60 protein-coding genes, 1 tRNA gene and 1 other annotated feature (2 of these 62 cut by a window edge) are annotated in these 57671 nt (G+C 37.5%); of the genes, 16 read left to right on the top strand and 45 right to left on the bottom strand.

The window, feature by feature from the left end; translation table 11 throughout:
• The 3 genes from IGJ52_RS02185 to IGJ52_RS02175 all read right to left on the bottom strand — a co-directional run.
• Positions 1-22: the start of a C-GCAxxG-C-C family protein gene (locus IGJ52_RS02185; protein WP_002384891.1), read on the bottom strand. It extends 449 nt beyond the left edge of the window; the window shows 22 of its 471 coding nt (coding positions 1-22); the start codon lies at positions 20-22; its stop codon lies off the left edge, out of view.
• A 52-nt stretch (positions 23-74) separates the two neighbouring features.
• Positions 75-803 (bottom strand): YebC/PmpR family DNA-binding transcriptional regulator, encoded by a 729-nt coding sequence (locus IGJ52_RS02180; RefSeq protein WP_002361233.1) that lies wholly within the window; start codon positions 801-803, stop codon positions 75-77.
• Between the two features lie 129 nt (positions 804-932).
• Positions 933-1442 (bottom strand): VanZ family protein, encoded by a 510-nt coding sequence (locus IGJ52_RS02175; protein ID WP_002366143.1) that lies wholly within the window; start codon positions 1440-1442, stop codon positions 933-935.
• Positions 1443-1569: 127 nt separating this feature from the next.
• On the opposite strand from IGJ52_RS02175, the gene IGJ52_RS02170 reads away from it, so the two are divergent.
• Positions 1570-3396, top strand: coding sequence for a M3 family oligoendopeptidase (locus IGJ52_RS02170; RefSeq protein WP_016614127.1), 1827 nt, complete (start codon positions 1570-1572; stop codon positions 3394-3396).
• Positions 3397-3420: 24 nt separating this feature from the next.
• Here IGJ52_RS02170 and IGJ52_RS02165 read toward each other — a convergent pair whose 3' ends face one another.
• From IGJ52_RS02165 to IGJ52_RS02130, 8 genes are all read right to left on the bottom strand, one after another.
• Positions 3421-4761 (bottom strand): MATE family efflux transporter, encoded by a 1341-nt coding sequence (locus IGJ52_RS02165; RefSeq protein WP_002367982.1) that lies wholly within the window; start codon positions 4759-4761, stop codon positions 3421-3423.
• A 174-nt stretch (positions 4762-4935) separates the two neighbouring features.
• Complete coding sequence (locus IGJ52_RS02160) at positions 4936-5586, bottom strand: uracil-DNA glycosylase (RefSeq protein WP_002355481.1); 651 nt, start codon at positions 5584-5586, stop codon at positions 4936-4938.
• Positions 5587-5672: 86 nt separating this feature from the next.
• Positions 5673-7073, bottom strand: a complete 1401-nt coding sequence (locus IGJ52_RS02155; RefSeq protein WP_438791860.1) for a M24 family metallopeptidase — start codon at positions 7071-7073, stop codon at positions 5673-5675.
• Between the two features lie 12 nt (positions 7074-7085).
• Positions 7086-7847 (bottom strand): DeoR/GlpR family DNA-binding transcription regulator, encoded by a 762-nt coding sequence (locus tag IGJ52_RS02150; RefSeq protein WP_002375902.1) that lies wholly within the window; start codon positions 7845-7847, stop codon positions 7086-7088.
• A gap of 129 nt (positions 7848-7976) precedes the next feature.
• Complete coding sequence (locus IGJ52_RS02145) at positions 7977-8822, bottom strand: VOC family protein (RefSeq protein WP_002355476.1); 846 nt, start codon at positions 8820-8822, stop codon at positions 7977-7979.
• 42 nt (positions 8823-8864) lie between these two features.
• Complete coding sequence (locus IGJ52_RS02140; RefSeq protein ID WP_002355475.1) at positions 8865-9461, bottom strand: nitroreductase family protein; 597 nt, start codon at positions 9459-9461, stop codon at positions 8865-8867.
• A 170-nt stretch (positions 9462-9631) separates the two neighbouring features.
• Positions 9632-10567 (bottom strand): LacI family DNA-binding transcriptional regulator, encoded by a 936-nt coding sequence (locus tag IGJ52_RS02135; protein WP_002361227.1) that lies wholly within the window; start codon positions 10565-10567, stop codon positions 9632-9634.
• 4 nt (positions 10568-10571) lie between these two features.
• Complete coding sequence (locus IGJ52_RS02130) at positions 10572-10856, bottom strand: hypothetical protein (protein WP_438791859.1); 285 nt, start codon at positions 10854-10856, stop codon at positions 10572-10574.
• A 115-nt stretch (positions 10857-10971) separates the two neighbouring features.
• On the opposite strand from IGJ52_RS02130, the gene IGJ52_RS02125 reads away from it, so the two are divergent.
• Positions 10972-11307 (top strand): hypothetical protein, encoded by a 336-nt coding sequence (locus IGJ52_RS02125; protein ID WP_174120872.1) that lies wholly within the window; start codon positions 10972-10974, stop codon positions 11305-11307.
• 182 nt (positions 11308-11489) lie between these two features.
• Entirely contained in the window at positions 11490-12344 is an 855-nt protein-coding gene (locus IGJ52_RS02120) for a M48 family metallopeptidase (RefSeq protein WP_002382951.1), read from the top strand.
• Positions 12345-12414: 70 nt separating this feature from the next.
• On the opposite strand, the gene IGJ52_RS02115 is transcribed toward IGJ52_RS02120, so the two are convergent.
• Together IGJ52_RS02115 and IGJ52_RS02110 are read right to left on the bottom strand one after the other, a co-directional pair.
• Positions 12415-13428: a lipoate--protein ligase gene (locus IGJ52_RS02115; protein WP_002389569.1), complete on the bottom strand. Its 1014-nt coding sequence runs from the start codon at positions 13426-13428 to the stop codon at positions 12415-12417.
• Between the two features lie 187 nt (positions 13429-13615).
• On the bottom strand, positions 13616-14233 hold the full coding sequence (locus IGJ52_RS02110; RefSeq protein WP_002382949.1) for a nitroreductase family protein: 618 nt from the start codon (positions 14231-14233) through the stop codon (positions 13616-13618).
• A 111-nt stretch (positions 14234-14344) separates the two neighbouring features.
• On the opposite strand from IGJ52_RS02110, the gene IGJ52_RS02105 reads away from it, so the two are divergent.
• Entirely contained in the window at positions 14345-14695 is a 351-nt protein-coding gene (locus IGJ52_RS02105) for a winged helix-turn-helix transcriptional regulator (RefSeq protein ID WP_002415976.1), read from the top strand.
• Between the two features lie 151 nt (positions 14696-14846).
• Here the strand turns inward: IGJ52_RS02105 and IGJ52_RS02100 are convergent, their stop codons facing one another.
• Positions 14847-15806 (bottom strand): GDP-mannose 4,6-dehydratase, encoded by a 960-nt coding sequence (locus IGJ52_RS02100; RefSeq protein WP_002382947.1) that lies wholly within the window; start codon positions 15804-15806, stop codon positions 14847-14849.
• 22 nt (positions 15807-15828) lie between these two features.
• On the bottom strand, positions 15829-16797 hold the full coding sequence (locus IGJ52_RS02095) for a TDT family transporter (RefSeq protein WP_010715028.1): 969 nt from the start codon (positions 16795-16797) through the stop codon (positions 15829-15831).
• 141 nt (positions 16798-16938) lie between these two features.
• Here IGJ52_RS02095 and IGJ52_RS02090 point away from each other — a divergent pair, with 141 nt between their 5' ends.
• Complete coding sequence (locus IGJ52_RS02090; protein WP_002355461.1) at positions 16939-17766, top strand: LysR family transcriptional regulator; 828 nt, start codon at positions 16939-16941, stop codon at positions 17764-17766.
• Positions 17767-17812: 46 nt separating this feature from the next.
• Here the strand turns inward: IGJ52_RS02090 and IGJ52_RS02085 are convergent, their stop codons facing one another.
• Positions 17813-18223 (bottom strand): DUF4809 family protein, encoded by a 411-nt coding sequence (locus tag IGJ52_RS02085; protein ID WP_002382942.1) that lies wholly within the window; start codon positions 18221-18223, stop codon positions 17813-17815.
• Between the two features lie 15 nt (positions 18224-18238).
• Complete coding sequence (locus tag IGJ52_RS02080) at positions 18239-18601, bottom strand: DUF4809 family protein (protein ID WP_002382941.1); 363 nt, start codon at positions 18599-18601, stop codon at positions 18239-18241.
• Between the two features lie 167 nt (positions 18602-18768).
• Here IGJ52_RS02080 and IGJ52_RS02075 point away from each other — a divergent pair, with 167 nt between their 5' ends.
• The 3 genes from IGJ52_RS02075 to IGJ52_RS02065 all read left to right on the top strand — a co-directional run bounded on the left by IGJ52_RS02075 (position 18769) and on the right by IGJ52_RS02065 (position 20949).
• Positions 18769-19725 carry an L-lactate dehydrogenase gene (locus IGJ52_RS02075; protein ID WP_016614132.1) on the top strand — a complete coding sequence of 319 codons (957 nt, stop codon included), beginning with the start codon at positions 18769-18771 and terminating at the stop codon, positions 19723-19725.
• Positions 19726-19853: 128 nt separating this feature from the next.
• Entirely contained in the window at positions 19854-20360 is a 507-nt protein-coding gene (locus tag IGJ52_RS02070) for a phosphatidylglycerophosphatase A family protein (RefSeq protein WP_002355457.1), read from the top strand.
• Between the two features lie 139 nt (positions 20361-20499).
• Positions 20500-20949 carry a YehR family lipoprotein gene (locus IGJ52_RS02065; RefSeq protein WP_002382937.1) on the top strand — a complete coding sequence of 150 codons (450 nt, stop codon included), beginning with the start codon at positions 20500-20502 and terminating at the stop codon, positions 20947-20949.
• 51 nt (positions 20950-21000) lie between these two features.
• Here the strand turns inward: IGJ52_RS02065 and IGJ52_RS02060 are convergent, their stop codons facing one another.
• The 12 genes from IGJ52_RS02060 to IGJ52_RS02005 form a co-directional block, all read right to left on the bottom strand.
• Positions 21001-21918: a hypothetical protein gene (locus IGJ52_RS02060; protein ID WP_002382936.1), complete on the bottom strand. Its 918-nt coding sequence runs from the start codon at positions 21916-21918 to the stop codon at positions 21001-21003.
• A gap of 355 nt (positions 21919-22273) precedes the next feature.
• Positions 22274-23680 (bottom strand): Na+/H+ antiporter NhaC, encoded by a 1407-nt coding sequence (nhaC, locus tag IGJ52_RS02055; protein ID WP_002419959.1) that lies wholly within the window; start codon positions 23678-23680, stop codon positions 22274-22276.
• A gap of 124 nt (positions 23681-23804) precedes the next feature.
• Complete coding sequence (gene tyrP, locus IGJ52_RS02050) at positions 23805-25223, bottom strand: tyrosine-tyramine antiporter (protein ID WP_002355453.1); 1419 nt, start codon at positions 25221-25223, stop codon at positions 23805-23807.
• A 202-nt stretch (positions 25224-25425) separates the two neighbouring features.
• The gene (gene tdc, locus IGJ52_RS02045) at positions 25426-27288 is read right to left on the bottom strand and encodes a tyrosine decarboxylase (RefSeq protein WP_002355450.1); all 1863 of its coding nucleotides are present in this window, start codon (positions 27286-27288) and stop codon (positions 25426-25428) included.
• Between the two features lie 298 nt (positions 27289-27586).
• The gene (tyrS, locus tag IGJ52_RS02040; RefSeq protein WP_002355444.1) at positions 27587-28843 is read right to left on the bottom strand and encodes a tyrosine--tRNA ligase; all 1257 of its coding nucleotides are present in this window, start codon (positions 28841-28843) and stop codon (positions 27587-27589) included.
• A gap of 191 nt (positions 28844-29034) precedes the next feature.
• Positions 29035-29249, bottom strand: a binding site (T-box leader).
• 291 nt (positions 29250-29540) lie between these two features.
• Complete coding sequence (cls, locus tag IGJ52_RS02035; RefSeq protein WP_002361214.1) at positions 29541-30986, bottom strand: cardiolipin synthase; 1446 nt, start codon at positions 30984-30986, stop codon at positions 29541-29543.
• A 165-nt stretch (positions 30987-31151) separates the two neighbouring features.
• Positions 31152-31634 (bottom strand): VOC family protein, encoded by a 483-nt coding sequence (locus IGJ52_RS02030; RefSeq protein ID WP_002382933.1) that lies wholly within the window; start codon positions 31632-31634, stop codon positions 31152-31154.
• Positions 31635-31656: 22 nt separating this feature from the next.
• Complete coding sequence (locus IGJ52_RS02025) at positions 31657-32532, bottom strand: aldo/keto reductase (protein ID WP_289853673.1); 876 nt, start codon at positions 32530-32532, stop codon at positions 31657-31659.
• A gap of 277 nt (positions 32533-32809) precedes the next feature.
• Positions 32810-32883 (bottom strand) — tRNA-Lys (locus IGJ52_RS02020).
• 81 nt (positions 32884-32964) lie between these two features.
• Complete coding sequence (locus IGJ52_RS02015) at positions 32965-33102, bottom strand: hypothetical protein (RefSeq protein WP_002383714.1); 138 nt, start codon at positions 33100-33102, stop codon at positions 32965-32967.
• Between the two features lie 6 nt (positions 33103-33108).
• Positions 33109-35259 carry a ferrous iron transport protein B gene (feoB, locus tag IGJ52_RS02010; RefSeq protein WP_002355363.1) on the bottom strand — a complete coding sequence of 717 codons (2151 nt, stop codon included), beginning with the start codon at positions 35257-35259 and terminating at the stop codon, positions 33109-33111.
• A complete protein-coding gene (locus IGJ52_RS02005) occupies positions 35256-35729 on the bottom strand; it encodes a ferrous iron transport protein A (RefSeq protein ID WP_002355361.1) in 474 nt (157 codons plus the stop codon). Before IGJ52_RS02005 ends, feoB begins: the two co-directional genes overlap by 4 nt.
• Positions 35730-36242: 513 nt before the next feature.
• On the opposite strand from IGJ52_RS02005, the gene IGJ52_RS02000 reads away from it, so the two are divergent.
• From IGJ52_RS02000 to nrdF, 4 genes are all read left to right on the top strand, one after another.
• Complete coding sequence (locus IGJ52_RS02000; protein WP_002355360.1) at positions 36243-36467, top strand: redoxin NrdH; 225 nt, start codon at positions 36243-36245, stop codon at positions 36465-36467.
• A gap of 1 nt (position 36468) precedes the next feature.
• The gene (gene nrdI, locus IGJ52_RS01995) at positions 36469-36846 is read left to right on the top strand and encodes a class Ib ribonucleoside-diphosphate reductase assembly flavoprotein NrdI (RefSeq protein WP_002355359.1); all 378 of its coding nucleotides are present in this window, start codon (positions 36469-36471) and stop codon (positions 36844-36846) included.
• On the top strand, positions 36827-38986 hold the full coding sequence (gene nrdE, locus IGJ52_RS01990) for a class 1b ribonucleoside-diphosphate reductase subunit alpha (RefSeq protein ID WP_002355358.1): 2160 nt from the start codon (positions 36827-36829) through the stop codon (positions 38984-38986). The genes nrdI and nrdE overlap by 20 nt, the downstream gene beginning before the upstream one ends.
• A 200-nt stretch (positions 38987-39186) precedes the next feature.
• Complete coding sequence (gene nrdF / locus IGJ52_RS01985) at positions 39187-40152, top strand: class 1b ribonucleoside-diphosphate reductase subunit beta (protein ID WP_002355357.1); 966 nt, start codon at positions 39187-39189, stop codon at positions 40150-40152.
• Positions 40153-40191: 39 nt separating this feature from the next.
• Here nrdF and IGJ52_RS01980 read toward each other — a convergent pair whose 3' ends face one another.
• The 7 genes from IGJ52_RS01980 to IGJ52_RS01950 all read right to left on the bottom strand — a co-directional run bounded on the left by IGJ52_RS01980 (position 40192) and on the right by IGJ52_RS01950 (position 47116).
• A complete protein-coding gene (locus IGJ52_RS01980) occupies positions 40192-41478 on the bottom strand; it encodes a TPM domain-containing protein (protein ID WP_279259225.1) in 1287 nt (428 codons plus the stop codon).
• Between the two features lie 45 nt (positions 41479-41523).
• Entirely contained in the window at positions 41524-42093 is a 570-nt protein-coding gene (locus tag IGJ52_RS01975) for a LemA family protein (protein WP_002383709.1), read from the bottom strand.
• Between the two features lie 299 nt (positions 42094-42392).
• Positions 42393-43094 carry an MgtC/SapB family protein gene (locus IGJ52_RS01970; RefSeq protein ID WP_002355354.1) on the bottom strand — a complete coding sequence of 234 codons (702 nt, stop codon included), beginning with the start codon at positions 43092-43094 and terminating at the stop codon, positions 42393-42395.
• Between the two features lie 95 nt (positions 43095-43189).
• A complete protein-coding gene (gene nagB / locus IGJ52_RS01965) occupies positions 43190-43891 on the bottom strand; it encodes a glucosamine-6-phosphate deaminase (RefSeq protein ID WP_002355352.1) in 702 nt (233 codons plus the stop codon).
• 130 nt (positions 43892-44021) lie between these two features.
• Entirely contained in the window at positions 44022-45230 is a 1209-nt protein-coding gene (locus IGJ52_RS01960; protein ID WP_438791858.1) for an LCP family glycopolymer transferase, read from the bottom strand.
• Between the two features lie 149 nt (positions 45231-45379).
• Positions 45380-46360 carry a diaminopimelate epimerase gene (gene dapF, locus IGJ52_RS01955; protein WP_002361202.1) on the bottom strand — a complete coding sequence of 327 codons (981 nt, stop codon included), beginning with the start codon at positions 46358-46360 and terminating at the stop codon, positions 45380-45382.
• Between the two features lie 147 nt (positions 46361-46507).
• On the bottom strand, positions 46508-47116 hold the full coding sequence (locus IGJ52_RS01950; protein WP_010717463.1) for a superoxide dismutase: 609 nt from the start codon (positions 47114-47116) through the stop codon (positions 46508-46510).
• Positions 47117-47309: 193 nt separating this feature from the next.
• Between IGJ52_RS01950 and IGJ52_RS01945 the strand changes: the two genes are divergently transcribed.
• Entirely contained in the window at positions 47310-48119 is an 810-nt protein-coding gene (locus tag IGJ52_RS01945; protein ID WP_002355344.1) for a DUF1189 domain-containing protein, read from the top strand.
• Between the two features lie 33 nt (positions 48120-48152).
• On the opposite strand, the gene IGJ52_RS01940 is transcribed toward IGJ52_RS01945, so the two are convergent.
• From IGJ52_RS01940 to IGJ52_RS01910, 7 genes are read right to left on the bottom strand one after another with little or no spacing between them, the layout of a single operon-like run.
• The gene (locus tag IGJ52_RS01940; protein ID WP_192445039.1) at positions 48153-48572 is read right to left on the bottom strand and encodes a PTS sugar transporter subunit IIA; all 420 of its coding nucleotides are present in this window, start codon (positions 48570-48572) and stop codon (positions 48153-48155) included.
• A gap of 9 nt (positions 48573-48581) precedes the next feature.
• The gene (locus IGJ52_RS01935) at positions 48582-49571 is read right to left on the bottom strand and encodes a serine hydrolase domain-containing protein (RefSeq protein ID WP_438791857.1); all 990 of its coding nucleotides are present in this window, start codon (positions 49569-49571) and stop codon (positions 48582-48584) included.
• Between the two features lie 12 nt (positions 49572-49583).
• Positions 49584-50474, bottom strand: coding sequence for an N-acetylmuramic acid 6-phosphate etherase (gene murQ, locus IGJ52_RS01930; protein ID WP_010717461.1), 891 nt, complete (start codon positions 50472-50474; stop codon positions 49584-49586).
• A gap of 14 nt (positions 50475-50488) precedes the next feature.
• Positions 50489-51340 (bottom strand): MurR/RpiR family transcriptional regulator, encoded by an 852-nt coding sequence (locus IGJ52_RS01925; RefSeq protein WP_002355339.1) that lies wholly within the window; start codon positions 51338-51340, stop codon positions 50489-50491.
• 16 nt (positions 51341-51356) lie between these two features.
• Positions 51357-51833, bottom strand: a complete 477-nt coding sequence (locus IGJ52_RS01920) for a PTS system mannose/fructose/N-acetylgalactosamine-transporter subunit IIB (protein ID WP_002355337.1) — start codon at positions 51831-51833, stop codon at positions 51357-51359.
• 30 nt (positions 51834-51863) lie between these two features.
• Positions 51864-52682: a PTS system mannose/fructose/sorbose family transporter subunit IID gene (locus IGJ52_RS01915; RefSeq protein ID WP_002355336.1), complete on the bottom strand. Its 819-nt coding sequence runs from the start codon at positions 52680-52682 to the stop codon at positions 51864-51866.
• Entirely contained in the window at positions 52675-53478 is an 804-nt protein-coding gene (locus tag IGJ52_RS01910; protein ID WP_002358431.1) for a PTS mannose/fructose/sorbose/N-acetylgalactosamine transporter subunit IIC, read from the bottom strand. The genes IGJ52_RS01915 and IGJ52_RS01910 overlap by 8 nt, the downstream gene beginning before the upstream one ends.
• 168 nt (positions 53479-53646) lie before the next feature.
• On the opposite strand from IGJ52_RS01910, the gene IGJ52_RS01905 reads away from it, so the two are divergent.
• On the top strand, positions 53647-54417 hold the full coding sequence (locus tag IGJ52_RS01905; protein ID WP_225581367.1) for a sulfite exporter TauE/SafE family protein: 771 nt from the start codon (positions 53647-53649) through the stop codon (positions 54415-54417).
• 43 nt (positions 54418-54460) lie between these two features.
• Here the strand turns inward: IGJ52_RS01905 and IGJ52_RS01900 are convergent, their stop codons facing one another.
• Positions 54461-54862 carry an organic hydroperoxide resistance protein gene (locus IGJ52_RS01900; protein WP_002355332.1) on the bottom strand — a complete coding sequence of 134 codons (402 nt, stop codon included), beginning with the start codon at positions 54860-54862 and terminating at the stop codon, positions 54461-54463.
• Positions 54863-55082: 220 nt separating this feature from the next.
• Between IGJ52_RS01900 and IGJ52_RS01895 the strand changes: the two genes are divergently transcribed.
• Both IGJ52_RS01895 and IGJ52_RS01890 read left to right on the top strand, forming a co-directional pair.
• Positions 55083-56609, top strand: a complete 1527-nt coding sequence (locus IGJ52_RS01895) for an AMP-binding protein (RefSeq protein ID WP_002366111.1) — start codon at positions 55083-55085, stop codon at positions 56607-56609.
• A gap of 263 nt (positions 56610-56872) precedes the next feature.
• Positions 56873-57571 carry a glucosamine-6-phosphate deaminase gene (locus tag IGJ52_RS01890; protein ID WP_438791856.1) on the top strand — a complete coding sequence of 233 codons (699 nt, stop codon included), beginning with the start codon at positions 56873-56875 and terminating at the stop codon, positions 57569-57571.
• 56 nt (positions 57572-57627) lie between these two features.
• Here IGJ52_RS01890 and menC read toward each other — a convergent pair whose 3' ends face one another.
• On the bottom strand, positions 57628-57671 hold the end of the coding sequence (gene menC, locus IGJ52_RS01885; RefSeq protein WP_010827132.1) for an o-succinylbenzoate synthase. It continues 1060 nt past the right edge of the window; only the last 44 of its 1104 coding nucleotides appear in the window; the start codon falls outside the window, past its right edge — the gene reads right to left on this strand; its stop codon occupies positions 57628-57630.

The raw sequence follows: 57671 nt of genomic DNA, 5'->3' as shown, positions 1-57671 counted from the left end.
TCTTTTTCAAAATGCCCTCCATTCTGTATCCGCTTTCATTTTATGAATAAAAGGACGCCAAGCATCCCTTTATTTTATAGATTTTCTGCAGAGGTAAATACTTCTGACACATCATCATCGTCTTCTAACTTGTCAACCAAGCGCTCTAATTGCGCTTTTTGTTCATCGTTCAAGGTTAGTAAGGTTTGCGGAACCATTGTTAATTCAGCTTGTGCTAATGAATAACCTGCTTGTTCTAAAGCATCACGAACCGCTGTAAAATCTTCTGGTGCTGTGTAAATTTCAAATACTTCTGGTGATGTTTCTAAATCCTCGCCGCCTGCTTCCAAAACGACTTCTAGCATGTCGTCTTCCTCAATTGCATGATCTTCTCGCTTAATGACAATATAGCCTTTACGATCAAACATATAATTAACCGAACCCGTTTCACCTAAAGAGCCACCATTTCGAGTAAACGCGACGCGAACATTGGTGGCCGTTCGGTTGCGGTTATCTGTTAGTGCATGAACTAAAACTGCCACGCCACCTGGCCCGTATCCTTCATAAGTTACCTCGTCATAATGTTCCCCTTCACCAGCACTACTGGCTTTTTTTATGGCGCGAGCAATATTATCATTGGGCATATTGGCTGACTTAGCTTTATCGACTGCTAAACGTAAAGCAGGATTCATTGCGGGGTCAGGGCCACCTGCTTTTGCCGCCATATAGATTTCCCTTGAAACTTTTTGGAAAATTTTCCCACGTTTGGCATCTTGCGCATTTTTACGCCCTTGAATGTTGCTCCATTTGCTGTGTCCTGACATCCTTGATTCCTCCTGACTTTTCGTTACTATTCTCCTTTATTCTACTCTTCTTTTCAGTTAGGAACAAGCGCTACAAAAAAAGACCCTCGCTTACCCACCGTTCTGACGAATAAACGAAGCTCTTCTAAATTAGCGTCTTCTTTTTTTATTTTTCTTCAAACCATGAACCACCAAACAAATAACGATGGCTGTCAAAGCACCCATGGCATCCAACATAACATCTTGAAAAAGAGGGGTCCTTCCGCCTGTGATCATTTGATGAAATTCATCTAAACCTGCATAGCCAGTAGCAGCTAGCCAGGAAACAACAGCTGTTAAAAACAGGCCTTTGATCCTTGGCACTAATCCAATGAACCAACTACCACCTAATAGAAAATACGTACCAAAATGGGCTCCCTTACGAATAAAAAATTCAACAAATTTACTATAACCACTAGCTTGAATGCTCACTTCACTGCCAGCATATTGAAAAGAAATATTTTTTAATTGTTCTTCAAAAGGATGACTGCTCAGAAGTTTATCTAAAAGACCAACTTGTGATTGCTGTTCATATGTCTGTGATGAACTGAAAAATAAAATGGCCATAATAACAAACGCAATGACTAAATATAAATTGCTATCTTTCAAATAATTTTTCATATAATCCTCTTTTCTTGGTTTCAAGTTGCCCCGTGCCTGCCACGGAAAATTCTTTTTTATTATAGTCGGTTTCGAGGGAAAAAGAAACAACTTCTCTTAGGTCTTATGATATACTGAAAAGAAAAAAATGAAAGAAGGATTGGATATGACCTATTCTATTACATGGGATTTAGACAGTATTTTCCCCAATGGGAGCGAGTCCAAAGAACTTAGCCAACGAATGACTCAATTAACCGAACAAACAAAAGAGTATCATCAATTAATCACAGAATGGACACCAGAAAGTGCCCAAGGCAAAGAACAATTTGCTGAAATCTTAACGTTACAAGGGAAAATCTCAAATGGCTTTTCACAATGTAATAGTTTTTTAACTGCTTTAATATCTGCTAATACTAATGATACCAAGGCCAAAATTTTATCAGGCGATTTATACAATCTGTTGCCAGCGATTCAATTAGCTGAAACCATTTTTACTAAAAAAATCACCGAGATTTCAGCAGAACATTGGCAAGCCCTGTTAGCCGAAGAACCGTTTAAAACAATGGCTTTTCGCTTAAATGAATTACGCCGTGATGGAAAAAAACTGCTTTCCGAACAAGAAGAAAATATCATCAATACGCTTTCTCTAGATGGTTTAAATGCTTGGAGTACACATTACGATACGATTGTTGCTTCCATTGTGATTCCTTTTGAAGAAAAAGATGGCTCTGTGACAGAACTATCTGCAGGCCAAGCCTTTAACCGCATGATGGGAGATCCTGACAAAGAGGTTCGTCAACGTTTGTTTACAGCCTGGGAGAAAGCTTGGAGTAGCAAAGCTTCAATTTTAGCAGACACCCTAAATCACTTAGATGGGTTCCGTTTATCTGATTACAAATTGCATGGCACTACAGATTATTTAGAAAATCCCTTAAACTATAATCGAATGAGTCAAGAAACATTAACGGTTATGTGGGAAACCATCCAAAAAAATAAACAACCATTCGTCGACTTTCTAACGCGCAAAGCGCAATTATTCGGCAAAGAAAAAATGGATTGGCAAGACCAAGATGCACCAATTATTTTAGGTGATTTAGAAGAAAAAACGTATTCCTTTGATCAAGCCGCTGCCTTTATTTTAGAAAATTTCCGTAAATTCAGTCCGAAAATGGCTGATTTTGCCCAAATGGCTTTTGAAAAAAGTTGGATTGAAGCTGAAGATCGTCCAGGCAAACGTCCTGGGGGTTATTGTACAGAATTACCTGAAACACAAGAATCGCGGATTTTCATGACCTTTGGCAATTCAATCAACGAAGTAGCTACTTTAGCCCATGAATTAGGTCACGCTTTCCATAGTAGCGTGATGTGGGATTTACCTTCATTGAATCGAGAGTATGCCATGAACGTAGCAGAAACGGCTAGTACCTTTGCAGAATTGATTGTTGCTGACGCCACCTTAAAAGAGGCCAAATCAGACGTTGAAAAGATTAACCTTTTAGACACAAAAATGCAAAATGCCATTGCTATGTTTATGAACATTCATGCGCGTTTTATCTTTGAAAATAATTTTTATCAAGCGCGCCAAAAAGGTTTAGTAGCGGAAGAAGATATTACTGAATTAATGTTAGCGGCGCAAAAAGAAAGCTACAAAGATAGTCTTGGCAGTTATCATCCTCATTTCTGGGCGAGCAAATTGCACTTCTTTATTGATGATGTGCCTTTCTATAATTTCCCATATACTTTTGGCTATCTATTCAGCATGGGTATCTATGCGTATGCCAATCAACAAGGCAGCTCTTTTGAAGACCAATACATTGCGTTATTAAGAGACACTGCTTCGATGACAAGCGAAGAATTAGCGAAAAAACATTTAAATGTTGACTTAACAAAACCTGATTTCTGGCAAGCCGGCATTGATCAAGTCCTAAAAGATGTGGAACAATTCATGACTTTAACTGAAAACTATGTAAACTAAGCAAAAAAGAAGCAGTAACCAACATCAGGTTACTGCTTCTCTTTTTTTCAAATAGTTTCGATACGCAAGATAGCCCACAAGCATTAGTCCAAACGTAACAAATTCAACTACGGGCATAGCTAACCAAACACCGGTTAATCCTAGTAATTTCACCAAAATAAATAAAACTGGCACAATTAAAAAGAACCCACGCAAAGAGGAAATCATTAGCGCCATTTTCGGTTTACGAACTGCCGAAAAGTAATAAATCCCCATAAAATTCAATCCTGTAAACAAGAAGGAAATCGCATATAAGCGGATGGCTGTCCTAGCAATTTGCGCCAACTGGTCGTTCCCTTCGCTATTAAAGACCTCAATAATTTGTCCCGTAAACACTTGACTGATTAAAAAGAACAGGAAGCCGGCAACCAAATACGTAATAAAGCTAAGTTTAACAAATTTACGCAACACCTTCGTTTCCCCTAAACCATAGTATCGGCTGAGTAATGGTTGCGCCCCTTGCCCAATCCCTGTAAAAATGGCAATCACAATAATATTGAGATTGGCAACAATCGCATAAGCTGAAATCGCCACATGACCAACTAAGTTTAACAAAACAATATTAAATAAAAACATGACAAAGGCCGAAGAAAATTCATTTAAAAAGGAGGAAAAACCAATCGACATAATTTCTCGAACATCCTGAAATTTCACTTTAAACTTTTCAAAACGTAAAACTCGTTGCGGCGACCACTTATGCAACGTAATCAGGATTAAGCTTGTTAAAGGTGACATCACCGTTGCAATGGCCGCACCTGCCATGCCCCACCCAAATTGATAAATAAAGACATAATCCAAAATAATATTGACAATTCCCCCACTGACAAAAGCAATCGTTGCCAAACGAGGATTATGGTCATTTCTTAAAAAAGTAATCAGGCAATTGTTTAAAATAAATAATAATGAACAGCTAAGGTAAATCATATAATATTCCTTTGCCAAACCAAACAAGACACCGGTCCCCTGAAGTCCCCGAATAATTTGATCGGAAAAAATCAAGCTCGCTAAAGTAAAGAGACTCCCTATAACGAAAACTAACCCAATCGTTAAACTAAAATACTGATTGGCTTTTTTGATTTCTTTTTGCGCAACCGTGGTCGAAAACAACGTAGCGCCGCCAACGCCAAACATCCAACCTAATCCATTAATAATATTAACGAGTGGCAAGACAATGTTAAGCCCCGCCAACGCCTCGGTGCCGATTCCATTTGCAATGAAAAATGTGTCCGCCAAAATAAAAATTGATTGCGCCGCCATACTTAAAATTCCTAACAGAACATTTTTATAAAACAACGCAGTAAAATGGTTTTGCTGTGTTTGCTCCATACCCAAATCTCCTTCTAACAAAAAAAGGACTCATTCTTTTTGCTTCAAGGCTTACGCAAAAATCAGAATCCTTCAATTATTCAACCCAGCGATTAAATAATCTGTCTATTTATTGATACTTCTAGGGTAGCATTCTCTCTTCGAAAAAACAACCATCCTTTTATTTTTCTCATTTTAAACTTTCTTAAGCAGTTGCAGTTGTTTTTGAACCACTTGCCAATCTTCTTTCACGACTTCTTTTAAACGATAATTATAAAAGACAGCCGCTGGATGGAAGAGTGGAATGATTTGATAGGTTTTCTGCGTCCAATGATAGTTTTGTGATTGCTCATCAAATGTTTGAATGGGCGACTGAATGACCGTTCCGTGCACTGCAGTGATTGTTGGCTTTGGTCCTAAAAGTCGTTGCAACCCAATATTCCCCAGTGTCAAAATTAGTTCAGGTTGGCAAACAGCGATTTCCCAATCAAGCAAAGGCGCAAAAATTTTGATTTCTTCTTTGGTGGGCGTTCGATTAGGAAACTTGGTTACTCTTTCTCCCGTTTTTGCAATCTGCTTCGTTTTTACAGAAAAAGGCCGACTCCTAACCGCACTGGTGATATACACCGTTTCACGACTTAAGCCAACTTGTTGTAATTGTTCCATCAACAATTGACCTGAACGCCCTATAAATGGTACGTTTTCTTTAATTTCTTCTTTTCCAGGGGCTTCCCCAATCAGCATCACTTTTGGCTGTTGCGGACCTTGACCTTCCACAAAACCTTCTAATGGTAAGTCTTTCGCTTTAGCTAAAACTGCTTTTTTCAGATGTTCAGGATAGTGCATTACCATCACGCCTCTCTTCTGGTGTTCTTCCTTCGCTATATTGATTATAAATAAGGCCCAAAAGAAACTCAAAAAAAGGAGCCTATTCATTTAAGCGCTGGTTTTTCTACACACAAAGCTTTGTCTTTAGCTAAATAAAAAGACCGTAAGTAACCAACTAAATTAGACATTGGTAAAACCTCCGATGGTAAATCGATCTTTAATGTCTCCTTTAAATAGGCTCTGCGTGTCGCAATCCGTTGCCACATGTCTGGATAAGTTTGCCGAATCTCTTTTTGCAATGTTTCATCAGCCAAAGCCACACATTCTTCTGCACTCACCCCTGTATAACCAGGTACAGAAGGAATAATATCCACTTGAAAGAGCATGCCACTTTCCAAGCGAATGGCTGAATCTGGATAAATAGGCGACGACATCCATTCGTCATCCGAAACTAAATGCCCAGGATTCAAATGCCAGTGATAGATTTCTTTTGGTAACTGTTCTTCAATCGCTTGGTACATTTCTCGCCCTAACAGTCCGATTCGAATGGTTTCAAGCCAGTGAACGACAGCTTGAAAATAGGGTTTTGCTACGCGTTCTAAATAATCACGTTGCGCTTCTGGCAATTGCTGCTCGTTTTCAATAACAAAACCTGTTCGGCTAGACAAGCCGCCTTTGTAACCTGTAGTTAATGATAAGGCATCACCTAACTGAATTTCTTTGGCAGTCGGATACATGTTTGCATATTCAAAACGTTGTCCAGTTGCCGCAATGGTTACTACCGTCGGCGTTTGACCTTCATCATTTAACAAAGCCCCAATGTCCGTTTCACGCTGTCCTACTTCAATTGCATTTAAGGCCTTTAACATACTGCGAGAAGCCAAATTCGCCCCATATTCATAGTGCGCCAATTCGTTGGCATTATTTGTTGTGCGGGCCCCCTTTGCTCCAATCAATAAGTGGGTCCCATTTAGTAAACGAGCTTCTTTCGGCAGCGCTTTTTTCAGTGCTTCGACAATAAAATGTGGCACATCAAACATAGTAGCAGGTTCTTGCTGTTGTGTCGTAAACATTTTCCACCCAACGATACCTATTTTTTGAGCAGTTTCATCGAGAAGCGTTTCAAAAATCTGCGACAACTTTTGTTCCCCAGCCATTGGTTGATTCGGTAGTGAAAAAGCTGGATAATGAATTAAATCGGCTGAGATGCGGGCATGTTGGCACAGTTTTAAATTTTCATTGCCTAAAATAAGTGTCGCCGCACCATCCTTATTTAACACAAGGAGTCCTTCTTCAAACCTCGGAATAAAGCCAGTTAAGTATTCAAAATTACTGCCATGCTCTTTGTCTGCATAGAAAACCAATTGATCGAATTTTTCTGTTTCCATTCGTTGTAATACTTTCTGCTTGCGCGCCATCATCGTTTCATTCGTCAAATACGTTGGAAAAACATTCTCAAAAACAGTAGGTTCAGCAATATGTGTATAATTAATTTTTCGCTTCATTATTATCCTCCATTATTCATCTGCGACAATCAACGTTACGCCTGCTTGCGCTAACTGCTCACAGAATTTTTCATCAGGTCGTGTATCTGTCACTAAACAATCAATTTCTGTTAATTCGCAAATTTTAAATAAACCCGTTTTGTTTAATTTCGTTTGGTCGGCTAAGGCAATGACTTGTTTGCCTTGTTGAATCATTCGCCGTTTGACTTGACCTTCTTCTTCTGTGTGAATAAATAATCCTTGTTCAGATAACGCAAACACACCTAATAATGTATAGTCGGGGGCAAATTCCCCAACCTTAGCGACTGTTTCTGCCCCAAACAAAAAAAGTTGTTGTTTATGCAGTTGCCCAGGTAGTACTGTAATTTTTGTCTGATCCATTTGCGCTAGAAGTAGCGCATGACTGAGAGAGTTCGTGATCGCGTGAATCGGACTATTTTCCATCGCTCGAATAGCTGCTTCCACCGTGGTTGATGAATCAAAAAAAATGGACGCTTGTTTGGGAATATTTGCCCAAACTTTTTGGGCAATCGCTTGTTTTTTCTCTGGATGCTTCATTATTCGTTGAGCATAATCATAAATAGTTGCTTCAGACTGCACTGAGATAGCGCCACCGTGCGTTCTCTTTAAATGTCCTTCCTTTTCTAAACGAATTAAATCTCGTCGAATAGTATCTTTTGAAACGGAGACTTGCTCCGCTAACGCTTCCATGGAAATACTTTTTTGTTCATTCACTATTTTTTGAATCTTGGCTAAACGTTCTTCAATCAACATGCTTCCTCACCTCTTCTAAGTAAAGATAGCATCTTTTGCATTATTTTGCAAACAAATGCAAAATAATGCAAACAAGACAAAAAAAACTAGTCCTTCATTTTCTAACGAAGGGCTAGTTTGAGAGTGGTTTTAATAGGTAAATTGAATAATCATGCCGCTAGGATCTTCTAACGCAAGTAAATGATCTTTGGCAATAAAATGTAACTTTGCTTCTTCCGCATTGGCTTGGACGATCTCTAAATCTGCCGCAGTTGGTAAACGGAAGGTGTAATTTTCTAAGCCAAATTGATTTTCTTGAATCGTTGGCAGCTGTTTGCCGCTCCATGTATTTGTCCCAATATGATGATGATACTGACCCGCTGCAAAAAACTTCGCTTGTTGACCAAAGTTAGACTTTAAGCCAAACCCTAAGTTTTTATAGAACGTTTCAGTGGTATCTAAATCGGCCACTTTCAAATGAATGTGCCCAATTTTAGAACCTTCGGAAATTCCTAGCCAGTGACCGTCAGCTTCTGCAGCTAAACTATCACCGTCTAATTCTTCTGTCACACCGATAATTTCACCATTTGGACGAATATCCCAGACTTCTTCTGGTTTATCCCAATAAATTTCGATGCCATTATTTTCTGGATCACTTAAGTAAAGGGCTTCACTATAGCCATGATCTGCTGCGCCAATTTGCACATTTTCCTGCAAAAGCCACAGCAACATATTGCCTAAATCTTTGCGGGTTGGTAGCAGGAAAGCAATATGGTACAAGCCAGTGGTACCCTGATTTTCTTCCCCAGCTGTTAGTTCTTTTAAGACAAGAATTGCATCGTTGGTGCCTTGTGGCGCTAGCCAAGCACGTCCCTCTCCTTGTTTTAAAAGTTTTAAGCCAATTGTTTTCGTATAAAAGTTTACCATTTTATCTAAATCAGCCACTTTCAAAGTGACTTGTTGAATCCCAATATTACTTGGTAATGCTTGAACCATTTGCTTTCACTCCTTTCCTCTTCGTTTTACTAAAGCAATGATTTAGTTGAATTCTTTAAAACGAGCACTATCTTCCATGTATTCTTTTTCGCCAGCTGGCGCTTCAATGGAACCAATGACCATTTGTGCACGCAAATTCCAGTTTGCAGGAATTGACCATTCTGCAGCAACCGCTTCGTCAATGACTGGGTTGTAGTGTTGTAAGTTTGCGCCGATATTTTCTTGCGCTAAGGCAGTCCAAACGTTTGCTTGTGTTAAACCAGTTGCTTGTTCAGACCAAACAGGGAAGTTATCCGCATATAATGGGAAGCTATCTTGTAAGTTTTTCACGATATCTGTATCTTCAAAGAATAAAATTGTACCCGCACCAGCTGCAAAACCTTGTAATTTAGCTTGTGTGTTTGGAAATGCTTCTGCTGGAGTTAATGGTTTTAAGGCATCTTCAGTCATTGCCCATAATTTTTTGTGAGCATCGCCGAATAAGAACACAACACGTTGTGTTTGAGAGTTAAAAGCTGTTGGACTTTCTCTAACAACTTCTTTTACTAAAGCAGTTACTTCTTCTTTTGAAATTGGTAAGTTTTCTCCTAAAGCATAGATTGAACGACGGTTTTTCATCATTTCAGTAAATTTTGACATAATATGTTCATCCTTTCGAATTTCCTCAGTAAATTCATTTAATTTTGTTTACATGCTTACTATACTACCTTACTAAAAGTAAGTAAAGCTTTTTGTCTTACTTTTTGTAAGTTTTTTTATTTTTTAGTGAAAAACCTTATTCTACCAAAGAAAAAACAACCAGCTTTTTTCTAAGAAAAAGAAAAATCTGGTTGTCGATTAATAAATGTAGAAGTCAATTGAATCGTTTTCGGCCGTTTTTCTTGAAATAAGTGTGTGGCTTTTTCCCCTAACTCCATTAATGGATGACAGATTGTTGAAAAATTTAAAATTTCACTTAATAAAGTTTGTTCCTGTCCCACTAAAAAGAGTGGTCTTTCAATAACGGCTTGAATCCCTGCGGCAATTTCATCACCGTTGGTCACAACCGCTTGGAGCGTTGGATCTTGCCCACAGTGTCTTCCTACTTCACACCCATCTTCATAGGTTAAACAGTCCTTAAATAACCGATTTTCAGGAATCGCTCCATAAATTTCCTGATATGCGTCAACTAAATAGCGTGCGCTTGTACTTTTTTCTGGTGCACGGTTAATCGTAATTGCCACTTCACTACATCCTTGTTGTTTCAACGCTTGGAAGACCCGCCGATAAACGGTTAAACGATCAATATAGATACTAGCATAACTAGGGTCTTCTATTTTTTCACAAAAAACAACTTGCTCTTTATACGGAGCAAACACACTTAAAGGATTTGCCTTTGATAAAACAATCATGCCATCAAACGCACCCGTGGCCATTTTTTCCAAGTAACTTTTTTCAACTTCTTTATCATAATCCGTTGGTAATAAACTGACCATCATCCCTTGTTGAAATGCTTGGTGGATAATCCCACTTAAAATAGCATCAAAATAAGGTTGATTCGTGTAAGGAACCATGACACCTAATGTATTACTTTTCCCAAAGCTAAGATTTCTCGCTAATATATTGGGCTTATAGCCCAACTCATCGATAATTGCTTGGATTTTCAGTCGTTTTTCTTCAGAAACATAAGGATGATGATTAATCACACGCGAAACAGTCGTAACTGAAGATCCTGAAAGGCGCGCAATTTCTCGAATTGTTGTCATACTTTCACCTCATTACTTTACAAAATTGAGTTAAATAAGGCACAATCCCTGTCCCGTAATCAACAAAACGATAAAAGGTCTCCTTCCAAGCAAAAGAAATTTCCTGAATATCCTCCTGCTGTGTCAAGTGCCACTCCGTTATCTGATGGTACGGAATTTCTTGATGCCAAATCTTATAGTATTTTTTGGGACTATCTAACTGCAGACTTTTGGCCGTCGTAGTCACCGAGACAAAATAGTAATCCATACCAAGTCTATCGCTTATCTCCACTATAACATTCATTTTCATGCCCTCCAATATTTTGATACACCTAGCTTACCTTATGAAACGCGTACCAGAGCAAGAGGAAAAATAAAAAAAAGTGAGACCATGTTATACTAGATGTATCATATAAAAGCAAAGGATGAGTGCAATGGAAACTGTTACAGTAGCAACAAAAAGCGACTTACTAACGAATTTGAACAAGCAAACAGATGAAATCATTATCTCGGGGGCACTTGCACAAGAAATTTACCACTTAAAAAAACAACAATTAACCGAAACGGAAGAAATTGGCTTTTTAGTGGGCAGCCAAGGTGCTGGCTCATTTTTAACCTATTTAATCGAGAAGTTATCCTATATAAATTCGGAGCTATCGCCAGAAGAACAAAAAATTGAACATGCGATTTTTCGTTTGTATGTTATTAAAAAATTAACTCCAGAAACTACTTTATTACGTCTAAAACAGTTAGATTATTAAAATTTTATTTAATCAAGATAGACCAATTCCTCGCGTACAACGAGTCCCTTTCATTAATCACTTGATATAATTGCCTTTATTCAAGTTCCCACCTTTGTCATTATCGATTAACCAATGGTATATTAGAAGTAACAGATAAGTCATTTTATTTGAAAAAGTGTTTGGGAAATGTTTGGGGAGGAATGTTTATGTGTCAACCGCAGGAAAAAAAGAAAGAAATTTCCGTTGCTAAGTTACGTTATCGTTTTGAAGTACCAATGATTATCATTGGTTTTGTTTTATTGTTTTTCGCATTGGGGTTAGTTGCCTTATTAATATTGAGTGATTTGCCGATTCCTGACTGGTTATTAATTGTCTTAATTGCACCAATTGCGCCAGTCATTGCTTTTTTTACCATTCGTTATATGTACATGGACACTGCTTCTAACGGAGTGGAAATTACAGAAAATCAATTACCAGAAATTTATTCCTTGTATATTGATTTAGCAAAAGAAATGGGCTTTGGCACTAAAAAATTAAGGATGCCACGTCTTTATTTAATCAACGGGAATGGTGTCTTAAACGCTTTTGCGGCAAAATGCTCTTTACACAGACGCTATGTTGTCATTCACAGTGATTTGTTGGATATCGCGTACAATACAGGCGATTTTTCGCTGATTCGCTTTATTTTGGCACACGAGCTAGGACACCATAAATGTGGACACACTAATTTATGGCGGCTAATGTTATCCATTATTTTGAAACCAGTTGCGTTAGATAAAAGTTTTACAAGAACGCAAGAATATACCGCTGATCGCGCAGGTTTATACTACGCCGAAGAAGGTGCTTTAAGCATGATTTATTTATTTTCAGGAAAATACATGGGCAGTCGTGTGGATTTAGAAGAATACTTTCACAGTATTGATTTACATGATGATACCATCTGGCTTAAATTGAGTAACTTCTTATCCGATCATCCTGTTGGCTTTCGTCGAATGCAAACATTGAAAAAAGCCAAAGATACTGGCAATTGGGACGTTCATGGGAAATTTTTCTAGCAAGAGCCAACCATCATTAAATAAACGTGCTGGGACAAAAGATTCTTTAACTTTTGTCCCAGCACGTTTATTAATCCACCAATAAATGAACAAATTCTTCTTTGGTGATATTTACAAAGTAGTCTTCAAAGTTAAACGCTGCTAATGCTTGCCAAATTGATGAATACTGATAGTCCACACCTAATAAAGCTGCAACGATTTCCGCTGTTTCTTTTTTGGCAAAGTAATCACCATAAATCGTTAACTCAATTATTTTACCTTTTTCAACAGTCAAACGTGCATCCACGATGCCGCCTTTAAACTTTTCTTCTTTTTTGATCGTAAATTTAGGCGCTTCACCAAAAATCCAAGCTTCATTGCCATACACTTCAGCGACCAATTTCCTAATTTCCTGTTGATCTGCTTTGGTTAGGACATATTCTTTCTCCGCAATTTCAGTTAGAGATTCGACATCAAAGAGCTCCATCAGTAAACGATTGCGAAATTCCTCAATGGTTAATTGTTGATATTTTTCGTCTAAGTACGGCCGTAAATTGGTTACGCGTCCCCGAACAGATTTTGTCCCTTTTGATTCAATTTTTTTCTTAGAAACAGTTAAGACACGTTGAACTTCTGCCAAATCAACATCATACATCAAGGTACCATGAGTATACATCTTCCCCTTTTTTGTATACATGGCATTGCCAGAAAATTTTTTCCCATCAATTAATAAATCATTGCGACCGCTAATCTCGGCCCCCGTTGCGCCCATTTTATGTAATGCTTCAATAATGGGTTTAGTGAACGCTTTAAAATCCCCAAAAGCTTGATGTCCTTCCTGAACAACAAAACTAAAGCTGACATTCCCAAGATCATCATAAACAGCACCACCGCCCGATAAACGGCGAGTAATAACGATTCCCTTCTCTCTAGCATAAGCTAAGTCAATTTCTTCATAAGCATTTTGATTTCGGCCTAAAATAACACAGGGTTCCTGAATATAGAACAACACTAAGGGCTCTTCAAAAGAGAGAGTGTTTAATAGATAATCTTCCGTTGCTAAATTTTCACGAATATCTCGTGACTGCATTATGACATAACGCATAAGGTCGCCCCACTTCTTTTTCTTCTAGTGTATCACTTTCTTTCAAAATTGGTTCACTAAACGTCTTCTCTGGCCATTCTCAAAAGCGGATGATCAACAAAAAAACGAACGTGGGACAACAATCACTTTGGATGTTTGTTCCACGCTCAAAATCTAATAAACAGCAATTACAGAACTGTTTAGCTTTTTAGTCTAACCAAGTTACTACTTCTGAAACATCTCGTCGGACTGTTTCAAAGCCGGGTGTTTGAGCTTTGCCAATCGGAATAATCAGTCCGTTCACTAAATGATCCTCAATATTAAATAACTTGCGAACCACTTCTGTTTCAAAACCAGACATCGCCACAGTATCATAGCCTCGATCTTTTGCAGAAAGCATCAGCTGCATTGCAACTAAGCCTTGGTCTAACATTAGCCACTCTCTTTTTTGTTCTTCGCTAACATCATAGTACCAAGAAACATTTTCATTAATTCCTTGACGAATTTCTTCCGTCATCGTTCCTTGTGCGACAGCTTTAGCACTGATTTCATCTGCATTGGCCACTGTATAAGCAGTCAAATCACCTAATAAAATAATCACCGCCGCTGCCTCTTTAACTGCTGGTTGTTGCATCGAAACTTCGTAAAGGGCCTCTTTTTGTTCTTTTTCTGTGACAATTAAAAAACGCCATGAATTTAAATTGGTACTATTTGGCGCGAACATCGCTTCCTCAATTATAGCCATTAATTCCTCTTTAGGAATCTCAACATCTGGCATAAAATCCCGAACTGAGCGGCGGCTGCGAACAACATCTTGATACATCATATTTCTTCTTCCTTCCTCTTACCTTACTTGACATAGTTATTATTACTCACTATGATGGAGAAAAAAAGTACGCACTTTTTATTCACCTAGGAAGAAAAAAGTAACCATTACGTGTCACAAGGAGAAACTATGACAACTGATAAACAAACCAGTATCAACTTAGCCCTTTCCACCATTAACGGCAAATGGAAATTATCATTAATGGATGAATTATTCCAAGGAACCAAGCGCAACGGTGAATTGATGCGTGCGCTCGACGGAATCACTCAACGCGTCCTGACAGATCGCTTGAGAGAAATGGAAAAAGATGGCCTAGTCCATCGAGAATCCTTTAACGAACTGCCCCCGCGTGTGGAATATACGCTCACTTCGGAAGGATATGCTCTTTACGATGCCCTCTCTTCACTTTGCCATTGGGGCGAAACATTTGCACAAAAAAGAGGTCGGGACAGAAGTGTTTAACTCCGAGAAATAAGAAGGAATTTCCGAAAATTGTTCTATAATTTTTGGAGAATTTCGGCTTATTTCCGAAGGAGTTGCTTCTGTTCCCGCCGTTTATCAATTTTTAAGCCTGGGACAAAAATCCAAAGTGATTTTTGTCCCAGGCTCTTTTTTATCTATTTTGGGTATTATGGGTAAACTTAAGATATTTTTGAAGTCCTTCTTGAATTGAATAAACGGGCGAAAAACCTAAGCCTTTCAAAGCAGAACTATCTGAAAGAGAATATTTTATATCGCCATCTCGTTCCTTTTGATAAGAAACTGGCAAAGAAAGTCCCACTAATTGGTTCATTTCTTCAATTAATTGATTAAGGGAAATGGCAACTTCGGTACCCACATTATAAACGTGTCCCAACGCTTCACTTTTGGTTGCTACTAAATCTAATGCAGTTAGGACATCCTCAATGTAGATAAAGTCACGTGTTTGCTGACCATCTCCAAATATTTGAAATTGGCTCGCTTGCCCTTGCTCTAATTGGATATAACGATCCATCAAAATGGACAGGACACCAGAATAGGGTGAAGCAGGATTTTGATTGGGACCATAGACGTTAAAGAAGCGAACTGCACTCGTGGGTACTCCATGTAAATGGTATTCATTGAGAACATAACGTTCAGCAGCAAACTTATCAATAGCATAGGGACTCAAAGGGCAAATCATCGAAGTTTCTCTTTTAGGCAACGTTGGCTCTGCACCGTAAACGGCTGCCGACGAAGCAAAAACAAAACGTTTGAGCTTTTTTTGATATTTTTTTATTGATTCCAGTATTTTCAATACACTTAAAAAATTGACCTCATGTGTCTCTAGAGGCTGTGCCACAGAACTTGCCACGCTTGCCACGGCCGCAAGATGAAAGATATACTCAAACGAATGCTTTGAAAGTACTTCGTCCAATAATTGCTGATCCGTCACACTTCCTTTAATAAAAACCAACTGCTCAGTTTGTTGCAAATTTGACACTCGCCCCATGGACAAATCATCAATCACAAAAACTTGATACTGTTGACTATAAAAATTAGCCAAATTAGAACCAATAAAACCAGCTCCTCCAGTAATTAATAGTTTCTTCACCTCTTTGCTTCCTCTCTTTTTTTTAATTTAATTCCACTTTTTTCTTGTTATTTTCTCTTTGGAATAAAAAAATGCAATATCGAATGAACACATAACTTACAATAGCCACAGCTAATAACAGTTCAAAAGTAGACAAAATATTTAACAGACTCGTTAGACCTACCTTTTCTGCAAATAAAGGTTTAACTTTGACTAATGCTGTCGCAGAAATCACTAATGGGAATGTAAAGGCAGCATAACTTGGATAGAATGTCACTTGCATAATTTTATATAGATTCACAACTACAATCCCATAAATACATTGAGACAAAATTAGCAAGAAAACAACTAATGGCATATACAAATGACCACCCATTGAAATATAGCCAGCTAAACATAACGAACCTGGCGCTGTCATAATCGTCAATAAAGGAATGGTCGATTCAGGCATTTCTTTCGACTTCGTAATTCTCTTGATTAAAATTGGTAACAAGAGTAAATAAAAGAACAACGCTACCCAAAAAACAATTTTTCCCAACTCATTGATAAACAATTGAGAAGTATTAGGAATAACGCCAATGCCGACAAACGTAATAAACCAGCTTGGATAAATATGTTCCAGTTCGATTTTTGTTGGAAAAATATGCACCGCTACAAAATAAATCATTAAAATAAAATGTAAAATCACTGCGCCAATCCACAACACGTTAATCCAAGCAGCATTGGTAAATATCCGATCTAAGAAAACACAGATAACCATTAAAGCCATTGTAAATGTTGGTGATACCGAAGCAATAATTGGATCATCTAAGGTGCTTAATGCATGTTTCATTGTAAAAATAATTTTTAAAATAACTAAAATCATTAAGAGACTGCCAAGTACACAATAAATGGTCCCAATTGTTGCATATCCCAAGGAATAAAGTAAATTCCCCAAAGAAACCATCCCTAAAATTAGTCCACAAATGGGAATCGGGACTTTCCGCAAGAATTTTTTCGCACTTTCTACCATTATGTAGTCACACTCCGTCTTTATTTATTATTATTGATATTAATCAAAAGTATGTTATTATACTAAATGAAATATTTATATTTGTAAAATAAATATTTGCAATACCAACTATTAAGATAGTAAATAGAAAGAGGCGATTTTATGTTCGAATGGATCAAAACATTTATTGCTGTGTATGAAACCAAAAATTTTAGTGCGGCGGCCAAACAATTGTATATTTCTCAGCCAACTGTTTCTTTGCAAATCAAGAAATTAGAGCAACACTTTTCGATCAAGCTGTTCTATCGTAATGGAAAACAATCGGTTATTCCTACCAAAGAAGCTGATTTTTTATATCCAAAAATGCTCTCGATTATTGAAAGCTTAACCACTTCTTTTGCGCAAGCTGCAGAAAAAGAGAACTTTAAAGAAGACTGCATTATAGCCTCTTCAAATACAGTTGCTATTTATTTACTGCCAGATATTATGGAGAGTTTGGTTACCGCTTTTCCACTCATCAACTTTTCGATTCAACTGATGAATTCAAACGAAGTCGTGGATATGGTTCAAAATAATCATGCCCACATTGGGCTAATTGAAAAACCCATTGAAACCAAAAATCTACACAAAGAAATTGTTTATGAAGACCAACTAGTTCTAGCAGGAGATGCCGCTTCAAAATTTTGGCTCTTAAGAGAAAAGAACTCTGGCTTACGTTTTTTCAATGAGCTTTATCTCAACGAACACAGCATCAACTTACCAATTATCGAATTAAACAACAACGAAGTCCTGTTACAATTGCTAAAAAATAACATTGGGCAATCAATTGTTTCTCGATTATCTATTTCCGATGAGATCCCTTGGCAACCAATTGATCAGTCCTTTGCTTCTCGAAAAATTTTCATTGTCCAGACCGATCACCATGCCAATACTTCCTTCTCTGAAGTTTATAACCGAATCGTTGAAAAAATTCGTGAACGACAAGCCTAAAAAACAGGAGAACGACTTAGCTTTCGCTAAATCGTTCTCCTGTTTTTTATTTATCAGTTTCCTCTACCAATTCAAATTCAAAAGGTTCTAACTCAAATAGTTGGTGTAAAATTTGCTGGGTTTCTTGGAACACTTGTTGTGGCTCTTTACACAAAAGAGTGCTTTGAATCGTCTGTTTTTTTGATTGAAAAAGAATTCTCGTTTCCTCTTCCTTGAATACAACTTGATGAGGTTCCCTTTCAAACACCGTATATTCTTCGAACATTTCCATAACTAATTTTTGACGAAACCCTTCTTTGAGTGCTAATAAAGTTACTAAATCTGCAACGGTTAGTGTTTCTAACGCAATTGTTTCATCTTCTACATGAACAAGATAATTCGTACACTTCACATTCGGACAGGCATTGCAGCCGCCATTAATCAAATCTGAGGTAGTTGTTATTTTCACCTGTTTCATCTTAATCCTTCTTTCCTACTTTTCGAGAAAAACACAAGGGGTCTCCTCAAAAATATTCAATAAAATATGATTAACTTCTTGAAAGACTTCTTCGTGATTCCGGCATTGTTTTTCCATTACTAAACGCAGATCATTCACAACAAAAGTCAACGTCGTCGCTTGTTGGGAAACATGTATACAACGGTTGCCTTTAACAAAACATTCTGTTTGTTCTTCAATGAATGGTTCTTTTTGATAGCCATATGCTGAAGCGACACATTCCAGGATTTCGTAGATTTCTATTTTTGGAAGTTCATAGCTAAAGCTACCGATAACTAGTTGAAAACAGTTCGGCTGTTTTTCATTATTGCTTGCATAATACACTGTTGTCGTTGTCATTTTGCCTCCTTATCTTCTCTATTTTCCTACTCTTATCATAACAAAAAAAGCACGCTTCCCTTATTTAAATTGTTAATAAAGACTATTACAGATTGGTATAACCACACCCGAAAAGTTAGTGATATAATTCACTAAGAAAGAAATATTACAGAAAGAAGAGATGAACGATGAAAGTATTTAACAAAAAAGTCGCAATTATTGGTACTGGTTTTGTTGGCACAAGTATTGCCTATTCCATGATCAACCAAGGGATTGCGAATGAATTAATCTTAGTTGATATTGACAAAGCCAAATCTGAAGGCGAAGCAATTGACTTATTAGATGGTGTGTCTTGGGGTCAAGAAAATGTAAACGTCTGGGCTGGCGACTATCAAGACTGCCAAGATGCCGATATCGTCGTGATTACAGCTGGCGCTAATCAAAAACCTGGGCAAAGTCGTCTAGATTTGGTTTCAATCAATGCAGAAATTATGAAAACAATTGTTAACAATATCATGAAATCTGGTTTTGATGGAATTTTAGTGATTGCCTCAAATCCTGTCGATGTACTGACTTATGTGGCTTGGCAAGCTTCTGGTTTACCTGTTTCAAGAGTAATTGGAACTGGTACAACTTTGGACACAACTCGTTTCCGCAAAGAACTGTCTCAACGTTTAGCGATTGATCCACGCAATGTTCACGGCTATATTATTGGCGAACACGGGGATTCTGAAGTGGCTGTTTGGTCTCATACCATGATTGGTACCAAACCTATTTTAGAAATTGTGGATACGACAGAGCGCTTAACTAGTGACGATTTACCAATCATTTCTGATAAAGTGAAAAATACAGCTTATGAAATTATCGATCGCAAACAAGCGACCTATTATGGGATTGGTATGAGTACTGCACGCATTGTTAAAGCCATTTTAAATAATGAACAAGCTATTTTACCTGTCTCAGCTTACTTAGATGGGCAATATGGGCAACAAGATGTATTTACAGGGATTCCTGCAGTCGTTGGCAATCAAGGTGTGACTGACATTATTGAATTGAATCTAAATGCTTCTGAAAAAGAACTCTTCCAAAAATCAGTGACACAATTAAAACAAGTGATGGCATCGTTACAATCTAACGCTCAGTAATTTTTAACTAAAAATAACACTTCAACTAAATTATTCTCTACCAAAATAGATTCTAATTCCCCTTTATCGTTCTTTTTGGTACCATGAAAGAAGAACTTCAACTAAAGCAGAAATTAGGAGGACAAAAAATGGTAATCCAAGGAGATACGTTAGAAAATAGCGCACGTCGTTTATTGCAAGAACGTGGCGTAACAATGAATGATTTAGCTGAACTTGTGTTATTTTTACAAAAAGATTATATTGACAATTTAACATTAGATACTTGTTTAGAAAGTGTTGATGCCGTGTTAACAAAGCGTGAAGTACACAACGCGATTATTACAGGTGTCCAACTGGATATTCTGGCAGAAGAAAACAAGCTACTCTCACCGTTACAAGAAATTTTAACGGAAGATGAAGGGCTTTATGGCATTGATGAAATTATGGCGCTCTCCATTGTAAATGTTTATGGATCTATCGGTTTTACGAACTATGGGTATATCGACAAGGTAAAACCAGGCATTTTAAAAGAGTTAAATGCGCATGATGGCGAACATGTCCACACATTCTTGGATGATATCGTGGGCGCAATTGCGGCTGCGGCTGCCAGTCGGTTGGCTCACTCACAACCAGATTTAAGTGATATTACTAAATAAAAAAACTTGCCTCTTCATTTTTATGAGAAGAGGCAAGTTTTTTATTTGCTGGACTTCTCACAAGCTTTCTACTTAACAGTAATTATTTGCCGTGTTATGTTACAGTCAAGAATAAACAGCTAAAGGAGGTTATCTAGAAATGAAAAAGTTTTTACGCGTATTTTTAATTTTTATTGGGGTATTTTTTCTTGCAAGTTGCGGTTCAAAAATAGAGACAAAAACCTTTGTAGGTTCGCCACAAGATGGGATTGATTCCACCTTAACCTATACGTACCAAGGAGATAAAGTCTTAACGCAAACGGCTAAAAACATTGTTTCTTATGACAAATTGGGGATTACAAAAGAAGAGGCAAAAACAGCGTTGGAACCCGTTTCTAAACAATATGAGGACATCAAAGGGCTTAATTACAAACTGACCTATGAGGACAAACAAGCCATCGAAAAATTGACGATTAATTATGAAAAACTTGATTATGATAAAGCCAAAAAAGTAGATGGTATCCAGATTGATGGAGATTCTTCTAAGGGAATTAGCATGAAGAAAAGCCAAGAATTGGTGGAGTCACAAGGTTATACAGAACAAAAATAATAAAAGAAAGCGTGCGACAATGGGCATTGTTGCACGCTTTCTTTTGATTATTTAAATCGATGTTGCCATCTTCACTGCTTGAATTGGGTCAAAATGATGGACAGAGTAAACGACTGTACCGGCTTGCCAAACTACTGAGTTTCGATTATAGTCAGTGGTTCCTGCCACGTTCAGTGTGATTTGACCAACGGTATTCGGTGCTGGCAACGTTTCTTGTTCCAAAATGTTGACAACATTTTTCGCTAAATCATCAGGCGATTCACCATTGATATTTGAGGCCCGTACGACTAAACTCCAATTGCCTTCTTGCCAAGATAAGTAACTAGAACCTGCCGCCCCTTGTTTATACCCAGTAATATTGTAACCTAAATCTACTGGTTGACCGCCATTGTCAATGATTTGGTTCACTGCATTTTTTGCTTCGGCATCAGAGCCATATGTTTTTTTCTCAAAAGAACTAATTGGCGTTAACTGATTGACACGTGCATCATTCACTGGAATCGCTTCTTTTTCTGCATAATATAAAACACGGAAATTGTTTTGATCCGCTTGTGAAGTTGTCGCTGCAGTTAAAAAGTTATTCGTTTGACTCGTTAAAATTGCCTGCGGTAAGCCTTGACCAGGAAACATGTTTGCTAGCTGGTTAAGCACTTGCTTGGCTTGGTCATCTGGATTCGCATTTTTCGCTGGTGATTGTTTTTCTGCTGAGCCATTATTTGCCACTTCCTTCGTAGAAGAAGCTGTTGCTTTCGAATCAGCTGTCGTTGTTCCTGACGGTTTCGCATCACTAGATTTTGTTGCTGCTTTGCTACTTGATTCTTTTGTAGCAGATGCTTTTGTACTCTCGACTGTGGTACTTTCCGCAGCACTGGAACGACTATCCGTATTTTCTGTACTTTTTCCGCCGCCGCATGCTGCTAAAGCAAGGGTTAAAAGAAAAGCACTAGAAATAAGCCCTATCTTTTTCATAAGAATTCCTCCTTGTTTTCCCTACCCCTATTGTACCTTAATCATGTGTATCCGTCACTTGTTTGTGTTTCGTTCTAGTTGGTTTAAATAACAGAAAGTGGACGGTAGGATTCGAACCTACACCTCAACATTGAGCAAGAATAAACTACTGTTAGTCTCTATGAGTTTAACACCACGTTCATCCACCTATTTGATTGATCCTTTGTATCATAACTTAGAATAATTAAATTGCCTTTAAGGAGCTTCAAAGATTATATGAAGAATTGTAAAAAATCTGTGACGAAAAAACGATTGAACCAATCAGCAGAGACACTGAGGTTCAATCGTAACCAATTGTTTAATTATCTGAAAAAACTCACAATTCAACGTTAGTCCCTGGTGCTTTTTTGTTTTCCCCTTGTTGTTTTTTTAAGAATATCCCCAGAATGACGGTAATAATAGGGCAAAGCAATGGGAAAAAGGCATACGGTAAGTATTCTAGTGCACCAACTTTTAACGTTCCCATAATGAAGGTACCACTAACTCCCCAAGGAATTAACGAGTTGACTGCCGCCCCAGCATCTGCCAAAGTACGAGTTAAATATTTTTTATCAATACCTAAACGAGTAAATGAGGATTTAAATGTTTCCCCTGGTAAAATAATTGACAAATATTGTTCGCCAACTAGTAAGTTAATTCCCACAGAACTTAAGGCAGTTAAAGCGATTAATTTGGCTGGATTATTCACATAGCCTTTAATTTTATCAATTAAAGTAGCCACGATGTTAAACTTAATCAACAAGCCGCCCAAACCTAATGCCAAAATAATCAACGCAGCAGAACCTAACATGCTTTCAATCCCACCACGAGATAAAAGTGTATCAATACTTTGGTCCCCTGTATCTGCCACATAGCCACTCATTAAAACGGTAGAAACTTTCGCTAAACTTAGGTGATGATCATTTATAAAAGCTAAGATGACCGCCACTGTAGAGCCGACTAATAACGTTGGAATAGCCGGTACCTTTTTCCAAGCGAATAAGAATAAAACCGCTACTGGCAACAATGTAATCGGTGAAATCCAGAATCCTTGATGTAACGTTTGGACCATTGCATCAACCGATTGTAAATCCGCCGAGCCAGATTGATGCCCCAAGAAGATATAGCCGACAATCGAAATAATAAACGCCGGAATAACAGTGTACATCATGTTTAGTATATGTTCAAAAAGGTTCACGCCACCAATTCCAGCAGCTAAGTTTGTTGTATCAGATAACGGTGAAATGTTGTTCCCCAAAAAGGCACCTGAAACAACTGCACCAGCTGTCATCGCATTGTCGAATCCAAGAATATGTCCAATACCTAGAAAGGCAATCCCCATAGTTGAAACAGTCGTAAAGGAGCTCCCTACCGTCACACCAACTAGTGCACAGACCACAAAAACGGTTGGTAAGAAGAACTTCACTGAGATAATTTTAAAACCATAGACCATAATTGTTGGAATCGTCCCAGACAAGATCCAAGTAGCAACTAAGACACCTATCAGCAAGAAAATAATAATCGGAATGATTCCTGGTTTGATCCCTTCCACAATGCCCTCGTGGATCTCATCCCAAGAAAATCCTTTCCATTTGCCATAAAGCAACAACAACATGAATACAAAAAGAATCGGTATGTGAGGGGTTAATTTTTGACCAATAATTAAGTACCCGAGAATCGCTAACAAGGCAATCAAAATGCCTAAACTTTCAGCGAACGAAACAGTGGGTTTCGTTGATTTCATATGAAAACCTCCTTTTATGGAAAGCGAAAACTGAAGCAATAATCGAACTTGCTTCAGTTTCCAAACGACAATTTACTATAGTCATCAGATGAAGAGGCACTCAGCAAAATAATTGCTAGCCTTTTTATTCACCTAAATCTTCTTTTACTTCCGTTGCCCAACTTGCTTTTTTAAAGCGATTAATGATTAACGGAATCACAAACATGACAATAGTGATTAATGCAACTAAGACTGCATCAGTCACGGTTGTTGTACCTAATGTGGCGAAAATAACAATGATAACACTAAAAATTAACATTGCTGCCACTAAATAAGCTAAGCCATTACCTTTTTTACCAATTCGGTAAGGACGTAGTGTATCTGGTTGAGATTTACGTAATTTAATTAGGGAAATCGCAATCAATACATACACAATACTATAAATAATTGTTGTTGCATTTGTTAAAGTTAAGAATACAGCGTTGACATCATCCATTACCCCATAAAGTAAAGCGAATAATGAGATAACCACAGATTGTGTTAACACAACGTTACGAGAAACGCCATATTTATTTTCGCGATGGAAACCAAATTTTGGTGGCAATAAGCCATCACGAGCAACTTGAATAATTGTTTTTGATGGTCCAGTAACCCAAGCAGATAATTGTAATAACACACCTAAGAAGACCATGAAACTAAAGATATTACCAATAATTGTTGGTAAACCTAAAACGTCACAATAAAGCAAAATTGGTTGTGTAATGTTAGACAATTCCATTTTGCCATTTGGAACAATATTAGCAACAAACATTGCATTAATAACGTTTAATAAAACTAAACCAATTAATGAAATGAAAACGCCTTTTGTATAATTTTTTGTTGCATCTTTCAAACGAGGAATATAAACAGAAGACATTTCAATCCCAACAAAGATAAACGCAATCCCTGCTAGATATTTAAATGTGTCCATATTTTCTAAGTTTGGTAAAACTTTTGACCAAGAGAAGGCACCTAAATAGCCGCCAGGTGTTAAGCCTACTTTAATCATTGAAAGAAGACCTAAAACAAACATAACTAATACTGGGATGTAAACACCTAGCCAAACACCAATATTTCCGCCAACTTTCGCCATATCAAATTTCAAGTTCAAGATTGTAATAATCCAGTAAATCACTAAGATACAACCTAATACGAACCAATGATTTTCACCTAAATGAACATTACCAAATGTATTACCTAGCAAAGGGCCTAATGTAGAAGCAACCATTACCATTCCTGGGAACATTTGCACCCATAGTAACCAAGCGACAACAAAACCCCACTTGCTACCTAAGGCAGTTTTAACCCAAAGTTGAGGGCCACCTTCTTGAGGAAGCATCGTAGATAATTCACCAGATATCAATGCGATTGGACCAGCAAAGAATAAGACCGCGAAAATTGTGTAAGAAATTAATGTCCAACCAACAGCAGCAAGTGTTGGGATACTACGTACAGTTGCACACAATGCCATTGTTAAACCGATAAAAGTACCTAATTCAATTTTTTTAACTTGTTGTTTATCCAATTTTGTACACTCCTTATAAGATTTTGGATAAGGAGCATGAATGACTGTTATACGCTGAGTAAAACAGTCATTCGACTGCCTCTTACCCAGACAAAGAATTGGTTAAGAGGTTAGCCGTCTGGTTGATTTATCTCTTGAATAAATCAACCAGACCAACGTTCCCTCGTTCGGTTACCATTTCTTTTTTCCGTTTAAGATTCAATTATTTTACGTCGTAAATTTGTTCTAATTTTTCTTGTAAAGCAGCTTGAATCTTAGGAGCGTAAACATCAAATTCTTCTTTATCGTTCATGTATGGAGTCATTACAGCAGCACGTAACACAGTTACTTTACCTGCACGGTTCCATTCTTCGTCACTAAATCCTAAGCTGTTTACAAATTTTAATGGGCTGTTGCCATAATCTGGAATAGCAAAGTCAGTATGTGAAGTAATGAATTCGTTGTTGTAAATATTTCCTTTAACGTATGATGCATAGTCATATACATCATGGTTTAATTTGTTCATTGCTACTAAATCATCGTTGCCTTTTTCTTTAAACACATAGTCAACCATGTTGAAGTCTGGATGAGTCAATGTGTGGACTTCGATTTCTTTGTCGCCAACTTTGAATGTTAAATCATTCAAGAAGTTATAGAAGTGATGTGATCCTTCAATTGAAGCACCAATTAATTTACCATAACCTGCAACGTTTAAAGGTAAAACGTGATGTGCAGCCCATACAGAAGCAGCTGTTGCACCAGCTTTTGAACCTTCAAGGATATAAGCACCTAGTAACGCAGGAATATCGGCACCTTTTTCAAATACGTAAGTTGCGAAGTAAGAAATAACGTCGCGCATACGGATATCTTGGATAACGATACCACCAGCTGAATAAGGGATATAACCCATTTTATGAGGGTCAATTGTTACTGATTCTGCTAATTCGATTGCTTTATATGCATCGTACACTTCTCTTGAAATGTGTTCTTTTTTCTCTTTGAAGACACCGTATTCTTCGTGAACATCTTGTAAATCTTCGTAAGGGATGAAGTTGTTGTCTTCGTCTAAGAAGATGGCACGTCCATAACCACCATAAGCAGCATCAACGTGTACATAATAGTAAATACCGTCTTTCATTAATTCATCGCGTAAAGCAATAATTTTATCGATTGAGTCAACGGCACCTTCTTCAGTAGAACCAACTACACCGACAACACCTAGCACTGGAATTTGTTCTTCTGCTAAGCCACGAACGATTTTTTCTAATTCGTTGATATCCATACGGTAGTTATGGTCAACTGGTACTGGGATAACTTGATCTAAACCGATACCGATAATATCAGCAGCTTTTAACCAAGAATAGTGTTTAGTTTGTGGAACTAACCATTTACCGATTGCTTGTAAATGTTTACCTGAACGAGCTGAATGAGCTTTGATTTCATCAATTTCATCTTCAGCTGATTCTAATAAGTCCATAATTTCTTTTGTTGGCATGTTCAATAGTTCCCAATCTGATTTGCCAGCAACTAATTCTGGTTTTACTTCTTTCATAGCAAATGGTAATGATTTAATGTTACGGGCATACCATAAGCCTTCTAAGTTAGCTAAAGAACCATCAGCAACGATGTGTCCCCAACCATTTTTGTAGCTCATTAAGTGAGCAAATTCATGTCCTACTTCTTCTTCCATTTGAGAAGTTGCTGGAGAAGATTCATAGGCAACGTTGTTCCCGTTCCATAGCATTGCAAAGTTGTAAGCTAATAGAGAAGGCATTAATGTTTCTGAGTTCATATGTCCCCAATATCTACCTGCTGTATGCCATGGAACTGAATGTGTACGCATGCGAGAAGAGATTTCATTCAATACATCTTTCATATGGTTGACAGTTTTTTCGTAGCTTTCAGATGTGCGTTCTTGAGAAGAGATAACTGGCATGTCTTGTGGCATGTAGTTTTGACGCCATCCTAAATGTTCATCTACTAAGTCGATCAACAAGTCTTTATATAATTGTCCGTTTTCGGCTTTGTCCCCAATGAATAGTGCATTAAGGTTCATTTCGCCTTTTGCTAATTTTTCGTTTTTCATACGAAAATTCCTCCTTACAAATTTTAATGAATTAGATTTTGCATTCACAACTTACACCCAAACGGCTAAAGTGTAAAGAAGAAAAATAACAATGGTTATCATAGCTCTTTAATTTTATAATTTTTTCACAAGGTGTCTTGTCAGAACCATTATATAAAAAAATAAGAGTGGGATTGTGTGTACAATCCCACTCTTATTAGGTGTATTAACGGTTTCACCACTACCTGTAAGGAGAAATAGAATTTTAACTTTGATCAAATAATCACACGTCTTCTCTTCGTGAAATTATTATCAATTTCTAATCCATTACTTTTGCTAAAAAGTAATTTTTCTTCCCTTTCCGTACAACAACGAATTTTCCATCGAAATGTTGTGTTGGATCGACTGCAAAATCTAAATCGGTAACTCGGTCACCGTTAATACTTATAGCTCCTCCGCTCACATCTTCGCGAGCTTGACGTTTTGATGGTTCGATTTCTGTGTCAACTAACCAATCTACGATGTTTTTAGCATCTTTGGTAATTTCAACAGTTGGCACATGTTCTAACCCTTGCTCGATTTCCTCAATCGTTAAGTCTTTAATATTGCCTGAGAAAAGAGCTTCTGAAATTTTTTGCGCTTCTTCTAATGCTGCATCATCGTGAACAAATCGTGTCACTTCTTCAGCTAAGCGTCTTTGTGCTTCACGTTTACCTGGTTCTTTTTCAACTTTTTCAGCTAACGCATCGATTTCTTCTTTATCTAAGAAAGTAAAGAATTTCAAGTATTTGATGACATCACGATCATCTTGGTTTAACCAGAATTGGTAGAATTCAAATGGTGAGGTTTTCTTAGGATCTAACCAGATAGCGCCACCCGCTGTTTTCCCAAATTTTGTACCATCTGCTTTTAGCATTAAAGGAATAGTTAACCCGAATACTTTGGCTTCTGGTCCTTCTTTTTTACGAATCAAATCTAATCCTGCAGTGATATTGCCCCATTGATCAGCGCCACCAATTTGCAATTGAATATTATGTTTTTTATGCAATGTGTAAAAGTCAATTGATTGAAGAATTTGGTATGTGAATTCTGTAAAGGAAATGCCACTTTCTAAACGACTAGCGACAATGTCTTTTGCCAACATCGTGTTGACATTAAAGTTTTTCCCGTAATCTCTTAAAAAATCTAATAAAGATAGTTCTGATAACCAATCGTAGTTGTTCACCATTGTTACCTCAGCATCTTTACCAAATAATTTTTTCATTTGATTTGAAAGACTGTCCACATTATGTTGCACAGCTTCCATCGTTTGTAAGACACGTTCAGTTGTTCGTCCACTTGGATCACCAATTGTTCCAGTTCCGCCACCAATTAAAATGTATGGGTGATGACCTGCTAATTGGAATCGTTTCATCATCATAAAAGGAATTAAATGTCCAATATGCATGCTATCTCCAGTTGGATCGACACCGCAATATAGCGAAATGCTCGTATTTTCTGTAAGTTCTCTTAATCCTTCTTCGTTTGTTTGTTGATTGATTGCATCACGCCATGCTAGCTCGTCAATGATATTCATGTTATCACCCTCCATATTTATAATTATCTCTTTATAGGAAATCGTTCATTTAAAGAAATAAACGATTAACACAATTGTTTTTACACGATATTCCGTGTTTATTTCTATGTATACACGAGTTCACGAAATTTTCTTTGATTTGCCACGTATTCAAAAAAAGAATACAAAAAATCCCTAAGCCGTCGAAACGACTTAGGGACGAATTTCTCGTGGTACCACCCAAATTTATACATAGTTTAGTTTATTTAAAATACTATATACCTCTTAACAAATAACGCTGTTACCCGTGCCCTGTAGGCAGAAGCTCAAGAATGTAATTCGATAAATAACGTGTACTAGTTTCCAGCGCCACTAGCTTTCTGTAACAGTGGTTATTTCTCTACTGCTTTTCTGTCATTGCTTTGTATTTAACTTGTACATGTAGCATATTCCTTTTCGTTTTTTTTGTCAACACTCTTTGCTTAATTTTTTTTACTTTTATAAAAGATGTCCCTTTTTCACAAAAATAAAATAACGAATTCACAATAAGATTTATTTATTTTAACAGCAACTACAGATAAAAAAATAACGAAAAAATTTAAAAAATATTCTTTTAAATTTTTTTGGCTTTTTTTGTGATTTTCTATACTTTTATAAAATTCCCGAAGAAAAATGACGAACTTCGGATCAGAAGTTCGTCATTTTGTGAAAAACAGTTTTAAAGAATTGGTGAGAATAATCGTGAAATTTGTTGTTTAAAAATCAACCATTTTGACATGTCGCGAACAACTTCTGGAGTCATTGTTGTACATTTTTTTCGATCTTCTAAGAAAATTGCTTCTAATTGATCAATGATTTTTTTATCATATAACACAGCATTTGCTTCAAAGTTTAATTTGTAACTTCGGATATCTTGATTGGCTGAACCTACTGTGCAGACTTCATCATCCATAATCATTGTTTTCGCATGTAAGAAACCACCGTTATAAATTAAAATTTCAATATTTTCTTTCATCAACAAGCGCCCGTAATACTGTGTTGCTCGATAAATAAACGGATGGTCGGGCTTATCTGGAATCATAATTTTAACATCTACTCCTGAAGCCGCAGCAACCTTTAAAGCCGCCAAGACACTATCATCAGGAACTAAATACGGCGTTTGAATCCAGACTCTTTTCTTGGCAGAAGTAATCAATTTAATAAAGGCCAATTTAATTTGTTCACGGTCACTATTAGGACCACTGGCAATCATCTGAATGGATGTATTTGCCTCTGGCACCAACGCTTCAAGTTTAAAGAAATAATCCAATTGATACGCCACACGATTTTTCTCAGGGGAAGAGACGTTCCAATCCATTAAAAAACGCATTTGCAGTAATGAGGCTGCTGGCCCTTGAATCCGTAAATGTGTATCCCGCCAATAGCCAAACTTTTTAGTCGTTCCGGCATATTGATCGGCAACATTAAAGCCGCCAATGTAGCCTACTTTCCCATCAATAACAACAATTTTCCGGTGATCATGATAATTCAAACGAAACTTCAAAAGTGCTTTTTGAGAAGTAATAAACGTTTGGACAAAACCGCCGTTTTTTTTCAATTCATTCAAATGATGAACCTTGGTGCCCTTTGAGCCAAAGGCATCGTAAAGCAACCGCACTTCAACCCCTTCAGCCGCCTTTTCTTCTAATAAGTTCAAAATTTTGGTACCGATATGATCCGTTACAAAGGCATAATATTCAATATGAATGGAGTGCTGAGCTTTTTTTATGTCCGCCATCAACGCATTGAATTTTTCCGTACCATCCGTAAAAATTTCAACATCATTTTTCTTAGTCAGAGGCATCCTATTTAACGAGGAAAAAAAGTCTGTAAACTGTTGTTGCTCCTCCGTCGGCATCTTTTGACTATAAAGTTCAAAACTTTCTTCTTGGAAGTTCTGAAAATTCTCTAATTCCCGTAAATCACTTTGTTGCAAATAAAATTTCTTTTTGTCGGTTAAACCGCGCCCAAAGAATAAATATAAGAAAAAACCAAAAACGGGTAGAGCAATCAGTACGAGTAGCCATGCCCAAATTGCTGCTACATCTCGAGGTTTTAACAAAATGGTAATTCCCGCAATAATTGCATTAATAAAATAAATAACTGTTAAGACGCTAAGAATCAATTGTCTTCCTCCTTTATTTGTTACGTTTTAGTATACCATCAATTACGGATTTGGAATATCTTTTCTTTAGCGACTTCTGTCTCAAAAAATAAAAAGAACCCCCATTCTAGTTAGTGATACTAGAATGAGGGGGTCTTTTTGATGTTTGTTTGAAAGTCCTTTAACTTAATTTCGTGTAAATGGACCTTTAGGAGCAATCAATTCTAAATTTGTACCATCTGGATCGGTAAAGTAAGCGACCCCTGTACCAAAACCGCTCTTCAAGCCATCTTCTTCTTGGAATGTAATCGGTTCTCCATCAGGTTCTACGCCAATCGCTCTTAAACGTGCAACAGCTGCATCAATATCTTCCACTTCGAAACACAGATGCATTGCACTAATTTGTTCGTTGGAATAAGAAGCTTTTTCTGATTTTGGTTTAACATATTCTAATAAATCAATATTGATGTTTTCTAGATGCACATTGGCATACTTGATTAATGTATCATCTAACCCTTGTGTTTGGGCCATCCGTTTTCCACCAATTTCATCACGATTTGCGATTTTTGTTCCTGTTAATGCTTCATAAAACTTTACTGATTCATCCAAATTACTGACTGTAATCCCCACGTGGTTGACTACTGAAAAACCTTTAACTGCTTCACTCATTGTATCTTCTCCTAGTTAATTTTTAGAAATCAAACGTGTCTGGATCTGGTCCCACACGTAACGATTCATTCAATTGGTTAATTTGCGCCATTTCTTCTGCACTTAGTTCAAAATCAAAGACCGCTGCATTGCTAATCATCCGTTCTTTGTGGACAGATTTCACGGTTAATAAGATATCTTGTTGAATATCCCAACGTAAAATCACTTGCGCTGCTGATTTATTATGGTTCTCAGCAATCGCCAAAATAGTTTCATTCGATAATAATTGACCTTGCATCAATGGTGACCAAGCTTGGACTTTGATATCATGTTTTTCACAGAAATCACGCACTTCTTTTTGATCCAATTTTGGATGTAGTTCCACTTGGTTAATTACCGGAACAACTTTTGCATAAGAAAGTAAATCTTCTAAATGATGAACTTGGAAGTTGCTGACACCAATCGCTTTCACTTTTCCTTCAGCATATAAAGTTTCTAAAGCTTGCCATGATTCTTTGTAATAATTATTTCCTGGCCAATGAATTAAATACAAATCTAAATAATCTAAACCTAAACGTTCCAAACTATCATTGAAAGCTTGAATTGTTTCATCATAGGAAATATGCGCGTTCCAAACTTTCGAGGTAACAAATAAGTCCTCACGGTTCAAACCAGTTGCCGCTAAGCCTGCTTTAATTCCCGCTCCTGTGCCAGATTCATTGCCATAGATTTGCGCTGTATCGATTAAACGATAACCATTGATAATCCCTTCTTCGACTACTTTTGCTGTCTCTTCATCTGGTATTTGGAATACTCCGAGACCCATTCCTGGAATTTTAGTGCCGTTGTTTAATGTTACTGTATCTGCTAGTGATGTAATCATTTGATTCGCTCCTTTAACGTTTTCTGATATCATCATATACCGTGCCGTACATGCTGCATAGTACGTACTTTTTCGTTTCATAGGAACCAAAAAGTGCGCTTTTTGTTAAATTCGCTTTTTTAGCCTGAAAAAATTTTAACTTTTTTATATAACGTACTTTCTCGCTCTTCTAAGCGTAGCATTCTTTAAATGATTTAACTAGTGTATCTCTCACGACACTCGACATTTTATGCAAAAAAAGAGAACGCGTACTCCGTCTTCGAAACGTCCTAAGACGCCGACAGAATACCGTTCTCGTGGGTTTGGCACCCAATGGGGGCATAGGGATTCGAACCCTAGACCCTCTGATTAAGAGTCAGATGCTCTAACCAACTGAGCTATGCCCCCGTTGTATAAAATGGCTTTTCAGCTACCTCAATATTGTAGCACTCCGCTATTATTTATACAAGAGGGAATTTTTTTCAGTTGTTATTCTTGTGAAGATTGTTCTTTTTTTACAGGACAAGCTGTTTGACAATCTTCACAACTTCGCCCTTTTTTGATTCGTCGATAGGTGATGATTCCTGCTGTTCCAAAAATTAAAATGGATAAAATAATTGTTGCCATCCGTTATTACCCTCTTTCTAAAGAAGTGATTGCTTGGACACTTTCTTTGCCTGGCTTTGGTTTTCTTATAAGGAAGTAAAATCCAGCTAAAACAACGCCCATCGCTAAAAAAGTCCCCAGAGTTAGTGTACCTTTTTCGACTAACACATGGCCCAATTGATAAATCACAAAACTAACCATATAAGCCAAACCGCATTGATAACCAATGGCTCCTAATGTCCATTTAAGGTCTCCCATTTCACGACGAATTGCGCCAATTGCAGCAAAACAAGGTGCACATAATAAGTTAAAAGTTAAGAACGAATAGGCCGCGACTGGCGTAAAAGTGTGTTGCAGTGCGCCCCAGACTTCTACCCCGTTTTCAGAAACATCTTTCACATTGCCAAATAAAATGCCTAAGGTACCAATAATATTTTCTTTCGCTATCAATCCTGTAATTGTGGCAACTGCCCCTTGCCAATTCCCCCAGCCTAATGGGATAAATAGCACCGCCAACCCTTTACCTAGAAATGCTAGAATACTTTGACTTTCTGGAACGGGTTGAAACGTCACAGAATAATGTGACATGAACCAAATGAGAATACTGGAAACAAAAATAATCGTTCCTGCTTTTTTTACAAATGAGCGACATCGTTCATAGGCATGTCGAACCACACTTCTAAGCTGTGGCAAATGATAGGCGGGAAGTTCCATAATAAATGGTGCTGGATCTCCCGAAAAATGCTTGGTCTTTTTTAAAGCAATCCCTGATAACACAATGGAAGCAACCCCTAAGAAATAAGCAGAGGGCGAAACCCAACTTTGGTTAGGAAAAAATGCACCTGCAATCAGAGCGATAATTGGCAACTTCGCCGAACACGGCATAAAAGTCGTGACCATAATAGTCATTCGCCGATCGCGTTCGTTTTCAATCGTTCGACTAGCCATCACGCCTGGGACCCCACAACCTGTCGCAATTAACATCGGAATAAATGACTTACCAGATAGGCCGAATTTCCGAAACAAGCGATCCATGACAAAGGCAATCCGTGCCATATAGCCACAATCTTCTAAAAAACCTAAACATAAAAACAGGACGGCCAGTTGTGGTAAAAAGCCTAACACAGCCCCAACACCTGCAATGATCCCATCTAAAATTAAACTTTGCATCCATGGCGCTACTTGCCATTGCGCCAACCAATTTCCTACAAATTGAGGAACCCATTCCCCAAAAAAGACATCATTTAACCAGTCTGTCCCCATTGTACCAACCGTTTGAATAGACAAGTAATAGACCAACCACATCACAAACGCAAAGATTGGCAACGCCAACCACCGATTGGTTACCACTCGGTCAATCTTATCACTGTGAGTAAATGTCATTTCTGTTTTTTTCGTCGCACACAAAGCAATTAATCGAGCAATAAAGGCATAGCGTTCATTGATGATAATCGCTTCACTTTCATCTTGAAAGATTTTTTCAGTAATTTGAATGACTTCTTCAATTTCTTTTTCTTGAAAAGAACTCAATAATAATTGCTCTTTGGTTCGAACATCTCGTTCAAAAAGTTTTAAACTATACCAACGCTGTTGCGTTTCAGGAACAGTATTCCCTAAAATATCAACAATTTCAGCAAGTGCTGCTTCTAAGCGATTATCATAAGAAGGATAAATAACCTCTGTCTCTATGGCATTCGCTCGCTGCTTACTTTGTTTTAAAGCATGATCCAACCCACGATTCTTCAAAGCACTAATCTCAACGACAGGCACGCCTAAGCCATAACTTAACTTTTCACTATTCAATGTTTGGCCGTTTTTTTCCAACAAATCCATCATGTTTAACGCACAAACAACCGGTAATCCGGTTTCAATTAATTGTGTTGTTAAATAAAGATTCCGTTCCAAATTGGTCACATCGAGAATATTCAAAATCACTGAAGGTTGGTCCTCCAAAAGATAATCTCGTGCTACAATTTCTTCAGGCGTATAAGGAGAAAGAGAGTAAATCCCTGGCAAATCTTGAATAATGAGTGTCTTATCTTTCTTTGCCACCCCCTCTTTGCGTTCCACAGTCACCCCTGGCCAGTTTCCAACATATTGGTTGGCTCCTGTTAACATATTGAACGTTGTCGTTTTACCGCTATTAGGGTTACCAGCTAGTGCAATTTGCTGAGTCATTCGCTTTCCTCCTTCTCAACCAAGATTAGTTCCGCTTCACTTTTTCGTAACGTTAGTTCGTAACCACGTACATTGATTTCAATTGGATCGGCTAAAGGAGCTACTTTACGAATAAAAATTACTGTTCCTTTTGTTAAGCCCATGTCCATCAACCGACGTTTCACCGCTCCTTGTCCGTGGATCCCTACTATTGTAGCGCGTTCTCCAACTTTCAAGGTATCTAAGGAGACCCAAACTTTCTCATTCGCCGAGCGCTCCTCCACATGAATCGCTTGTAAAATCGTATCTGTCAGCGCAATTCGACTATTATGTAATAAAACAATACCATTTTGATTCTGATAATTGACAAGGACAACTGCTTGGCCTGCAACGACACCTAAATTGTTCAGATGTTTCTTTGTCTGAACATCTGCTTGGACGCTTTCGACTGTATAGACTTTCCCAACTTCTGCCTGCGCTAACGTAATCATTTACTTCCCTCCATGTGAAAAAGTTTCAAACGAAAATGAGAATCGTTCTCAATTAAAAGAATACGCTTGCTTACACGGAAAGTCAATGAATTTCTGGATGTATCTCCTGTTTTCTTCTATTTTCCTTCTATATAGAGACACTTTTTTCAGGTTACCATTTTTGAAAAAAAGTCAGCTCTTGTTTTTTATGTTACTAGCTACTGTAAAATTCCACTCATTCAATAACAAATCCGCTTATTTTTTCTTCTTGTGCCTAACTCAAATGTCAACACAATATTTAGTGTTTTTTCACTAAATGTTCTCTTTCAAAATTTTAATTTTTTTGTTTGTCAAACACTGACCAATGTGTTTTTTCTCCCAAAAACGAGGATTCACGTGTTTTCATTTTTCTTTCAAAAACACAAAAACTAGTATTATGAGAAAAACGCACCACAATATATAGTGTTAAAGTGTTGACTTTTTTCTACATAGATTTATACTAGTCTATGTAGAAAAAAAGAGGAGGAACTTTCAATGAACGTAAAAATCTTTTCAAAAAATAACTGTATCCAATGTAAAATGGCGAAACGTTTCCTAAGTGAAAATAACATCGCTTTTGAAGAAATCAATATCGACGCACAACCAGATGCTATCGACTGGTTAAAAGAACAAGGGTTCCAAAGCGTACCGGTAATCACATCTGAAGCAACAACCGTTGTTGGCTTCCGTCCAGACCAATTAAAACAATTGGCTAGCTAAGATGAAACTTGTTTATTTTTCAGTCACCGGTCAAACAAGGCGCTTTATTAAAAAATTGGATTTGCCTGCTTATGAACTTGAGCCAGCGAATCCTTTTTTTGAAATAAATGAGCCTTTTATTCTTGTCATTCCTACCTATGATGCAGAAATTACAGAGGTAGTGAATGACTTTCTTGATTATAAAAGTAATCAAGAACTGTTAGTTGGTGTAGCTGGTGGGGGCAACCGTAATTTTGCTGAATTATTTGTCTATACCGCCAAAGATATTGCCCGCGATTATCACGTTCCGCTTCTATACTCCTTTGAGTTTAGCGGAACAGACGAAGACGTGGAGACCTTTAAGAAAGTAGTGGAAGAAATTGAGTCTAAAAGAAATTAAAGATGTCAGCTATTTCAAACTGAATAACGAGATTAACCGTCCTGTTGATGGTCAAATCCCTTTAAATAAAGATAAAGAAGCACTCGCGGCCTTCTTTAAAGAAAATGTAGAACCGAATACACGTAAATTCAGCTCTGCTGAAGAAAAAATCAACTTTTTAATGAAAGAAGATTTTATTGAAACTGAATTCATCGAAAAATATTCAATGGACTTTATTGAAAAATTATATGCTTTCTTAGATGAACAACATTTCCAATTCAAGTCTTTCATGGCGGCTTATAAATTTTATTCTCAATACGCTTTAAAGAACAACGCCGGAACAGAGTATTTAGAAACATATGAAGATCGGGTTGCCTTTAATGCCTTGTATTTTGCGGATGGCGATGAAGAGTTGGCTTTAACATTGGCGGATGAAATGATCCATCAACGGTATCAACCAGCCACACCTTCTTTCTTAAACGCTGGGCGTAAACGTCGAGGTGAATTGGTTTCTTGTTTCTTAGTTCAAGTAACAGATGATATGAATAGCATTGGGCGTTCAATTAATTCTGCCCTTCAATTATCACGAATCGGCGGTGGCGTAGGGATTACTCTTTCAAACTTACGTGAAGCGGGCGCACCAATCAAAGGTTATGATGGCGCAGCAAGTGGTGTTGTCCCTGTTATGAAATTATTTGAAGATAGCTTTAGCTACTCTAACCAACTAGGTCAACGTCAAGGTGCTGGTGTGGTTTATCTAAACGTCTTCCATCCAGATATTGAAATGTTCTTATCTGCTAAAAAAGAAAACGCTGATGAAAAAATCCGTGTAAAAACGTTGTCTCTTGGTGTTATTGTTCCAGATAAATTTTACGAATTAACACGTAACAACGAAGATATGTATTTATTTAGTCCTTATAGTGTGGAACGTGAATATGGTGTGCCTTATTCCTATGTAGATATCACCAAAGAATATGATAACCTAGTGGCCAATCCAAACATACGTAAACGTAAAATTAAAGCCCGTGACTTAGAAAATGAAATTTCTAAATTACAACAAGAATCTGGCTATCCTTATATCATCAATATTGATACAGCTAACAAAAACAATCCGATTGATGGCAAGATTATCATGAGTAACTTATGTTCTGAAATTCTTCAAGTTCAAACGCCTTCTGTTATTAATGGGAAACAAGAATATGAAGTTTTAGGAACAGATATTAGTTGTAACTTAGGTTCAACTAACATTGTTAATTTAATGGAAAGTCCTGACTTTGGAAAATCTGTCCGCGCTATGACGCGTGCGTTAACTTTTGTAACAGATGCTTCTGAAATTGATGTCGTGCCAACTATCCAAAATGGAAATCGTTTAAGCCATACAATCGGACTAGGCGCAATGGGCTTACACACCTTCTTCGCTAAAAATCATATGGAATACGGCTCTGAAGAATCATTAGACTTTACAGACATTTATTTCATGTTATTAAATTACTGGACTTTAATGGAAAGTAACCAAATTGCGAAAGAACGTAACCAAGTCTTCCACAATTTTGAAAAATCAGATTATGCTTCTGGTGCTTACTTCGATAAATATATTGAAGGCAACTTTACACCAAAATTTGATAAAGTGAAAGAAATTTTCAAAGACATTCAGATTCCAACGGCTGAAGATTGGGCTGCGTTACGTGATGCTGTGAAAAAAGATGGTCTTTATCATCAAAATCGTTTAGCCGTAGCGCCAAATGGTTCAATTTCATATATTAATGATACTAGTGCCAGCATTCATCCAATTACTCGCATGATTGAAGAACGTCAAGAGAAGAAAATTGGTAAGATTTACTATCCAGCGCCTTATTTAGCGAATGATACAATTCCTTACTATACTTCTGCTTACGACATGGATATGCGCAAAGTGATTGATGTCTACGCAACAGCGCAACAACACGTTGATCAAGGAATGAGTTTAACCTTGTTTATGCGTTCAGAAATTCCTGAAGGCTTGTATGAATGGAAAGAAACACCAAAACAAACAACCCGTGACTTGAACATTTTACGTCATTATGCGTTCAACAAAGGGATTAAATCAATTTACTATATTCGTACATTTACAGATGATGCTGAAGAAATTGGCAGCAATCAATGTGAGTCTTGCGTGATTTAATGAAAAGCACTTAAATAAGGCGTTCTGCTTGAGCGTCTTATTTTTTAGGAATGTTCTCTTTTTAAACAGGACATTTTCAGATATACTGGACAAAGAAGAACGGCTGCACGCTCCTATTTGGACTCTGTAGAACGTTTTAAGCGAAGAAACGAGACAACTAGTCAAACAGACTGCTGTCCCAGCATACAGGAGGAATAACCATGGCAACGTATTATGAAGCAATTAACTGGAACGCCATTGAAGACGTCATTGATAAATCCACTTGGGAAAAATTAACCGAACAATTTTGGTTAGATACACGGATTCCGTTATCCAATGACTTAGATGATTGGCGGACTCTTTCCGATTTAGAAAAAACTACTGTCGGCTACGTTTTTGGCGGTTTAACTTTATTAGATACCGTTCAATCAGAAAGCGGCATGGATCAACTGAGAAATGATGTGCGGACGCCCCATGAAGAAGCCGTCTTAAATAACATCCAATTCATGGAATCTGTCCATGCCAAAAGTTATTCTTCTATCTTCAGTACATTAAATACAAAAAAAGAGATTGATGATATTTTTGAGTGGACAAATACCAACAAACATCTGCAATATAAAGCAGAACGGATTAACGAAATTTATAAAAACGGTACTCCGTTAGAGAAAAAAATTGCTAGTGTATTTTTAGAAACGTTTTTATTCTATTCTGGGTTCTACACTCCTCTTTACTATTTAGGAAACAATAAACTAGCGAACGTCGCTGAAATTATTAAATTGATTATCCGTGATGAATCAGTGCACGGCACGTATATTGGCTATAAATTCCAATTAGGATTTAATGAATTACCAGAAGATGAGCAAGATAAACTAAAAGATTGGATGTATAATTTACTTTACGAATTGTACGAAAATGAAGAACGTTATACAGAAGAATTATATGATGACTTAGGTTGGACCGAAGAAGTAAAAACCTTTTTACGTTACAACGCCAACAAAGCTTTAATGAACTTAGGTATGGATCCCTTATTTGCGGATACAGCCAATGATGTGAACCCGATTGTAATGAATGGTATTTCGACAGGAACTAGCAACCATGACTTCTTCTCTCAAGTAGGAAATGGCTATTTACTAGGAACAGTTGAAGCCATGAAAGATGATGACTATCTTTACGGTTTAGATAAATAGCAAAAAGCTAGAAACGATCAACGTTTCTAGCTTTTTATTTTACCAACTTCCAGAGGCACCGCCACCGCCGAATGAGCCGCCACCGAATGAACCACCACTGCTGCTACCAGAACTACTATGATTAGACGGATTGTATTGTGAGTTTAAATAAGCATACGTCAAAACACTACCATCATAACTATATAAAGTATCTCCTACTAATAAACGCCCAAAAGATTGTTTTTTTGCATTTGGATATATACTTAGTAAAGAACCACGCTTAGTGGCACGTCTTATTTTCCCTTTTGTGGCAAATAACGTTGCTCCATTAAGATATAAACAATAAAAAGAAGTCTTTTTCATCTTATTTAATACTTTCTTTGTCTGTTCTGAGTTATTTAGGACAGCCTTTGTTGGTAAACAATTCAAATAATCTTGATACATTTTTTTAACAAGTTTTCTTGTTCTTAAAATTTGTAAAATATAAACAGCACAAATGAGCATCCCAGCAATACTTGCCATTAAAAGAACATTTCTTTTCGTTGTGTTAGTGTTTAACTCTGTTTGTATATTTGTTAATTCATTATCCACTTGTGCGGTTTTTGAATTGATTGCAGCCGATACTTGATCAATAATTTTATTGAGACCTGTATTATAATCCTCGTCTCTAAAAGCCTCTTTTACTTCTTCATTATTAATAATATCATCCGCATAGCTATCCGTTAAAATACTCTCTAAGCCATATCCAACTTCCAAGCGAGACTCGCGATCCTCAATTGCCATTAGAAAAACCACACCATTATTTTTTTCACGATCCCCTACACCTAATTGATTAGCAATCTTATTGCTGTAAGATTCAACAGATTCCCCACTAGGTAACGCAGGAACGGTAATAAGCATAAATTGTGCGCCATTCGCATTTTTCAACAATTGTTGATTCAATTGAAACATTTTCTGTTTAAGTTGATTTGAGACAATACCTGCATTATCTGAAACATAGATATTAGCATCATTAATGTTCAACTGCCCATTCGTTCCAGTAATTGTCACTAATTCATTTTCACCAGTTATTTCTTGTTTAGAAAAGTTATTTATTGTTGTCTGGGTTGACGCTTCAGTCATTTTCCCTGCTAAAATATCGTCTCTCTTTTTTTGTAAGACTTGTTGCTTCTCTCTCAGTGCAGTTTGTTTTGCTTCATAGGAGATTCCCTTTCCTTCATGCCAAGCAGCCATTCCTAATATTAAAATCATACTTAAACTAATTACCACAACAATCGTTGTATTCCGCTGATGCTTTTTATAAAACAAACGAACTTTTTCTTGAATTTTTTCGACTTTTTTATCCAACCTTCCTCACTTCTTTCTTTTTAACCCAAATTTTCTATAAATTTTTTATTTAAATTTTACTTGTGGCACTTCTTTTCCCTGCTCTGTCGCAACATAGTTAGTTTTCTTCTCAAATCCTAAAAGTTTTGCAATTATTTTATCAGGGAATTTTGAAATCTGTTGGTTATATGTTTCAACAGCTTGTATATAGTTACGGCGTTCAACAGAAATTCGATTTTCAGATCCTTCTAATTGAGTCATTAAGGTTTTGACATTTTCAGAAGAAGCTAACTTTGGGTAATTTTCATTCAATACTGTAACAAAATTACCTAATCCTTTTTCAATTTGCTCATTTGCTTGCCCTTTTTCAGAAGAAGATTTTGCTCCTGCGTATGCTTTACGTGCTTCCGTTATTTCTTTTAAAACTTCTTTTTCTTGAGTCATACTGCCTTGAACACTACTGACAAGATTCGGAATTAAATCAGCACGTCTTTGCATTACATTCTCTACTTGTGACCATTCTGCTTCGACTTTATTATCTAAAGTAATCAATTGATTATAAGCTTTCATCACAAATGCACCAATAATCACAACGACAACAACAATAATACTAAGAAATTTATTTTTTTTATTCATCTTACTTATCACCTTTCTTTCTAACTCGTAATACAATCATAACTCTTTTGTAATCTTTTTGAAATATTAAACTTAAAAAATCAGTCCTAGGTCCTAGAAGAAAAGAGCGTGGGACAAAAATCACTTTGGATTTTTGTTCCACGCTCAAAACTGATAAACGGCGGGAACAGAACCAACTCCTTCGGAAATAAGCCGAAATTCTCCAAAAATTAAAGAGCAATTTTCGGAAATTCCTTCTTATTTCTCGGAGCTAAACGGTTCTGTCCCGACCTCTTGTCATTAATTATAAATAGATGTTTCTACACATTAATCAATCGTAATTTTGTTACATTATTTGAAACAGATAGATCTTCGATAACATCGGCATACGTTAGGCCTTTAGGCAAATCAATAGTATAGATATTCGTATAGATTTTTGTATCATCCACCCAAGAAACATTGAAGTTCACATCATAAATTTCAATATGTTTTTCTTCAAAATACTGATTAATAAATTCTTTGGTTTCTTGTTTATGTTGATAGCGAATTTCTAATTTTTTGATTGTTGGTACGTGAATAATTCGTTTGACAATGGTTAAGGCAAATAATACACCGATAAAACTTGTTAAGGCAATCGTATAGTAGCCCATGCCCACCGCAATACCTAAACCAGCAACGGTCCATAGTGACGCGGCTGTCGTCAATCCTGTGACACTTTGTTTCGTTACAATGATGGTTCCAGCACCTAAAAAGCCGATTCCACTTACAACTTGTGCGATCAACCTTGCTTGATCTGAACGAATGACCCCCGTCAAAGCCGGATTAGCTAACGCATCTTTCAATGCATTGATTGCAATTTGCGACTGAATTAACGCAATAATAGCCGCGCCCATACAAACTAAAATGTGAGTCCGCATCCCTGCTGGGCGATTCTTATATTGTCTTTCAAAACCAATTGCGCCACCCATCACCATCGCTAGGACTAACCGTAAAATAATTTCTGGAATTGTTAGCTGTAACATCCTTTTCACCTCTTCTTCTATTACTTCCAGTATAACAAAAAAAGGACTTGAAACATAAGAAAATCCTTATATTTCAAGTCCTTTTTCATCAACGATTATAATTTACTTGCAGCTGCATCATCAATGATTACAACAACATCTTGATGGTTTTGTAATGCACTTGCTGGCATGTCTGTTGTTACTGGTCCGTCAATCATTCCTTTAATGGCCTCTGCTTTTGCTTCGCCATAAGCCATTAAAATCATTTTTTTACCTTTCATGATTGAGCCAATCCCCATAGAAACAGCACGTGTTGGGACATCTTCTACTTTGTCAAAATAACGTTTATTTGCGTTGATTGTTGATTCAGTCAACTCAACGACATGTGTTAAGCTATCTAGAGGTGTGCCTGGTTCGTTGAAACCAATGTGTCCATTTTGACCAATACCTAAGATTTGGATATCTACTGGATGTGCATCGATAATTTTTTCATATTCTGCGGAAGCAGCATCTAAATCTTCTGCTTTACCATTTGGTACAAATGTTTCTTTAAATGGTTTTTTGTCAAATAAGTGTTTGTTCATGAAATAACGGTAACTTTGCTCATCTTCGCCACCTAAACCAACATATTCATCTAAGTTTACAGAAGTCATTTCTGTAAAGTCGACATCACTTGCTGTCATTTCTTTATATAATGTTTCTGGTGTACTACCTGTTGCTAAGCCTAAAACTTTCGCACCATTGTTCATACCTTCTTTAATTAATTCAAACGCTTTTTTGCCGCCTTCTTCTGCATTTGCTACACGGATAATTTGCATTTTGACACGCTCCTTACGGTTTATTTTGGTATAGTCCAATTATAACACCTTCTGAAAAAAATTTCTAGAATAAAAGAAAAAAACTTCTATTTCCCATCAGAAATAGAAGTTTTCGAGCTTGTTTAACAGATTAATATTGTGGTGCGTTGGGATCCACATACGTATTTGGATCAGCATAAGCGTTTGGATCTGTGTACGCATTTGGGTCAACGTACGTATTCGGATCGTAGGCTCCTTCTGCTGCTTGTTGCGTATTGCCGTTGTATTCTGTTTGTCCGGCTGTGGTGTCCGCTGTGCTACTCGAACTAGTAGAGCTATTGGCACTTGAAGCACCAGATTCACCAATCAGTGCAGTATCTGTAACAGCATAGCTAAACTGATTATAAAAGGCTAAATCTTTTTCACGTTCAGAAGCATGTTCTTTTAAACCAAGTTGTTTTCTAAGCGTTGTTTGTGTTTTGTATAAGCTATTTGGATCTAGGACTTGATAATAAATATCATCAATAGTTGCACTGTATCCTTGTAATTGTTCAGAGTCAATTGTTTTAAAGGCAGACAAATATTTTGATTGGATGTCCATCATGTCATCCCAAGTTAAGTCTGTTTTTACGTTGGCTTCAACAGCATCAAGAATTTTTCGATATTTTGAAACACCATCAAAACTCATGACTTTGCGCACTATTTTCTCAACAACTTCTCGTTGGCGGCGTTGACGACCCACATCTCCTTCAGGATCTTCGTGACGCATCCGCGCATAAGCCAAACCTGTCGTGCCATCTAACTTGATTTTACCTGCTGGAACAGTAATACCGTCCAACGTAAATTCACCAATCGTATTATCTACTTCAATACCGCCTACCGCATCAATCAGGTCTTTTAACCCTTTCATATTGATGGATACATAGTGATGGATGGGAATATCCAGTAATTCTTGGACTGTATTAATCGCCATTTCGGCGCCACCAAATGCATAGGCATGGTTCAATTTGTCTTGTGTGTCATTTCCAACAATATCTGTTAGAATATCTCTATCCAAACTGATCATTGTGGACTTGTTTTCTTTCGGGTTGATGGTTACAACCATTGTAGTATCTGAACGACCTTGTTCTGTTCGGCCTAAATCGCCTGTGTCAATCCCCATTAAAAGAACAGAGAATGGTTCTTGCGCATCAATATTGGCCGTGGCTCCTTTATTGGACTTACGGTTAACTGATTGATAGATCCCATTAATTGTTGAATTGGCATCTGAATACATCTTAATCCCGTAAGCACATACCCCAGCTACTACCACTAGCAAGACGCTCAAGAAGCCCAGTACTACTTTTTTCCATAGTTTCATAAGACACTTCCTCGTTTATCTAAGAATAATTCTTAATTCATGCCCTTTATTTTCTCATAGTTTGCTTATTCAAGCAATATTTTTTATTTTTTGGAACAAGAACTTAACACAATTGTAAAATAAAAGAGCGCTTTATCAAGGAACAATTGTTATTTTTGAGAAAGTGTTTGCAGAAATTCTTGATAATGTTTCTGTTCATTCGTTTCAGTGATAGTTATTTTCTCAAATGCACCATTTAGTAAATCAGTCAGTGATCCTTCAATCAAATGCGTAATCGTGGCATTCCCAATTAATTCCATCCAATAACTGCCATCTGACGTTTCGTGGACGACTGTTTTCACCATACCTCCAGCATTTTTGACGGTTATTTCTTCATAAAAAACACCATCTTTCAATAACGTATAAAGTAAACTACTTGCGCACATAGCTGTCCCACAAGCACTTGTAAAACCTACACCACGTTCATACGTTCGAACAAATAGTTGATTTTTGCCAAGAATTTCAACAAAACTCACATTTATCCCTTCTGGAAAATATGGATTTTCATTATTTACATAGGTAGCGATTCGTTCAAATTCTGGCCCATTTAAGGTTTCATGATCCACAAATGCTACAAGGTGCGGATTAGGCACTGCTACCGCTGTAAAGCGAATGGTGTTAGATAAGGCTGGTACGATTTCATCAATTAATGTTTGGACCCCTAAATGCATTGGGATAGTGACTGCTTCAAAACTTACTGGCGAAATTTCCACTTGGTAAGTCGCTACTTCTTCAGCTAAATTGGGGGCTTGACGTACTTTCAAATCTGCAAACATTGTTTCAACTGTAAATGATTTTTCTTGGTTTTTTTCAGCTAAATAACGGGCAACCGTACGCAAGCCGTTCCCGCACATGCTTGCTTCACTACCATCGCTGTTAATCACTCGCATTCTAGCATTGGACGTGCCGTGAGTCCCTTCTCCTACCAAAAGTAACCCATCTGCTCCCGCCAATAATCCTGTTTCCCGCGAACATAACTGGATGCGCAATTGCTCAATTTCCTCAGCGGTTAAAGAACGCTCAAACTGTGTCTCATCCAATAAAAAGAAATCATTTTCTGACCCGTGTACTTTTTGCATCATAACATTCATTTTTTTAGCTCCTTCTTTATGTATCCGTTATCTTTCCCTACTTACTTTAGTATGCCATAAACGAACAACTATTTCGACCCTGGATTTGTAAAAGGAAAGAGTCAAATGACAGCCGTCATTTGACTCTTTCCTTCACAATTGGCAAACTTATTTTGCTGCTGCAAAAAGTTCGTTTACTTTATCCCAGTTAACAACGTTCCAGAATGCTTCAATGTAATCTGGACGAACGTTTTTATATTTTAAGTAATACGCATGTTCCCAAACGTCAAGACCTAAAACAGGTGTTTGACCATCCATTAATGGTGAATCTTGGTTTGGTGTTGAAGTGATTTCTAATTTACCGTTATTCACAACTAACCAAGCCCAACCTGAACCAAAGCGGCCAGTTGCAGCTGTTTTGAAAGCAGCTTTCATTTCATCAAAGCTACCAAATGTTTCATCGATTGCTTCTTTAATAGCGCCAGTTGGTTGACCACCAGCATTTGGTGCCATAATTTCCCAGAAGAATGTATGGTTTGCGTGGCCGCCACCATTGTTACGAACGGCTGTGCGGATATCTTCAGGAATAACATTCATATCTGAAATTAGGTCTTCTACAGATTTTTCGCCTAATTCTGGATGTTTTTCAATCGCTGCGTTTAAGTTAGTCACATAAGTGTTGTGGTGTTTATCATGGTGTAAGTGCATTGTTTCCACGTCAATGTAAGGTTCTAATGCATCATAAGCATATGGTAATTCTGGTAATGTGTAAGTCATTTTTTAAATCCCCCTATTTTTTAGTATGTAACATACGTCTTTCATACAACTATTATGATAACAGAGTGAACCGCTTTCTACAAAATAGTTTGCTTGCCAAAAGAAAAGTTTTACAAAAGAGGGAGATTACCTTGTGTTTCCCTCATAAATTCGCTAGAATGACCTGTAGAAGAACGATGTGAGGAGTAAATAAATGAATACATTGCAATTATTTAAGCAGGCCTTTTTTTCAGTTTCAGAATTACGGCATGCGAAAAAAATGGCGTTTTGGAAAGTAATTCTCTATGCTGTTTTTTTAAGTGCTATTTTAGCACTACCTATTACCAAACAAGTCTTTTCTGTGCTACAAGAGGTGCAACAAGATGGCCAAAAAATTGCAGAAAAGTTGCCTGACTTTTCTATTGAAAATGGCACGTTGCAAACAAAGGCCAAAGAATCTGGCTTTATTTATCAAACCGACTCGATTATTTTTACGTTTGATCCAGATGGAAAGCGTACAGCCGCTGATGTCCAAAAAGATTTAATTGGTAATGCGTTTGGTTTGGCTTTTTTACAAGATGAATTTGTAGTCGCCTTACCAAATTCAGGCGCAACTGAATCAATTCTAGGCACCGACCAATTTATCTTCCCCTATAGTAAAGGAACCTTAGATGGCGTTAACGCTCAGAGTATCAAGACTGCGCTAAGTGAAGCAGCGATCCCCTGGTGGACAAAACTTATTGTCTTTTTAGTGGCTATCTACCCTGTTCTAATCGGTTTAGTTTTAGACTTACTGATTGCCGCTATCGGTGCATCTCTCTATTCAAAATTACGTTTTTATTCTTTACGTTTGATTGATTGTTTAAAAATTATTACGTATTGTGCTACCGTGCCAGTTATCTTAAGTGCTATTTTAAACTTCGTAAATCCGATGTTTAACGATGGCATCCTAGTTATTTTACTGAGTCTATTCTTTTTCTTTGTCACAACCAAAAACGAACCACGGAATATCCCTGGTTCTTAAAAAAGGTGTTGTCTTTGAGACAACACCTTTTTGCTATTCTTCAAATTCTTCTTCATCTGTTAATTCAGGTAAGTCAATCGTGGTCACCGCAGATTGGCCAATTTGCGTTAAATATGCAGCTAATTCATCCACATTTTCCACAGGTGACACGGCTGCTTCAATTGCCATTGCTAAATTAAGTCCGGCGACCACTCGCAATTGCGGATAAGTGCCCATGGCCATCATAGCCACATTACAAGGTGTTCCTCCTTTTAAGTCAGCTAATACAAGCGTCGGGACATCGCCAGCTTCTTTTAAGATTGCTGTCAGTTTTGCTTGCGTGCCGCTCAAGCCATCTTCTGCGGTCATTGACACAATCGCAGCATCTGCTAATTCCCCGACAATCATTTGAGTAGAAGCTAAGGTTTCTTCTGCCATCCGTCCATGGCTCATTAAAATTAATTTTGGTTTCATCATTTCCTCCTAAAAATACTGCTGATAAATTTTTGTTCGTGCTTTCAGAAAGCCACGTTCTTCACGAGTGGGATGAATCCGATTCGTCAACAAAATTAGGGCTTCTTTGGTCTCTTTTTTCATACCAATCGCCGTTCCAGTAAAGCCAGTATGATACAAATAGTCTGCCCCTGCTTGCGTCTTTTTCACTTCCCAACCAAATGTACGTCCCCCTTGGTTCATAGACCAGAGAGCATCGAACATTTTTTCAGAAAATAATGGTTTGCCAGACGGGTAGCGATTGTTCATAAAACACTGAACAAAAGTGAGTAAATCTGGTAAAGTTGCAAATAAACCTGCACTGCCAATTGGCGCTTTTAGTTGATAGGCTTTCGAATCGTGGACCACTCCCTGAATAACGCCGCGTTGTTTTGTAATCTCTGTGGGCACTGCCTGGGCAAAATCGCTGACCGTAAAACTTGTATGCTGTAGGTTCATTGGTTGAAATACGTATGTTTGAAAGCTCTCTTCTAATGAGCAGCGATCCAATACTTGAATAATTTCTCCCAATAAGTAATACCCTAAATCAGAATAAATGGTTTTCCCTCGTTCAGATAACGAATGCGTCAAAATGATTTCTTGCAAGCTTTTTTTTGTGACATTTTTCTTATCAGCAACATCAGCTGGCAGTCCGCTCTGATGCAGTAGAAGCTCCCCTATCGAACAAGATAGCCCTTGATAAGCAGATAGGATTTCCCCCACAGTGGTTGAAAAAGCAAGCTGATTTGTATCGATTAATTGTAACATTCGATTTGTTGTCCCAATAACTTTCGTTAAGGACGCTAAATCATACAGGCTAGCTGATGAAACCTTTTGTCTTGCAAATGGACCAGTATTACCTAAAAAGCCCGTATACTGTTCTGATAAGCTATCTTCTGTGATCGTCCCCCAAGCGACACCCGGAACGATTTGCTGATTAATCAGTCTCTGAATTGTTTCTTGAATTGCGATTTGATTCATTGTTCACCACTTCTATGCTAAAACTTCTGAAATCCGTCCGTCATGTTCTGCTAATAGTTGTTTGGCTTTTTGAAAATCAACGTGGGCTTTCGCCATTACAATAGCTGGTGCCACTTCTAGCTGCGCTGCCTCCAAATATTCTTTGGCTTGCGATTCCTCGATTTCTGCTGCTTCTTTAATGATATTCGTGGCACGTTGCATTAATTTTTCGTTCGTTGGTTGTACGTTGACCATCAAATTTTGATAGATATTCCCTACTTTAACCATAATCCCTGTTGAAAACATATTTAACACCATTTTCTGTGCTGAACCCGCTTTCATTCTAGTTGACCCTGTAATGACTTCCGGTCCGACAATTGGCGCAATCCCAATTTCCGCCAATTGATTCATCGGACTTTGATTATTACAGGTCACTGAGATGGTTAGAGCGCCCACTTTTTTTCCGTATTCAATTGCAGAAACGGCATATGGTGTCCGACCACTAGCAGCAATCGCAATTACAACATCTTGGGCGGTCAATTGATGTTGCGTTAAATCTTCGATGGCTAATTCTTTCGAGTCTTCAGCGCCTTCAATTGCTTGATACATTGCTTTTTCACCACCAGCTAAAATACCAAATGCGCGTTCTGGCGACACACTATATGTGGGCGTTAATTCAATCGCATCCAAAGCACCTAAACGTCCAGACGTTCCTGCACCACAATAGATTAAACGGCCCCCTTTTTTAAATCGTTCTGCCGCTGCATCAATTGCTGCAGCAATCTGCGGAAGCACCTTTTCAATTGCTTGTGCTACCTTTTGGTCTTCTTGATTTATTAAAGTCACCATCTCTAATGTTGACACTTGGTCAATCTTTTTAGTCGCTTCATTTCTGGCTTCTGTCGTTAATCCTTCTAAGTTCATTTGCTTGCACACCCCTACTTCTCTTTTAGACGGCTGACAAGTTGACTCGTTTCAATCATATTACGTTCAATTTCTGTGTCTAAATCATCTTGAATTGAACCTAAATACAGAACATCGCCAATTGCCATTGACGAAGCAATCGATGAAATAGCCCCAACTCGAATGAGGTGCTCATTATTGGGGACTAAAAGAACTTCATCGCTCAATGATCGCACGTTTTCTCCATCGTTACTGGTAATAAAAATAACCGTTGCGCCTCTATTTTTGGCAATTTCACAGGCAATTAAGGCTTCTTTTGTCAAACCACTATAGGAGACCGTGATCAAAATGTCTTGTGCCGTTGCATAATTTAAAAACTCCAACATCATGTGACTATCATAATTAAAAATTGCTTGGCGACCAGCGCGGTTAAACTTGTGATAAAGATTATAAGTCGTTAAAGAAGAGGCACCAATTCCAACCAAATGAATTTTTTCCGCTTTTTTAACATGCGCGATTGCTCGTTCCAAGGCTTGTTTATCCACTGTATAAAACAAATCCTCAATCGTAGCATTTAATAAAGATTCCACTTTCATACAAATAGTATCCACCGAATCATCTGCCGCTACAATTGGATCAATATCTTTTTTACCGTTACTGGCAGCTTGTACCGCTGCAATGGATAGTTTTAACTCTTCCCAGCTGTCAAATCCTAATTGTTTAGAAAAACGGGTAACTGACGCTGGAGAAGTTTCGCTATTGCTAGCAATTTCGTTTGCTGTTAATGAGAGAAGACGGGTCGGATCCTTCAGTATATAGTCTGCGATTCTCTTATTTACTTTGGAAAAGTCCTTATATTTTTGTCTGATTGAACGGATTGGCTCCATCTTCTCATCTCCATTTCTATTTTATGAAAGTTAAAATTGCTTCGTTTGGTTCAGAAGGGATCATCTGTGCGGTAATAGTCACCCCATTATCTGTTAAACGACGAACGGTTTGAATATCTTCATCGGTTAATGCAACAGATTTTTTAATTGCTCGACTGCCTTCTTTTTGAGAAATATTGCCGACATTGAAGCTCTGTAACGGAACACCGCCATCAATTAAAGCCGCCATGTCTGCAATGTCTTTCGTAATTAAAAAGACTTTTTCTTCATCATAATTGCCTGCTAAAATTTTTTCAATCGCTTTACGTTTTGATAAAATGGATAATTTAACTCCTGCAGGCTTAGCCATTTTTAAGGCACCAATTTGTAATTGATCTTTGACCGCGGCATCATTTACTACCATGATTCTTTGTGCGCCAACCGTATTCGTCCAAACAGTTGCAACTTGTCCGTGAATTAAACGCTCATCTACTCTTGCATGTACAATTGTCATAATAAATCTCTCCTATTATATACTATTTTTTTAAAATAAACCGCCAACCCAAGCCAACATTGGTTGTAAATTGCCTAAAACCATGCCAATTAAAATTAAAACAAAGATTAGCCGTGTTGAATTCATTTTCTTTTTCCCTAGTAACCAATAGGATAAAAGAACAATCCCTAAAGGAATTAATGCGGGTAAAATTTTATCCAACATTTCTTGAACAGATAATGTTACATCTCCCATTTTATAAGTTAAATCTAATTTGTAAGTAATTACCGAAGGAATCAAACCGCCGACCACCGTTAAACCTAAAATAGCTGCACCTTGCGTAAACAATTTCATTTTATCCGCAAATTCTGTCGCAATTTTTTTCCCTTGATGGTAACCAATCCAAGTGAATTTATAGCGAACCCATAAGACCACTGCTCCGGCAATTAACGGGATCAGTAACCCAACAACCTGGCCCCCTTGCGCCATGTAAGCTGCAATCGAAAAAACAATCGCACGATAAATCGCGATAAAAATGGTATCACCAACACCAGCAAACGGACCCATTAGACCTGTTTTCAAGCCAGTAATGGCCGTTTCATCTTCAATGCCAACTTCTTCTTCTAAAGCCATATCAGCTCCGACAATTAAATGTGACATGGCTGGCGTCGTATTCATAAAGCCAAGATGTGTCTTCAAGGCTTTCTTCATAGCTACTGGATCTTCACTGTATAGTCGCTTTAATGCAGGCATCATCACCCAAGCGTAACCAAGTCCTTGCATTTTTTCATAGTTCCAGCCCCACTGATAGCCAAAAAGATTACGGACGTAAACTTTATTAATATCCTTTTTTGTTAATTTGTTAGTCATCAATCTCAACCTCCTCATCATCTTCGTAAATAACCGTGCCACTTGTTGTAGCTGCGCCGCCTTTGTTATGATTCATCACATAAATCGCTGCTAAAGCCAAGCCAACCAGTGCGACACCTAAAACTGAGAAGAATTGGGCCCCATAAGCAAGTAACACGAACCCAATAATAAAATAAGGCCAGTATGTTTTAATTGGCAAGTAACGCATTAAAATAGCAATCCCCATCGCTGGTAAAATAGCACCTGCTGCTTTTAACCCATTCATCACCCAAATAGGAATCCAATTATTGATAGCGTTTACAACTTGTTCACCAAAAGCTAGGCCAATAAAAACTGGGATGACACGAGAAATCGTCCAAGGAAAAATTCCTAAAACATTGCAGCGCTCGACCCCTTTATAATTGCCTTCTTCCGCATAGCGATCTGCTTTGTGTTGGAAAAACGTATTAGCCATTCTGCCTAAAATATCTAGTTGTGTTAATAATAACCCAATTGGAACCGCAACTCCGATACCATACTCTGCCCCTTTCCCTGAAATGATTGCATAAGCCGTTCCCATAATGGCCCCTGAAAGAAAGTCTGGGACTGTTGCTCCTCCATAAGTCGCTACACCTAATGTCATCAATTGAAGCGTTGCCCCAATCATCAAACCTGTTTGAACATCCCCTAAGACTAGGCCAGTAAACGTTGCAGCAAACAATGGTGTATATGGACCAATCTGAATAGAAATTTGGTCAAGTACACCAACAACTGTGTAAAGACATAAAATCAAAATAATACCAATCGATACTGTCATGCTTTCTCATCCTCCTTGAATGCGTTTTCTTTTTTGTATTTGTAGAATACCATTAAAGAAATATAATTTCAAGTTCTTTTTAAAAATATTTTAAATGAAATTGCATTTCTTATACAATTTTTGTGCTATACTAAAAGAAAACGTTTTAGGAGTGATTATGTGCGGGTTTTGCTGATTTATTTCATAACTATTTTTCTATCCAATACAGTTGGGGCGCTCTCTGGGATGGGTGGAGGCGTCATTATTAAGCCTGTTTTGGATTTTCTTGGGTTCCATTCGTTAAATAGTATTGCGTTCTATTCAAGTGTCGCTGTTTTTGTCATGTCCATTTCTTCGACTTATAAACAGTATCAAAATGGTGTCCAAATTGAATGGAAAAAAGCCGCGAGTATTTCGTTTGGTTCCTTAGTCGGCGGTATGTTGGGTGATTTACTTCTTAATCAGGCGATTGCACTAGCGCCAAATGAAGAAAAAGTACAACTAATCCAATATATCATCATGTTGCTGACCTTGGTTTTGGTTCTTCTCTACAATCAATTTTCCAACTGGCACTTACACCTCAACGGATTGAGCATTTTTCTGATTGTCGGATTAGGCTTAGGGATTCTATCAACCTTTTTAGGCATCGGTGGCGGTCCCATTAATGTAGCTTGCCTTATTCTCTTTTTTGGAATGGATATCAAATCAGCAACTGTTTATTCCATCATTACTATTTTTTTCTCCCAACTCGCCAAACTTGGCAATATCGGCTTGACCACAGGGTTTGCGGTTTTTGATTTGACAATGCTTTGGGCTATTATTCCTGCCGCTTTATTCGGTGGTTATGTCGGCGGTCTTTTCAGTAAAAAATTATCCCAACAACGGGTCGCCCAAATTTATAGTTTAGTTGTTTTTTTAGTTATTTTGTTAAATATGTATAATTTGTGGACTGTTATCTAAAAAAGAAGCGCTTTGTATATACGACAAAGCGCTTCTTTTTTAATTAAATCACTGTTAATTTAACATCTATATTATTTCTTGTTGCTTTAGAATATGGGCAAATTTCGTGGGCTTTTTTAACAAGTTCTTCTGCTTTAGCTTGATCTACCCCATCAATATGAACTTCCAATTCAGCACCAACGCTAAAGCCATCTTCTCCTTGGAATAAGGAAACACGTGCGGTTACTGTACTTTTACCTTCGACTTTTTCTTGATCCATCACTAATTCTAATGCACCGTTAAAGCAAGCACTGTAAGCCGCTGCGAATAATTGTTCTGGATTTGTTGTATTTTCTTTCTTGACACCTGGCGAAGCAACCGCATAAGAAAATGATTTATCCGGTGAGTGAACTTCTCCTGCACGTCCACCCGTATTAATGATAGTTGTTTCATAGATTTTTTTCATGTAAATTCCTCTCCTTTGTAAAGTTTTACACTTCTGAGAACTTGTTACTTACATAATTATTGTAGGAAACTTTGTCAGATACAGCAAACGTTGTGCTTGTGAATAATAAAAAATAACATTTAATGTTGTATTTTTGACGTAGAAAAAGAACCCATTCTATGATAGGATAAAGTGAACTTGTACATTTGTACACAAACTATTTTACAAAGGAGACTTTCCCTTGACACACTTACTTGATTATCAACCATTAAACCTCTACACAAACTATCAAGAAGCCGCAGAAAAAACACCAACTGTTCCAATTATTTTTGATGAATCCTTGCCTGCTTTTCCTGCACTTGGCTTAGAAACAACTTATGGTGAAAGCCATCAAGAAATTTTGAAACGGGCATATCAATTAGCCGCTTTAGGTGTAAAAAAAGGCGACAAAATTATTATTTATAAAAGTCCTAAATTCGACACGTATTTACTAGCTGTTGCAGCCTCATATCTAGCAGCCGTTCCTGTAATGGTTTCATACCATTTACCTTTTGAAACAATTGAAGTATTCGTTGATCGTTTAGAAGATCCTTATATTTTATTTGATGATGTGACTGCTGAAAAAGTTCAAGCTGTTCGTAACAGCTCTGCCAATAAAAAACTTTCGGTTGCTTCTCTTTTAGAAGCTGATGCCACGGAAGTTCCTCAAGACGAACTGACTAAAGACGAAATTGCCTACATGACCCACACCTCTGGAACAACAGGTATTCCTAAACTTATCTGTCATTCCAATCACTCTATGGGTTGGCGTACAAAATGGCAAAAAACCATTTTTACAAAAATTGCTGAAAAGAAATTAGTTGGCTTTCATATTTCGCCAGTTCATTCTCGTTTTAACATTGGTGTGTCTTCTTTAATGGCCATGGGCTTCCCTATGATGCCTTTAGCAAATGCTTCGAGCGAAAAAGTCGCTGAAATGTTCAGCACCTATCAACCAATCGCTGTAGAAACACACCCCAATAACTTCGTTCAATGGGTTCGTTTGGCCAAAGAAAAACCTGAAGCTTTCGCTAGTGTCCATTATTATCATTCTACTTTTGATGCAATTAACAACGCTACAATGGTGGCTTTCTTAAAAGCATCTGCTGCCAATGAACCAATTTTCCTACAAGTTTATGGACAAAGTGAATGCGGGCCAATGATCTTACGAGCGCATACTTTAGACTCCTTAAAAGATTCAGATGCTCGTGACATGGGTGTTGGTTTAGAGGATTTAACACAAGCTCGAATTACCGATGAAAAAGGACAAGTTTTACCTGCGATGACGGATGGCCATATCCAATTCTTATCAAAAGGACGGGCCTTAACGTATTACAAAGAAGATGCCCGCTTTGCAGAAAATGTCTACGGCGAATGGTGGGACAGCGGCGATTACGGAATGTTAGATGAACGCGGCCACTTATTCTTGAAAGATCGCCAAGTAGATCTAATTGAAAACATCGACAGTAATTTAGCTATTGAAGATCATTTATTGGATGCATTAGATTTCTTAGAAGAAGTGATTATTGTCCGTGGCAAAGAAAATGAACCTCAGCCAATTTTAGCGGTTGTCCCTGGGGAAGAAATGGATTGGGACGCTTGGTGGACACAAGTAGCCGATTTACCACATTTAAACGAACCTATCATTATGGCTTTTGATGAAATTCCTCACACAGCTACTATGAAAGTGCAACGTTTACAACTAGAAAAATGGTTAAAAGAACAATAAAATAAGATTCTTTGTCAAATAACGTTGGTCAAAAGAACGTTTAGGCCAGTGTTGGAGCAAGTGTTGGAGCAAGTGGAACAGAAAGCTAAAAAGTTAACTCGTTGTAGGTTATCTTAAGCTTTAAAAAGAGGGGCAGTCGTCGTTTTGACGGCTGCCCCTCTTTCTTTTGTCTACCGTTAATTAAATCCTTTTTGTGAAGAACTTGACATGGGATGGTTCCCACAAATTATACTTAGCTTATTCAAAGAATGGAGTGTGCAAGTATGAAAATTTTAATTAAACAAGATTTCGACACGATGAGTGAATGGGCAAAAATGTTACTTCTAAGCACGATGAGCCAAGATAAACGAGTGAATTTATCAATTACCGCTGGCAAAACACCAGCACTTGTTTACCAAAAATTAGCCTCGATTGTAAAAAATTCATCTGACTTTGATAATGTTCATTATTATAACTTTGATGAAATCCCAGTTCCTCATCAAAAGGAAGGCATTACCCTGACAGATTTGCGGACGCTGTATTTGACACCTGCAGAAATATCCGAGCAAAACATCCATCCATTAACTGTTGAAAACTTTCAACAACAAGAACAACGGATTGCTGACGCAGGCGGCTTAGATTTGATGTTAATTGGCTTAGGAGCAGATGGTCATTTTTGTGGGAACATGCCCACTACCACTCATTTTAAAAATGAAACCTATCAAGTGACCATCACTGGTTCAGAGCCTTGGTTTGTTCCTGAAATGATGCAGCCAGGCATGACCTTTGTTACGATGGGGCCAGCCAGCATCATGAAAGTTAAGCATCTTGTCCTAATTGTAAATGGTGAACAAAAAGCTCAGATGGTCAAACAAGTGCTCCAAGGACCTGTCACAGAAACGTATCCTGCCTCTATTCTTCAACTCCATCCAAATTTAACGGTTCTCTTGGATGAAGCCGCAGCGAGTCAATTAGAAAAATAAAAAATTGCGCCTAGATTATGCTTCTCTGCATAGTCATAGGCGCAATTTTGTTATCATTACATGATTTTTTGATACTGACTGTATTTTAGCAAATTCGTCT

The sequence above is a fragment of the Enterococcus sp. DIV1758 genome (assembly GCF_051711985.1).
In the GTDB taxonomy this organism is placed as follows: domain Bacteria; phylum Bacillota; class Bacilli; order Lactobacillales; family Enterococcaceae; genus Enterococcus; species Enterococcus faecalis.
The sequence above is the reverse complement of the archived record's forward strand: the minus strand, read 5'-3'. Positions and strand labels throughout refer to the sequence as shown.

Bases quoted from the DNA above. Each gene is read 5' to 3' on its own strand.
- IGJ52_RS02180 (WP_002361233.1), bottom strand. From the start codon at position 803: ATGTCAGGACACAGCAAATGGAGCAACATTCAAGGGCGTAAAAATGCG.
- IGJ52_RS02175 (WP_002366143.1), bottom strand. From the start codon at position 1,442: ATGAAAAATTATTTGAAAGATAGCAATTTATATTTAGTCATTGCGTTT.
- IGJ52_RS02170 (WP_016614127.1), top strand. From the start codon at position 1,570: ATGAAAGAAGGATTGGATATGACCTATTCTATTACATGGGATTTAGAC.
- IGJ52_RS02165 (WP_002367982.1), bottom strand. From the start codon at position 4,761: ATGGAGCAAACACAGCAAAACCATTTTACTGCGTTGTTTTATAAAAAT.
- IGJ52_RS02160 (WP_002355481.1), bottom strand. From the start codon at position 5,586: ATGCACTATCCTGAACATCTGAAAAAAGCAGTTTTAGCTAAAGCGAAA.
- IGJ52_RS02155 (WP_438791860.1), bottom strand. From the start codon at position 7,073: ATGAAGCGAAAAATTAATTATACACATATTGCTGAACCTACTGTTTTT.
- IGJ52_RS02150 (WP_002375902.1), bottom strand. From the start codon at position 7,847: ATGTTGATTGAAGAACGTTTAGCCAAGATTCAAAAAATAGTGAATGAA.
- IGJ52_RS02145 (WP_002355476.1), bottom strand. From the start codon at position 8,822: ATGGTTCAAGCATTACCAAGTAATATTGGGATTCAACAAGTCACTTTG.
- IGJ52_RS02140 (WP_002355475.1), bottom strand. From the start codon at position 9,461: ATGTCAAAATTTACTGAAATGATGAAAAACCGTCGTTCAATCTATGCT.
- IGJ52_RS02135 (WP_002361227.1), bottom strand. From the start codon at position 10,567: ATGACAACAATTCGAGAAATTGCGCGCCTTTCAGGATCTTCAGTTACG.
- IGJ52_RS02130 (WP_438791859.1), bottom strand. From the start codon at position 10,856: ATGAAAATGAATGTTATAGTGGAGATAAGCGATAGACTTGGTATGGAT.
- IGJ52_RS02125 (WP_174120872.1), top strand. From the start codon at position 10,972: ATGAGTGCAATGGAAACTGTTACAGTAGCAACAAAAAGCGACTTACTA.
- IGJ52_RS02120 (WP_002382951.1), top strand. From the start codon at position 11,490: ATGTTTATGTGTCAACCGCAGGAAAAAAAGAAAGAAATTTCCGTTGCT.
- IGJ52_RS02115 (WP_002389569.1), bottom strand. From the start codon at position 13,428: ATGCGTTATGTCATAATGCAGTCACGAGATATTCGTGAAAATTTAGCA.
- IGJ52_RS02110 (WP_002382949.1), bottom strand. From the start codon at position 14,233: ATGATGTATCAAGATGTTGTTCGCAGCCGCCGCTCAGTTCGGGATTTT.
- IGJ52_RS02095 (WP_010715028.1), bottom strand. From the start codon at position 16,797: ATGGTAGAAAGTGCGAAAAAATTCTTGCGGAAAGTCCCGATTCCCATT.
- IGJ52_RS02090 (WP_002355461.1), top strand. From the start codon at position 16,939: ATGTTCGAATGGATCAAAACATTTATTGCTGTGTATGAAACCAAAAAT.
- IGJ52_RS02085 (WP_002382942.1), bottom strand. From the start codon at position 18,223: ATGAAACAGGTGAAAATAACAACTACCTCAGATTTGATTAATGGCGGC.
- IGJ52_RS02080 (WP_002382941.1), bottom strand. From the start codon at position 18,601: ATGACAACGACAACAGTGTATTATGCAAGCAATAATGAAAAACAGCCG.
- IGJ52_RS02075 (WP_016614132.1), top strand. From the start codon at position 18,769: ATGAAAGTATTTAACAAAAAAGTCGCAATTATTGGTACTGGTTTTGTT.
- IGJ52_RS02070 (WP_002355457.1), top strand. From the start codon at position 19,854: ATGGTAATCCAAGGAGATACGTTAGAAAATAGCGCACGTCGTTTATTG.
- IGJ52_RS02065 (WP_002382937.1), top strand. From the start codon at position 20,500: ATGAAAAAGTTTTTACGCGTATTTTTAATTTTTATTGGGGTATTTTTT.
- IGJ52_RS02060 (WP_002382936.1), bottom strand. From the start codon at position 21,918: ATGAAAAAGATAGGGCTTATTTCTAGTGCTTTTCTTTTAACCCTTGCT.
- nhaC (WP_002419959.1), bottom strand. From the start codon at position 23,680: ATGAAATCAACGAAACCCACTGTTTCGTTCGCTGAAAGTTTAGGCATT.
- tdc (WP_002355450.1), bottom strand. From the start codon at position 27,288: ATGAAAAACGAAAAATTAGCAAAAGGCGAAATGAACCTTAATGCACTA.
- tyrS (WP_002355444.1), bottom strand. From the start codon at position 28,843: ATGAATATCATTGACGAGCTAGCATGGCGTGATGCAATCAATCAACAA.
- IGJ52_RS02030 (WP_002382933.1), bottom strand. From the start codon at position 31,634: ATGAGTGAAGCAGTTAAAGGTTTTTCAGTAGTCAACCACGTGGGGATT.
- IGJ52_RS02025 (WP_289853673.1), bottom strand. From the start codon at position 32,532: ATGATGATATCAGAAAACGTTAAAGGAGCGAATCAAATGATTACATCA.
- IGJ52_RS02015 (WP_002383714.1), bottom strand. From the start codon at position 33,102: ATGGCAACAATTATTTTATCCATTTTAATTTTTGGAACAGCAGGAATC.
- feoB (WP_002355363.1), bottom strand. From the start codon at position 35,259: ATGACTCAGCAAATTGCACTAGCTGGTAACCCTAATAGCGGTAAAACG.
- IGJ52_RS02005 (WP_002355361.1), bottom strand. From the start codon at position 35,729: ATGATTACGTTAGCGCAGGCAGAAGTTGGGAAAGTCTATACAGTCGAA.
- IGJ52_RS02000 (WP_002355360.1), top strand. From the start codon at position 36,243: ATGAACGTAAAAATCTTTTCAAAAAATAACTGTATCCAATGTAAAATG.
- nrdI (WP_002355359.1), top strand. From the start codon at position 36,469: ATGAAACTTGTTTATTTTTCAGTCACCGGTCAAACAAGGCGCTTTATT.
- nrdF (WP_002355357.1), top strand. From the start codon at position 39,187: ATGGCAACGTATTATGAAGCAATTAACTGGAACGCCATTGAAGACGTC.
- IGJ52_RS01975 (WP_002383709.1), bottom strand. From the start codon at position 42,093: ATGAATAAAAAAAATAAATTTCTTAGTATTATTGTTGTTGTCGTTGTG.
- IGJ52_RS01970 (WP_002355354.1), bottom strand. From the start codon at position 43,094: ATGTTACAGCTAACAATTCCAGAAATTATTTTACGGTTAGTCCTAGCG.
- nagB (WP_002355352.1), bottom strand. From the start codon at position 43,891: ATGCAAATTATCCGTGTAGCAAATGCAGAAGAAGGCGGCAAAAAAGCG.
- IGJ52_RS01960 (WP_438791858.1), bottom strand. From the start codon at position 45,230: ATGAAACTATGGAAAAAAGTAGTACTGGGCTTCTTGAGCGTCTTGCTA.
- dapF (WP_002361202.1), bottom strand. From the start codon at position 46,360: ATGAATGTTATGATGCAAAAAGTACACGGGTCAGAAAATGATTTCTTT.
- IGJ52_RS01950 (WP_010717463.1), bottom strand. From the start codon at position 47,116: ATGACTTACACATTACCAGAATTACCATATGCTTATGATGCATTAGAA.
- IGJ52_RS01945 (WP_002355344.1), top strand. From the start codon at position 47,310: ATGAATACATTGCAATTATTTAAGCAGGCCTTTTTTTCAGTTTCAGAA.
- IGJ52_RS01940 (WP_192445039.1), bottom strand. From the start codon at position 48,572: ATGAAACCAAAATTAATTTTAATGAGCCATGGACGGATGGCAGAAGAA.
- IGJ52_RS01935 (WP_438791857.1), bottom strand. From the start codon at position 49,571: ATGAATCAAATCGCAATTCAAGAAACAATTCAGAGACTGATTAATCAG.
- murQ (WP_010717461.1), bottom strand. From the start codon at position 50,474: ATGAACTTAGAAGGATTAACGACAGAAGCCAGAAATGAAGCGACTAAA.
- IGJ52_RS01925 (WP_002355339.1), bottom strand. From the start codon at position 51,340: ATGGAGCCAATCCGTTCAATCAGACAAAAATATAAGGACTTTTCCAAA.
- IGJ52_RS01920 (WP_002355337.1), bottom strand. From the start codon at position 51,833: ATGACAATTGTACATGCAAGAGTAGATGAGCGTTTAATTCACGGACAA.
- IGJ52_RS01915 (WP_002355336.1), bottom strand. From the start codon at position 52,682: ATGACTAACAAATTAACAAAAAAGGATATTAATAAAGTTTACGTCCGT.
- IGJ52_RS01910 (WP_002358431.1), bottom strand. From the start codon at position 53,478: ATGACAGTATCGATTGGTATTATTTTGATTTTATGTCTTTACACAGTT.
- IGJ52_RS01900 (WP_002355332.1), bottom strand. From the start codon at position 54,862: ATGAAAAAAATCTATGAAACAACTATCATTAATACGGGTGGACGTGCA.
- IGJ52_RS01890 (WP_438791856.1), top strand. From the start codon at position 56,873: ATGAAAATTTTAATTAAACAAGATTTCGACACGATGAGTGAATGGGCA.